This window comes from Paenibacillus sp. JT31N7, assembly GCF_059692095.1.
Window position 1 is genome coordinate 403,701 of the sequence record NZ_JCAUAT010000001.1, and the last position, 57,671, is coordinate 461,371.

Here is a 57,671-nt window from a genome sequence, read left to right on the forward strand (position 1 = left end):
TGCGGGCAACCGATACGTACAGAGCACTTCGTCTGCACCGATTATAACGGTACCGGTCAACTCCCCGCTTTGACTTGAGACATGCCGAGCCTCTTCTATATCATTTAAGATTTTGCTCGCATAGGGCAAAAACTGGTAGCCTGCGTCTGTTAACACAACTGTTTTGCCCAGACGATCCAGGAGCTTGACCCCCAATTCTTCCTCTAAAGCTTTGATTTGCATCGTTACGGTAGACGGAACATAGTTCAGTGATTCGGCAGTGCGGCTAAAACTACGGGTGGAAGCAAGCGTCCAAAATGTTTTCAGCTGGCGGATTTCCATTGATAAAGTACCTCTTCATTCAAAATAAATGAACGTTGTAATCAAAAACGTTTCATTGATTTGATAGTAATCCTATCGTAGTGTATAAATCAAGCTTCACCAGTCGAATACACAAAAATACTATACGGGGAGAATCGGATCATGAAAGATTACGAAATATATCCGCTCGGAGATGTCGAACTGCAATCGGGCCACACGCTGCCTCAAGCCTTTCTTGCCTATAAAACCTATGGAACTTTAAACGCCGCCAAAAGCAATGCGATTGTCTATCCGACCTGGTTCGCGGGCTTGCATAACGATAACGAGTGGCTGATTGGGCCGGGCAAAGCGCTCGATCCCGACAACTATTTTATTATTGTACCTAATATGTTGGGGAACGGTCTGTCATCCTCTCCAAGCAATACTCCTGCTCCTTTTGACAGAGCGAATTTCCCGCTCGTTACGATTTACGATAATGTGCGGCTGCAGCACCGGCTTGTAACTGAGAAGTTCGGCATTACGAAGCTTGCTTTAGTCGTAGGTTGGTCGCTCGGGGCGCTGCAAACTTTTCAATGGGGTACAAGCTATCCGGAGATGGCTCAGCGAATTGCGCCGTTCGGCGGAACAGCAAAGACCAGACCGCATGCTCAAATGGTTTTTGAGTCGTTGATCGCCGCATTGCAGGCCGACTCCAATTGGAAGGACGGATTTTATACCCGTCAGCCTGCGGCAGGACTTGCCGCAATGGGACGCGCTTATGCTCCTTGGGGGTTCTCTCAGGCCTATTATTTGGAACAGCTTTATCAGGCGGAGGGATACCCGACGTTGAAGTCTTATCTGGAAAACTACTGGGATAAAGTGTTCTTTTCTTTCGATGCGAACGACTTGATTGCCATGCTCCGCACAGGGATACACGGAGATATTAGCGCCACTCCTGCAGACAACGGAAATTTTGTACAGGCCTTGAACCGAATCACCGCCCGTGCCCTTGTTATGCCGGGTTCGACCGATCTATTCTTCCCTCTCCAGGACAACGCGTATGAAGTAGAGCATATGCCGAATGCCGTTTTCCGGCCTGTCGAATCTAAGTGGGGCCACTGCTTCGGAATCGGAGCCAATGAACCGGACTCGTTCGTAATCGACAACCATTTGAAACAATTTTTACAGTAAATCATGACTTTCAAAATTTCACAACGTTTTAACGGAGCTCAGTTTGACTGAGCTCTCTTGGCTATATATCCGATTAGAGAGTATAAACTCATACCGAAATAAAAGGAGAGGAAGGTAGCTTCGAGGCTAAGTCGAATTTTACTGCAAACCTTAACCGAATATAAAGCTGGCTCAAAACGATGAATCGACCGGGTATCGTTACTACTCGGCTGAACAAATTCTTGGCATGCTTAGACTGAAAGAAAGTGAGATCGAGCGGCAGCTTGATATCGAACAGTCCAAGCTTGTCCGGGTTAAAGAACCAAGGCAGCTTGCGGAGTGCGTCGGAAAAATAGCTACTCTTCAAACTCGAAAATATGATTTATCCCCCGCTCCGCGTTTTCTGCCCAGTCGCCCCCAAAATAGCAGGTCCCTCCACGTTCAGCCTTCCTAATATGCAAAATAGTTCCGTTTAACTATTTTACTATTAAATGGAAACATTTATAATTAGTTGTAAGAAAATGCTTGTCGAAATAACTTCAGCCTAAATCATACTCTTGGAAGGGATTGATACCATGATCAAAAGATTTAGTAAGAAATTTATTGTTGGGGCAGCTGTATCATCTATGATGTTGTTTGGTGCAACATCAGCTTTCGCTTCTGATGGATGGGCAGATACACGTTATGATGCATACCCGCTTAATTCAAGTAATGGCGTGACGACAACTATTAACTCAAGTGATGATGTGGATTGGTTTAAGTGGACCAGTACTAACTCAAGCGGTGGAGCTAGTGTTGTTCTCCAATCTCCACAGGGATTGAATTACAATTTATATATTCTTGGTTCGTACGACAATGGGGCTAGTTTTTTCTACATTGGTCCAGCAACCGATGGAGGGCCGGGCGGGATTGATTTCGTAACTATCGGCCACTCAAAGCCACTTACTTTATATATTCAAGTAAGTGGTAAAACCATACCCGATTATTCCACTACTGCTCCATATAACATCAAAGTCATACCAAGCTAGAATGCTAAAAAGCACCCTAATCGGTGCTTTTTTTATTTTGTCTAGAAAAGGAGGTGTAATGATGCATCTTAAGCATACCTCGGCAGAAGTCGTGACAGATTTAAGGCTTCGGTACGTCCCCCCGCCTTCACACAAGGCTGGATGGCCTTGACCTTGAAGTTTAAAAATATTGAAATATCCGTGGATAGCTAAAGCGTTTAGACAATGTGGATAGGAGTTGATAGGTAAAACGCCTACAATTTTTAAAAGCTTGCCATGGACGAGCTAGTTATATTTTAATACTCTTCTCGTTCTAATAATGTTATCTACTGTATAAATATCTAAATATTGACATTTATGAAATCTTGCTTTTACATTGAAGAAGGATGTTAATCGCCATACAAGACGGAGAGGAGCTGGTCTATGGGAATCATTCGGTTACAGCCGGTTTAAAATCTGGAATCTCTTTTTAAATTTGAGATAGGTGGTGTGTCGTAATGAACGGATTTAAAGAACGTTTCTGGAACATATTTGCCAAAAATCGTTTGTCCGCTGCCGCATTGATTTCTGTCCTGACGCTTTCCTCCTCTCCTATTCCTGCAAGTGCAGCGGTAAATGTGAACGATTCATTACTCTCAGCCGGCGATTCCACAACATTCTTGGCCAAATTCGACGGGTCCGCTTTTTATGCTGCAGGCAGCAATGTCGGCGGAAAATTGGGTTATACCGGATCTACCAGCAGTCAGACGGTTCCCGTTCAAAGCGTAGGTACCGATATTGCCATGGTTGACGCCGGATTGAACCACAGTGTGTTACTAAGAAAAGACGGCACGATATGGTCTTGGGGAAGCGCAGCTTACGGAGAGACGGGCACCGGTTTGAAGACAGGCGTCTCCAATCCTCCCGTTCAAAATGTGTTCATCAACGGTGTGAAGGAAGTAAGAGCGGGAAATCAATTTACGCTCGCGCTGAAACAGGACGGGACCGTGTGGGCATACGGCAAAAACAGCGAGGGACAACTGGGGATCGGCACGAAAGATTACTCACTCAAGCCCCTGCAAGTATTGGGAATCTCTAATATCGTCGCTATTGACGCCAGTGATGATTTCGGCGCCGCCTTGAGCAGCGACGGTTCGCTTTGGGTCTGGGGCAACGGATTTTACGGTGCCCTCGGGCAAGGCGACAAGGCGGATCAGCTCATCCCCGTTCGCTATCCGCTCGATAACGTCCAGGATTTTGCCGTCGGTTCTGACCGCATCTATGTTCTGGCGGACGGTTTCCTGTACGGCTCCGGTTCAAATTCTTCGGGCAAACTGGGCGACGGCACCACCACTACCCGGCTCTCGCCGACATTTATCAACATCTCTGACGTCGCGGATATCGATGCCGGCGACACGCAGACGCTCGTGCTCAAAACCGACGGCACCGTCTGGGCGTGGGGAATAAACACGAACGGCGAAGTTGGCGACGGTACGAAGCAGAACGCCAAGGTACCCGTTCAAGTGATCGATACTTCGGCACTGCCTCTGACTGATGTGATCGCCATTGACTCCGGGGGAACTCATTCGCACGCCCTTAAAGCAGACGGCACGCTGTGGTCCTGGGGCAGCAATACTTCCGGCCAGTTGGGGATCGGAAATAAAGAATCGGAACGTTTCGCCTCGCGCTCCAAGTTTCCGAATCCGTTCCGGTAAGCCGGAACTTGTAACGAAGCAGCTGTGAATCTATTGATATACGGAGGTAACCGGCATGAATAAAAAAACAATTTTAGGCGCATCTCTGGCGCTGTTGATTGCGCTGGGGGTTTTTCCTGCGGCACCGGGCGTTCAGGCGAAAGAGAAGACCGCAGCCAGCCTAAATGAGCTGCGCAGCCAGGCAGTCAATCCGGGTCATAAGGCTAACATTCTCCTCTACGACGAACATGGAAAAATTGAACGCGAGTTCCATTCTGACGGTCTGGAAGTGACTTATACGTACGAGAAAAACGGTAACATGCAGGAGTCGGCCGATAACAAGGGCGGGAAACAAAAATATGTGGATAAGGGAAACTTCGTCGAAGTGATCGATTACCAGAATGGAATCGAAAAGTCGCGACGGAATCTCTCCGAAAAAAACAAAAAAGCAAAAATTCGTCCCCAGAACGAGCAGTTGCTTGAAGAGAAGAGCAAAATCGACAATTGGAAGAAAAACGAGTCATTTGGATTCACAGATCAGAGCCTTACTAAGTACGAAGATTATAAGGTCAACAACATTCTCTTGAACGACTTGGTCCCGAAATCCTGTCCGTGCAAAAGCGGCAGCGATCCGTTCATTAACTTTGAATCCTTAAAGCAGACCGAAATTCAATCCTTTTTTGTGGAGAAAAATTCGATTCTTAAAGATGCGGTTCAAATTTGGAGGAAAAACGCAGACGGAAACGTGATCGAAATCGACAAAACGGTGCTCCCATCCGAGGCGATTTATAATGCGGCAGTAAAATCAAGAATGAATCCCAAAGTAGTCATCGCCTCCTTGCAAAAAGAATCGTCCCTGATCTCTGCACAGCCGGATAGTGTCAGCAACTCCAGTCGCAGATTTTACTATGCTCTCGGATACGGGGCCACGGATGGCGGAGATCTTTTGGGAACAAGCGGCTTTGATGTGCAGATCGAAAAGGGGACGCAATTATTTAAAGATTTGTGGTTCGAGGCTCCGACTACGACTTACCCGGTCATTGTCAAAGAAATTAATTATAATAAGGCTGTCACTTCCAATGGAGTTATCTATAAAAATTATATTTGGGTCAAAAACTATGGAACGTGGGCGATGTTCAAATATACGCCGCATGCCATCGATTCAAAGCTGCTTCCGACCGTCGGCGGCGGGAACTACTTATTTTATCAGGTGTTTAAAGGCTATTGGGGGACGGACTGGAATTAGTATATGCATTCCGGAGCCGTCCTCCGCTGCCTAGCGGAATACGACGATCTTAACCAAAGTGAGGCCTCTAAGAGAGATCGCTTGAGACTGTCGACAATGTGTCGGCAGTTTTCTTGTTCTATACCTTTATCGTTGTAGCAGAGAGATCATTTACGATTACGCCCACATGATCTATTTTATGGATCTTCAAATCGCATACCTCCTATGTTCCTGTTTTTTGCAAACCAAAGTTGGGTTCGTTCATTTATAACTTTTCAAAGTCAGTTTTCAGTTATTGAACTCGTTAAAATATTTCTTCATATTAGCAGCTGCTTGCTCACCAAACATCATTTTTAAATTACCGTCCGACCACTCCGCAGATTTGGAGGAGTATGCATACATGTTCTGTTCATATTTAGAAATCGCGTCATCGATCTCATTATGGCTAACGATAGCAAGCGCAAGTTCCATCGCATCGAGCATCGCCAAATTCACGCCTTCGCCGGCAAAAGGAGACATTAAATGTGCCGCGTCACCGATTAACGTAACCCCCGATTTACGTTTCCACTGAAAACCGATAGGCAGCATGTAGATCCGTCTTGCCAGAATCGTATCATCCGAGCAGCGGATATAGTTCAACAGTGTCGTATCCCAACCTTGGAAATTCTCTATAAGTCGACGTTTCGCTTCCTCCGGCTGATCAAATGGAATTCCGCAGGTTTCAGACCAATCTCGCTCAACCTTAAAAGTAACATAAACTTTGATACGCCCGTCTCCATTCAGCTGGGCAAGAATACCTTTGTTTTCGCCGAGGGCAAATACTTTACCGCGCGCATTAAAAGTAGCTAAATCAGGATGATCTGCCGCTTGCACGTTAAGTTCCACCATTGTAATCCCCGTGTAATCGGCAGCGGCATCAGTTAGGAGTGGACGAATGCGGGAGAATGCACCATCGGCACCGACAACCAAGTCGACTGTTTCCGTATTTCCGTTTTCGAAATAAAGGTCATGTTTACCGTCTGCCAAAGGCACGGCTTGAAGCAGTTTATGACCATACCGGATGGTGCCCGGTTCCAATGCAGTTACCAACAGATCACACAACACACCTCGGTCGATTTCCGGACGGTCGCCATCATGGTCTTCATCCGCAACTTCATCCATATAAATGTTTCCTTGATGATCGAATAGGCGAAAATCTTCCCCCTCATACCTGGCGATTGCTTGAAATTTTTCGAACAGTCCTGCTTCCTTCAACGCCAATTGACCCGAATCTTCATGAATATCGAGCGATCCGCCGCGTTCTCGGTTCAGTTCGGATTCTCCTCGTTCATAAATAACGGATGATATTCCGTGTTTTTGAAGAAGGAGAGCTAAAGTCAAACCTCCCGGGCCTCCGCCGATAATGGCGATCCGGCGATTTTTCCAGGGGGTCTTCGTTTCTGTAAAAGCAGCATTCAATATAATCAGCTCCTATGCATTTTGTTACCGTTTGTTGTCGGTGAACTAATCATACGATCTAAATATGAACTGAATTTAAACCAACAATTTGTGTCGTATGCTCAAGAGATGGATCGGCTCTGCCCCTTTTCAGCCACACCTGTCAGAAAAAAACCGCGTCCTTTCCAACATGGAAAGAACGCGGCATCGCCGTACTATATCTCTATACCTAATAGCTTACAACTGTTCACCGCCTGAAGCTCGTACTTAGTTTAATGACCCGAGATTCCATCGTATGATGCCGCCAATCTCGCCTGCGGGGTTCACGAATCCGATATCGATCTTGGCGGAACGCCGTAACTAATCCTCTGCATAAATCAGATGTTTTAACCCATACTAAAACAGCCTGTTTTACTTCAAACGTACAGAAGAGCAGATGAATGTGAAAAAACAAATGGTTGGTGGCAGTAGTGTTAACCTTTGCGCTCGTTTTTAGCATGACGCCGGCAGTAGGTTTCGTGCAAGCAAAGGCGGAAGAGAAGAATGATTCGGCTTGCCTAAGTCCCAAAATGGTGCAGTTAAAAATGGATATGCAGAAAGTTTGGATCGACCATACGATATGGACAAGAAGCTATATTGTCAGCGCCCTATCTAATTGCGGCAACCGATAAAAACGAGATCCATATGATTCATTTAGCCGATATCCTGACAGAGGGCATTGTCAAACAGTTTCCTGGAAAGTTTTAAGCCAGCACGATAGACCTTAATGAAATTAGGCTCCTTCACGCAGAGAGCGCTGCTGATCCCCCAGGGTTTAACTGGATGGTCTGCTGGCGCTCTTTCCTAGATAAATGAGTTCATTCAGTGTGTTCTTCCTCTGGTAAAAAGCCAGCCGCCTGCCACAAAAACCAAACAAAGTATAAGGTTAAATCCGATGCCCGCAAGCAGCGAGCCGTTGAATAACAAGGCTTTAAAAAATGAGACGACATGAACGCGCAGCGAAGGAATCGCCGTTCCGATCGGGATCGCCGCAATGAGCAGGGCCCACAGCAGCCACCCGACAGGGTGGTGGTAACCGGAGATCAGCATGCTGAGCAGCGCCATCGCCATCCAATAAAAAGCGGTTTGGTAAAGGAAAGAACCCGCCAAGCCAAAGTCATTCCAATGAAAAGCCGTAATAAGATTAACAGAGTTGGTGTAAGTGCGGCTCAGATTCATTTCAAGCACAAACCATAAAGAATTGATGAAAGCGATGGCTGCCGCGTAGACGGCAAAGACGAAAAGAAGTCCCTTAAAATATCGCTCTCTGCTTGCGCCTAAATGTACGATGCGTTTGTAATAAATGAGCGGCAGCACGATAGCGATAAGGGGCAAAATGAGAATCAGTATGTTTCCGCCCGAAAGTCCCCTGCTCTGACTGCTGTCTATAAAGAGACCGACAATGAATTCCGCCAATTTTCCAAGCAGGAGAAGAAGAATGACGCCCCAGATGTAAACCCTCATTTGTAAATAGGTTGCCTTTAAATGAATGGCCAATGCCCCCAATTCAATGACCTCCTCTGATTAAATACGAGAAAAACGTTTGAAGCGTCAGATTTTCAATCGAAATATTCAGCTCACGCGCCAGCTGCCTGTCCCCGTCATTCAACTTTTCGTAAATAGCCGCCAGTGTGCCATGGCCATATGTCTCCTTATGTAATACTCGTTTTCCGGCTGTAAAGGAAGCCACGGCTTCCGAATTGCCCCGGATCAGATGAGCTGCCATGCGTATCCGGTCCATTTCATCATGAAGCAGGATGGAGCCGGCTTCAATAACATAAACTCTTTCGGCTATTGGGGCGATTTCGTCAATTAAATGGGTAGAAAGTAAGATGGTGCGGGGGTGATTGGCGCAATCCTCCAAAAGCGCTTTGTAAAACTTTTCCCGCATTAAAACATCGAGTCCAAGCACCGGCTCGTCGAATAACGTCAGCGGCGCCCGGCTGGCCAGACCGATGATGTTGCCTACGAGCGATTCCGTGCCTCGTGAAAGCTGTCTGATTTTTTTGTCCGGATCGAGCCGAAACGTTTTAAGCAGTTCATGAGCAAAGGTCCAGTCCCAATTCGGATGAAAAGTAGCGGCGAATTTCAAAACTTCGATAATCCGCCCTCCTCCGAAGTGTTTGTTATTCTCGCGCACGAAACAGAAATCCTTCGGAAGTTCTCCCTTCCCAAGCTTCTTCCCTCTTACCTCGATTGAACCGCAGTCCGGGGAAATGCCGCCGGCGATCGTGTTAAGCAGCGTCGTTTTGCCGGCGCCGTTTTGCCCGAGCAAACCGTAAATGACGTTTTCCTCCAACTGCAAATCCAGATTCGACAGTGCGTAAGTTCGACCGTATTTTTTGGTTAAATTGCCGCAGGTCAATGCTATGCTCACGATTCGCTATTCCTCTCTCAACTGTTTGATCATGTTCATAATGTCCTCTGTTGTCAGCCCGAGTTTGTCGGCTTCATTCAGCAGATTGGATAACAGTTCCTTATAGAAGCGGTCTCTTCGTTTAATCTGAATCTTCTGCTTCGCATCAGCCGCGACATACATGCCAAGCCCTCTTTTTTTGTACAGAATACCTTCATTTACGAGCAGGCCGATTCCCTTCACTACGGTTGCCGGATTAATCTGAAACAGCTGGGAAAACTGGGCCACGGAAAGAATTTGCTCATCCACGCGGAAAGTGCCGTTCAGAATATCGTCCTCGATAATGTCGGCTACCTGTTGAAAAATCGGCTGCTTTTCGTCGAAAGTTACATTCATTCCCTCACCATTCAGCATATTAGTATGTTACCTGTCTAGCACACTATAATTTATGGGCTAATAATTGTCAATAAAGCGACGTTTGATCGAGAAAATAGAACGAATTGAATGTTACTCCGGTCAACAGCATCTGTGTTGAAATGTAACCGGACTGTCCAATCTTCAGTGATTGACAATTTTTCACACACGTATTATAGTATGCTACATTAGCAACATACCAACATACAAACTAAAACAACTTAGCGCAAAAAATCTTTCGAAGTTTGAGTCTCACTAAATCCTGTACGAGGAGATGTCATACGTGAAAAAGTTAATCGAATTCAAGAACGTATCGAAAGAATACAAAATAGGTGAAATGCAGATCAAAGCGCTTGATGGCGTTGACTTTTCCATAACGGAAGGGGAATTCGTCGTTATTTTGGGTGCAAGCGGTGCCGGTAAAAGCACGATTTTGAACATACTTGGCGGTATGGATACGGCAACATCAGGTCAAGTGTTTGCTGGTGATCAGGAAATTACCAGCCTGGGCGAAAAAAAGTTAACCCAATATCGCGGAGAGAAAGTGGGTTTTGTGTTCCAATTTTATAACTTAATTCCGAATTTAAACGCTCTGGAGAATGTGGAGTTCGCTACGGAAGTATGCAAAAACTATCTGGATGCGAAAGATATTTTATATAAAGTCGGTCTCCGGGACCGGATCAGAAATTTCCCGTCCCAGCTCTCCGGAGGAGAACAGCAAAGAGTTGCCATAGCCAGAGCTGTTGCCAAAAACCCTTTACTTCTACTCTGTGATGAACCAACCGGAGCTTTGGATTATGGTACAGGCAAGTCCGTCTTGAAGCTTCTTCAAGATTTGAACAAGGAAACGAAAAAGTGCGTCGTTCTGGTCACCCACAATTCCGCTATCGCTCCGATGGCTGACAAAATTATTAAGGTTAAAAGCGGAGTGATTGAAAGCGTTGCGATTAATAAAGAAAAACAAAATGTTGAAGGGATCGAGTGGTGATGAAATTATTTTTTAAATTAGTAAGGGATTTCAGACAGTCTTTAGGACAATTTATAGCGCTGGTTTTGGTTGTGGCCGTGGGGGCTTTTTTCTACGGGGGGCTGGTCACATATAGCGATAGTCTACATGCTTATACGAAAGGTTATTTTAAGGACCATAATTTAAGCGACTTATATGTGTATTACAATCAAATATCCAAAGAAGAAGTGGCTGGTTTAACCAAAATTGAAGGTATCCGTCAAATAGAAGGACGCTATACGTTGAATGCCAAGCAGGTCTTTGATAAGGACAAAGCTTCGTTAACGATTCATTCGATTCCCGTGAACAATGAAATCAATACGCTTACGATGCTTGAAGGCAGGGTCCCATCAAAAAAGGGAGAGATCGTATTAGATTCCCATTATGCAAAAGAACATCAGGTTCATGCCGGTGATACCATTCGTATACATACGGATGGAAGAGATTTTACGTTCACCGTTAGCGGCTTGTGTGAGAATGTGGAATATGCCAAGAAGAACCTAACCCAAGACCACAAAGCTTACGGGATTGCATATATGGCCGAAGAGACAATACCTGAAATCCTGGATGGCGGCTTTACCTATAATGAAATCATGATTGATGCCGAAGAGGGTTACGACATGGACAAATTAGGCAAATCCATTGAAGCGCAGTCCCAGCCACTTGCCTATTTAAACCAAGTCAGTAAAGAGCGGACTTTCAACTATTCTCAAATCACTCAAACCATTTATAATAACACCATGATGAGCAAGGTTGTACCTTCGGTTCTCTTTTTGATTGAGGCGATTATCGTATTTCTGATTATGTCGAGAATGATAGATTCTCAAAGAAATCAAGTGGGTATAATGAAGGCTTTGGGCGTAAAAAACAGAAGCATCATGCTTCATTACATGGGATACCCTATGCTGGTAAGCATCATAGGCTCCATCCTGGGTTGCGCCATTGCCGCTGCTGTTTTTATTCCCTTAGTAAGAGCGTCAAGCGCCAGAGCCTACTCGCTGCCTGACATTACCTTCTCGCTTTCCTTATTGACCCTTATTCCTCCTATCATTTTATCCAGTGTTTTTGGAAGTTTATCCTGTTATTTAAGCGGAAGAGCCGTATTAAAGGAACGTGCGGCTCAGGCCATGCGCCCTAAACCCCCCAAGAAGATGAAAACGCTGATCATCGAAAGAATTCCGGGGATCTGGAGTCGTACTCCCTACAGCTACAAACTCATTTCCCGAAACATATTTTTAAATAAACAAAAAGCTTTGGCAAGCTCCGTTGGCGTTGTTGTAAGCACGGTTTTATTAATCACTGCTTTTGGCACTCAGACCGCCTTGCAAAAAGTAGCTGGCCAAACGGAAGATGTGCATACCTATGATTTAAGAGTGGATTATTCGGCGGGAACAACTCCTGATCCGGCAGCCCTGCCCCCTGCTATTAAAAACAGTTACGGATTAGCCACCTTTCCCGTTGAATTCATCAAAAATGATGAGTATGAAAATGCCACTCTAGTTGTTACGAGGAAAGATAATAGTCTCCTTCATTTCTTTGACGATAATGACAATAGGATTTCATTAGAAGATAACGGTGTATTGGTACCCAAATCCTACGCCGACAAATATCGCATTGCAGAAGGGGATAAGATCACCTTAAAGTTCGCAGCCCCTGAGCTTAAAAATAAATCTGTCGATATGAAGGTATTGCAAATATCTACCCAGTACTCGAATCCATCCTTTTATATTACACCGGCTTATCTAAAGAGCTTTGACATGGATTACAACCCGGCCTCGCTTTTAATTGAAGCCGCCGGCTCTACAGATCTTGCAAGCGTCCGTCACTTCTTTGAACAAGATCAACATGTAGATTCCATTACAGATAAGAGTGATCTGAAGAAATCCGCTCAATATATTTTGAAACAAAACAGCTTTGTATTCATCCTGTTTATCATTTGTGCGATCCTGCTTTCTTTTGGCGCCATCTATACGATAACTTCCATAAACATTTACGAAAGAAACCGCGAGCTTGCAACCCTTAAGGTATTAGGCTACCAAAAAAATAAAATAAATCGGCTCATCTTTTTTGAAAACATCATACTCACCACCTTTGCTATTCTTGTTGCGTTACCGATCAGCGGCTATGTGTATTCGCTTGTTGTAAAGGCACTATCGAGTACCCACCAGCAAATCCCGGATCAATTAAATCTGTTCGTCATTTCGGCAGCTGTTGCCGCCGCATTCTTGCTTACCATTCTCTCAAATGTGCTGCTTCGGCGGAAAGTGTCCCAAATTAACATGATTGAATCCTTGAAAAGCATAGAATAGATAGGGCCGACGAAGTCCCGATAGCGGCTTGACATCATCAGCAAACAGCAGCCTTGACCATTAACTGGCCAAGGCTGTTTGCATACAAGTGAATCGGACCCTACTCTCGGTAAAACAAAAAAAGCCGCAACCATGCGACTTCTTTGCGTGATATTGTTTTAGCCGGTTGAAGGGTTAATCGCTTACTCTATAGAGCAAGCAGCGCTTTCTACCGTGCCAACATGTTTTTCATAATGGTCTTGACCCCCAACTCGATTCCGAGCGGTCCGCCTGCTGCGATCGAGCTGTCTAACGCATACATCCGCCCATTCTTGATTGCGTTCAACGATTTCCATGCGGAGTTGCTTTCCAAATCTTTCAGATAGCCTTGCAATTTTTTCGAAGACCCGCCAATATCCGCAACGAACATATAATCGGGGTTCATTGCCGCCAGCCCTTCCAGGGAAATCTGTTCCCCCTTGGTCGACATATTGACATATTGGCTTGGCGGCTGTAAAGCAAGACCACTTTCCTTGTTGAAAACAAATTGTGTCGTAAAGCCCCAAAATAGCTTGTCTCCCAGCATAATGACGCCAAACGTCTTGTCACTGAATGTCTTCAACTGCTCTTTTGAATCCGTGATCAATGATTCAATCCGTGTAATTTCTGTCTCTGCCTTTTGCTCTTTGCCGAAAATTTTTCCATATTCCCGCAGGGCTCCCTGCCAGTTGTTCTCATTGCTATCCACTGTAATGACCGGGGCGATTTTCTCCAGTTGGTCTCCATAGCTGCCGTACCGTGCCGAAACCATTATAATCAAGTCGGGTCCGACTTCCAGCAACTTTTCTAGATTGGGGTTTGTCATAGAACCGATATCCGTTATTTGGCTCGATTTGTAGGGGGCCAATGACTCCCATTCGTCCAAAATATTCAAATCTGTCGCTGCTGCAGGAGCTTCATCCAGCAAAAACATATGCTCGAAGTTACGGAAGAACACGAGCGCTACTTTCTCCGGTTTTTTTTCAAGCACGATCTCACGACCAAGCGCATCTACATACGTTCTCGGCCATTGGCCTGCTTCTTTCTTGGCTTCTTCAGCTTTTTCAGGTGCTCCTGCCCCTGCTTGTTTATTGCTAGGCTCCGGCGTTCCAGCGCATCCCGCTAAAATACCTGCCAAAAGTGCAAACGATACGAATAATCTTATGACTGTTTTCATTCTGACTCCTCCTATGTAACGTAAGTTTCGCTTGACTAATCAAACTATGGTCAGTGTAGCAAAACGCATTTTAGATAGGAATGGGGCCATCCTGAAATCCATATGGATTATTCCTGAACCTCCCGCGAAATTCGGCCGGAGAAACACCTACCTGCTTTTTAAAAATACGGCTGAAGTACAACGCGTCTTCATAGCCCAAACTTTTCGCAATCTCGCCAATCGGTGCGTCATTCGCAAGCAAGCTTTCCTTTGCCCGATTCAGGCGATAGGCCATCAAATACTTGCCTGGTCCCATTCCCGTGTGCTTTTTGAAGACATAGAACAAACGGTTTTCATTGATGTCATTTTGTTCAGCCAAAGCACGTACGCTAAGTCCATCCATATAGTGCTCATGTATGTACTTCGATACTTGCTCAAATAGCGCTTGTTCTCCGTCATTGCTTTGATTGCGGGCACAAACAAACAGTTCTTCCAGGACGCAGCGGAAGAGCGTCTCTGTCTGAAAGGTCGAGATTCCGCCCGGTTCTCTCGAGGAACGCCACAATAGCTCCAACAACTCCAAGAGGCGGGGGCTTTGCCCGGTGTTCAGCTGAAAATGCATGTTGGACAAGCAAAAACCGGACGGCTCCGGTGCGCAGATCCGATATAAAACAAGCACATATTCCCATTTCGTATCGCCGAGAACACTTCGATTCAATGGCATTTGTGCGCCGCCGTGAACCACGTTACCCGGAGTCAGCGTATACACGTTGCCACTGAAATCAAAATCGGCCTTGCCTCTCAACGGGAAAATAAATCCCGGATAAGGCTCGGTATAATCATCACAGCTCATCCCCGGCTCCCGCACATAACGGCAGACTTGCTCTACCCGAAACGAGGTACGCGCAAAATGCTCTGCAAACTTGTTAATGTCCATATTCCCTTTCCTCCTGCAATCAAGGCCATGACTACATGTGACTGCACGCTCCACTGCCGCGACCGGAAATCACATGTACACATCGGGGGCGAGTATATTTTACCCCTTGTATTGAGATTGATAATCATTCTTATTATAATAGCACTTTCCATGCACGGAAGTGAAGCTATGCCCCAAAGATTGTGTAACGGACATTTAAAAAGATGACCCTGATTAATTCAGAGCCACCTCTTATTATCTATAGACTCTTTCTTATTTTGTACAAAAAGAGTTTCCATTTTGTCTTAACCGTTTTTGTAATCCATAATGCGGTAATACATCGTTTTATCCTTCAGTTTAAGGAAATGGGAACTTGCCGGATAAAGATTAGCTTCAATAATTCCGATACGTCCTTTCCGGTTTATTCCGACGTCCAGTCCATATATACGGTGTCCCGGAAAAAATGCGCTTAATCTCTTCGCGGAACGGATGGAAACACGATCAATACGGGACTCTAACGCACTGGCGGACAGGTGACGAACGGAAGATCGTCTAATGCCGGATTTAAAACGGTGCAATATCCCCTTACTCCGTGTATGGTTGGAAACGATATAACCTTTACCCGCAACTTTGATAACCTTTCCTGTGACTACCCATTCAGATGAGTACATTCTCCGTTGAATGATAACTCTCATATCAAAAGGGCGTTTATTGATGGTAGGACGGGTAATTCTGCGTTGAACCATATAACTGGCGTACCCGATTTTTCTTCTAATGTAACGATACGTATTGGTTCGACCCCGAATTATAATTTTTCTATTCTCGTAATGTACGGCGTACTTATGATTTCCTTTCCATGAGACTTGAATGACCCCCCGTCCACGGCTCCCCCACACCGGCTTCACGATAACATACCTGTACTTGGAGAGAAGTTTCGAAAAATTATACCGGTTCAGGAGCCTCGTTTTGAGTACGTAACGCTTTAGAGATGCATGCCTTCTCAATATCAAATATTTGTACCATTTATTTCTTGTAGTCGATCCCATAGGACTCCACCTTTCTCATCCGCATTTTAGGCTACTGAGATAGCGTTCAAGCAATTCCAAAAATAACTCGATTTCCTTATACGTTATATCCCCTATATTGGCAATCCGGAACGTATTTAGTTTCTCAAGTTTGCCGGGATAAATCATAATGCCTTTGCTGTAAAAATAATCATGCATCGATTGAAAGTCATAACCGCCGCATTGAGGTTCGAGTATAGAAGTAAGGAGTTTGGAATGATGCTCTTCGGGGACGATATAGGTTAAACCCAATCGGGCTAACCCGTTAATTAAGGTTTTCCAGGATGTCGCGTACCTTTCGTACCTTTTATCCACTCCCTCCCGCTTTAATTCCTCAATCGCTTGTTTAAGCGCATATAAGGTTTGAACCGGAGGAGTAAACCGCATCTGGCCATGTTCCTTAAAATAGTTGTATTGATCATACAAATTCAAATAATAGCTCCTCGGTTTCCGGCCTTTCAAATTTTCCAATTTATTTTTTTCGGCTATCACGAACGAAACCCCGGCCATTCCCTGTAAGTTTTTGTTGGAGCTTGCCGCCAGGTAGGAAATGTTCATTTCCTTCAATTGAATGGGAATGGCCGCAAATGAGCTCATGGCATCTACAATCATGTCGATTTGATACCTTTTGCATAATTCTCCGATTTCCTTTAACTTGTTAAGCAGACCCGTTGTCGTCTCATGGTGTACGACGGCCAGATGGGAGACGGTGCGTTTGGTGGATTGGATGTGCCTTTCTAAATCAGCCAAATCAATCGCATCATCGGGAGGACTTTTGAATTCAAAATAATTCACTCCATAAACCTCCGCTATCTCGCACATCCGTTTTCCATAGGCTCCATTGCTAACGATGACCACCTCATCGTGATTCGGGACCGAACTGATGATGGATTCTACCGCTGCAGTACCCGATCCGCCAAACAATACGGTCGCATAATGATCCGGGTCTGCAACCAGCCGGGTAAGTTCTGTAGAAATAGAGTCCATAATTTGCCCAAACTCGGCTTCGCGAGGACAAATATCCGGAACCACCTGTGACCGTTTCACACTTTCTGTAGTCGTTGCCGGTCCGGGGGTAAGCAAGATGTTTTTCTTGACGGAGGAACTCATGTGCCGCCCACTTCCTTGTCTTTCAAAGGGTCGTTATGAATAAAACGCTGCAGACGTTCTTTTACTTCGTGAGGCTTCATATGGGGGCGGGCAAGCTGATCTTTGGAATTTTTGGATATTTTCAGGAGCACGAACGCAAGTCCTCTATTCACTTTCCATTCTTGTAAAAAAGCTTGCAGTTCCTCGAGACTGTGAACATGAATCGACTTCATATACCCGCAGGAAGCGGCAATATCTATAAAATTAATACCATGGGATACCGTACTTTGCCCGCCTGTTGATTCATGGGCGTTATTATCGAGCAGAATATGAACCATGTTGGCCGGATGATAATACCCGTTGGTTGCCAGGCTCCCCATCCGCATCAGAAGAGAACCGTCTCCGTCAATGACGACGATATCTTTGCTTGGTTGGCTCAGAGCCAACCCGAGTCCAAGAGAACTGATGCATCCCATAGAACCTACCATGTACAAGTTGTTAGCTGCATCTTCGATTTCATACAGTTCGCGTCCGGTTTTACCCGTTGTCGCGAGCTGTACGGTATTGCCGTCTTTCACGGAGTTAATCGCAGATAAGGCCTCATACCGCGTAGGCAGTTGATGGTCCGCATGAGCATGCTGTCGGATCTGATTAAAATGAATGGAGGTTTGCTGTTTTCGCAAGGGCACTTTGTCGAAAGTGTCTTTCTTAACGACAAAAAAGAACGGGCGATTTAGGGCAATTTGCTCATCAGCCTGAATCAGCTGATTTTTTGCTTCCTCTAAATCTTTGGAGAGATACTGCCATTCCACATCCATCAAATCCAGCATTTGCGTTGTAATCTGGCCCATTAGTTCATGCTGAGGCTCATCCGGTATGCCCGGCTCTCCGCGCAGGCTGACAAATCCAAGCAGCGGAATACGAAAAGGGTAGTTCAGGGAGGTCAATGGTGAAACAGCGTTGGTTAGTCCTGAATTTTGCATAAGGACTACTGACTTCTTCCCTCCTATATAAGCTCCCGATGCAATAGCGACCGCATCTCCTTCATTAGCCGCAGCAACATAATCGCATTCGTTTATGGCATAATTGATCAAGTTTTTTAAAAAGGAACAGGGAACGCCGCTGAAAAAGGTATATCCTAATTTTTTCAACTCTTCTCCTAACAATTTTGTGTCCATTAGGAACGCTCACCCGAATCCGGTTCTGACGACGGGAGGTACTGCTGTTCCGCAGCTTCCAGCTCTTCGACCCCTTGAAGTCTGAATACTTCTTCCAGGGTTGCGACGTCTTTTTCGACATGAACGAGGCTTTCATCTCGATAAATTCGCTGGGATAAGTGTTTCATAGCTTGAATGGATGCTCTCAAATTATGGTTTGCCCAGATCACAAGGCTAATCCCCATCTCCTGAAACCTCACGGTTGGAGTCGTATAGTATTTGGTAGGTACGATCACTACCGGCAATCTTCCGGCCCATTCCTTCATGAACGCTTCAATCTCTGCGACATCCGATCTTTTGCTGTGGATAAATACGGCATCGGCTCCTGCCTTCCGGTACGCCTCCGCCCGCTGCAGCGCCACTTTAAGCCCTTTCCCCGTAATAAATGCCTCTACTCTGGCTACCACCGTAAAATCCTCGTCCGTTTGCGTGTCTTTCATCGCTTTAATTTTTCCGGAAAACTCTTCGATATCAGCCAAAGATTGATCTTGGCCGTTAATAAAAGAATTCGTTTTGGGGAACTGCTTATCTTCAATGCATACTCCCGCAATATGGCGCTGCTCCAGTTTTTTCACTAGCCGTCTTGCATTATTAAAGTTGCCGTACCCCGTATCTCCGTCCAGCAAAATCGGGATGGAGGTAGCATCACTCATGAATTCCAAAACATCCAAAACTTGCGTCCAGGAGGCCTCATTGTTGTCCCTTACTCCCATCGCTGCAGAGATGGATAACCCGCTGGCCCAGATTCCTTTAAACCCCGCCTCCTCCACTATTTTGGCCGACAGACCATTATGGGCTTCCATAATAAACTCCGGTTTTTGTGAATGGATCAAGTCTCTAAGCTGCTTTGTTTTTTTCATTGAAATGCTCTCCTTCTCCCCTAGAGTAACGTGCATGGAACCTACTTTCGAATAAGACGCTTGTTTCTTCTGATGGTGTTGATCATAGTAGGATCGGAAAGTTGAGTAAATAACCTATGTCCGGGGTGTGAATTGGCCTCAATAATCCAAATACGACCTTTTTTGTCTATGGCAATGTCAACCCCCAATTCGCGAACCGGATGCCGTTTATTAATCGTTTTGGCGATGATGAGGGATAGTTTGGAAATTCTGCGAAGATAGGCATTCGTTTTGGTGCGGTTGTGCTTAAAAAGACTGAAAAGTGCCCGGCGCAAAGATACGGCATGCCCTCCTTTAAGATAATTGGTCACATACTTACGAGGTGCCGCGACACGAGCGACCACGCCGGAAACAACCCATTTCCCCCTCGGCTTCTGTAAGTAAATCCGGATGTCAAAAATCGACCCGTGGTACTTAGCTAAGCGAAGTCCTTTCTGTACCAGATACTGATGTCCGGGTTTCCGGTATGACTTAATGGCTCTAAAGAGACGACTAGATCGAACAACCTTTCGTCTTGAAGCACTACGAACTTCGTATCGTTTTTTCAATCTCTTGACCCGGATAATCCCGCTGCCGCCACTCCCGTGATTAGGTTTTATGAAGACCGATGAATAGGTTTTCAGCATTCGCTTGGTCCTCGATTTCGTAAACCAGCGGGTTTTAGGTAAATGCGGACGCAAAACGGGATATTTCAGCATGACTTTGTACTTTTTCATTTTTCCAACGGGCACCGGCCATCCCTCTCGTCTTTTTTTTTTGTAAAGCATGCTGTAAGCATATGCATCCGGATTTCCGCCTGCGTGGACCCCTGTCTTGGTTAGAAATCAAGTTTCATTTCACAAAATGGCATATCCTTGCTGGTATAAATACGAAAAATCCAAGGAAATAGCCTTTCGGACTGGCTCAGTGTTCGGGATACAGAAAATAGACGGTCTCCAATCATAAAAGATCCGCTGCCGGGAGAGGTGGCAGCGGATCTTTTGTTTCCAGCAAGACACCGGAAACGCAGCCTTTGCCAGTTTGATTCCGGCATCAGCAGACTTGTGATGTTCAAGGAGCCTTTCACGAATTCCAATGCGACCGCTTTACCGATTTCTTCCGCGCCGCCCGTAACGGCTACCACCTTGCTCCTATGTTCACCTCCGTGTAAGAACCGATGTTATTTCTTCTTATGACATACAATTTGCCAAGATCCCAGTCAAAAGTACATTCCTCTAAAAGATAGCACACATAATATACAACATTTGTCAGGGGAGGTGTTTTGGATTGGGTTCCCAATATAGATGCAAAAAACAGAACGTTACCTACCGATCAAAAAGAAAACGGACACATAGTCAAGTGAAAAGCAAAAAAAGCGGAAATCCATTCGCTGCATCCGAGCGTAAATGTGGGTGTTTTAAAAGGAATCGGCCAAAGCGGCATCAAACGAAAAAAATAAGTGCATGCCTTCGAAAGAGAAAAAAATGCAAAAAGCCGATTGTGATTAGTAGGAAAAAAAATTGCGTAGGATTGCCTCCAAGAATTGTGGTTGCCGTAAATCAAGTCCAAAGTCCTTCGGGTCCGCAAGGAGTACAAGGCCCGCCAGGAGCAGGCGGCCCCCCCGGTCCGCAAGGCGTGCAGGGACTACCGGGAGCGGACGGCCCGCCGGGTCCGCAAGGCGTTCCGGGACCACCCGGAGCGGACGGCCTGCCGGGCATGCAAGGAGTACAAGGCCCGCCGGGAGCAAGCGGCCCTCAGGGCCTGCAAGGCGTGCCGGGACCACCCGGAGCGGAAGGCCCGCCGGGCATGCAAGGAGTACAAGGCCCGCCGGGAACAAGCGGCCTACCGGGCCCGCAAGGTGTGCCGGGACCACCCGGAGCGGACGGTCCTCCGGGACCTCAAGGTCCCCCGGGAGAAGTTTTTGTCCCTCATGTTTCAATCGTTCCGGTCGTTCAAAGGTATTTTTATTTTACGCCTTCGGATATTCAAACTCCCGTCGTTATTCCAGCGAATCAATTTACAAACGATCAAGGACAGGTAGTTGCCGAATTCCTCCATCCAGGTCCCAATAGCTACAGCAATCTTTTTATCAACGGGCTCCTGCAGGAAGGAAGCATTTATAGCGTAACTGCAGCAGCATTGAGCATTAATCCCGGAGGGGATACCCTTATTAAGGATACCCCTATTATCCTCGAAATCGTTCAAATTTTTGCCCAGGTCACCTCATAAAATGATATAAATCTACCAAGCAATCAGCCCTATCAAATTTTTAAATAGAGCATTTAATAATCCTATAGGAAGGAGGTGGAAAAATGCCTATTATAAAACCATTCGTAGCCGGAAGAAGATTTACATCCACCACAGGGGGCGGAACAGGTACAGGTGCAACCTTTGCTATTGCGGCTACTACTTTCACCAATGACGCCGGTACAGCCGCTACTGCGTTTCCCGCTTCATTCGCTTATTACAATCTATATATCAATGCAGTGCTTCAAACCGCAGATACTTCCACGGTCACAACAACTGCAATCACGATTCCGGGAGGCGACGCGCTTGATCCGGCAACTCCCCTTATTGTTGAATTTGTTATAACTTAAAAGAAGAATCATGCTTCGGATAGCCCACAGGATGCTGTGGGTTATTCTAGTATTTTGTAAAGACTTTATATCCATCGGTACCCGTAAACTCGATATCTAACCATCTTTTAGATGGCGGCACCCCACCACCATCAAGTTAAAAGCCTATTTCTAAAGAGAAAAGCGCGTATCCTTTTCTTACCAATTAGAAAGGATGACGCGCTTTTTTATGAATGACCGACGGGAACCGAAATCGTAAAGGGTGACACCGCCGGCCGCTTCATTCTGGTCACCCGAGAAGGGATTGTCGTCTTGCTCTTACTTGATATGGGACGGGCTTGTTTTGCGTATGTGAAAAAGAATGTCAAACTGCTCTTGCAGGGACGTGTCAAAGTATACCGGCGCATTCGGGATGAGTTGTGCCCCAAGGCTCAGCAAGGGTCGTTTTTCTCTAACCCATTGTTCTGCCTGTCCCTTAAGATCGCGAGTATCCAATAAAAACATCTCATACGAGACTTTTCCAAGCGTATAGTTAGAACTGTTTGTATCCTGCGGAATCGTATCCTTCGAAAGGTTATCTTTGCTGGGAGCACTGGACTGACTGTATAAGGTAAATTGGCCCTCCGCGGTGGTGCTGCCAACGACGACATATTGATCAGCTAAACGTTCTTTCAAAAACTTTCCGGCTGCATCTGGATATAAACTCTTATCGATAATACCTTTGGCTACGTGGATATTGTGTCCCCAGACCATCGTTTTACCCCCTAAAGCCTCCTGAGCCCACATTACATGATCGGCCAGATATTGCTCGTGCAGCTTCAATAGGCTTGGATAATCACTAGGAATCATCATGGATGTAAAGTTCTGTATCGCTTTCGCAGTTCCTTTCACCCAGTCAAGCTCATTTGAATCTTCCCCTTTATTCGCCTGTTTAGTCTCGTTTTCGAGCAATTGGACTACTTTCTCCGCATTAACCTTGAACCTTTCTTTCACTTCAGGAGTCAGCTGCATATATTCCTGCAAGTTTCCGGTCACAGCCGGCAACTCTTTATAGTTCTTTTCTACTTCTGCTAGTACATCTGGATGATGCTGTTTAACATAGTCTATCACTTTATTATAGACGCTTTGATCCAGTGCCTTTAAATCAATTCCGATAAATTGGATTTTCTTCTTGTTTGAAGGATCGGCATTATACTCTTTCATCCAATCTACCATGGCTATAATTTCATCGGTTGGATATAGCAGCTGCAATATTTCTCTGGGATTTCCTTGTCCCGTTCGGATGTATTCGTTCAGCTTCAAACCGTTTCCCCAATCCTCTTCTATTGCGAAATTCGTAAAGCCCAGCTCCGTGACCAAATACTTCACAAGGCGAAACTTCATCGTAAAAATCTCGGAGCTTCCGTGAGTATTTTCCCCCAATCCCACATAGCGGGCATCCCCGATCATGGTCCTAAACGGCTTCAGATCATCCGTTGGTTGTGCCGGGTCAATCGTCTTCAAAGGCTTCGCCTGTGATTCAATGGATTGGATGATATCGTTCTGGACCGGCCCAGCTGAAGGGGCCGTTTCTGCCGGTTGAGTCCCTCCTTCCTTTGTGCATCCTCCAACTAGTATAGCGGCACTAATCATCGCTACCATATCGCCCATTTGCGGCTTGCCACAGGCAGTGTCTGGCCTGCGGTTATCGTCCATTCCGCATGGAATGCCGTCATTCAAGGACCCTTCGCGCGTGCGACTACCGGAAATCATTCTGAAATTTGGATCGGAGAATCCGGTCTGATTACGGGTCTCGTTATCATGATTACTGCAATCATTGTGTCCCGAACAACGAGATACATAAAGAATTGAGTTTGGAAAGCTTACAGATTATTGACTAACCTAAGAATAACAGCCTTCGTCCGGCTGAGTACCGAACGAAGGCTGTTTTCGTATGTTTCCCTAATCCCTAAGATGCTCGATTTCAATATACCCTTCTGTTCCATGCACGCGAATTCGTTGTCCGTCTTTTATCAGTTTGGTGGCATTCTCCACTCCGACAACTGCCGGTAAGCCATATTCACGTGCGATAACGGCTCCATGGGTCATCAGTCCACCGACTTCGGTGACTAGGCCTTTTATGGATACAAACAATGGAGTCCAGCTGGGGTCGGTAAAGGCGGTGACTAGTATATCGCCATCTTCCAGATCAGCATCTTCCATGTTTAAGATGACACGTGCGCGTCCCTCTACAACGCCCGAAGAGACAGCGAGGCCTACAATGGCTTCGGCGGGGATATTTTCCCGTTTGTACTGACCCGAAATTATTTCGCCATCAGACGTGATAACACGTGGCGGAGTTAGTTTTTCATATAATCTGTACTCGTCTTTTCGTTTGCTGATGATCTGATAATCCAGTTTATTCGTGCGTACGACTTCGTGAAGTTCTTCAAAAGTGAGAGAGTATACATCTTCTTTTTCATGAATAACGCCCGCTTGTACGAGTCGTTCGGCTTCTTTTAGCAGAGCCTGCTTATAAACGAAGTAGCGACTAATCATGCCGTATTTGGGATATTCCCGATAACCGATGAAATTCCGGATTAGGCTGATCATTCGTTTGGTTTCTTTGGCCTTTTGTTCACCATCCGGTAATGGCTTCAATCGATCTAATAACTCTTGTTCTTTTTTCAATGCTTCCTGTCGCCCTTGTTCAAATTTCCGATTGCTGGCATTAGGCTCAAAGTTTTTGATATTACCAAGAATCATGGGGATAAGTGTAGTTGGTTTTTCACTCCAACGAGTTCGAGTTATATCGATTTCTCCGGCACATCGCATTCCGTATTTATGGAGATAAGAATAGATAGCGTTTTGAGCTTCCTGTCCCCCATCCAACTTAACCAACTCATCCAAAAAGTTATCATCTTTTACATGCTGCAAATAATCGATGACTTCTGGATAAGGACGAATCACATCCGCGACATCCATTAGCGCCAGACCCATTTCCGAAGTAATATTATTGGGTACAGATTGAGAAAGCGTGTCTGCTGCGTTTTTTTCACCCAGCCACTCTTTTATGTTTTCATTGATCCAGGATGAGGCATTCATAGCAGCCATAAACACACGCGAACTTTGCGGGTCAAATAAGATCTTCTTTAATTCCTGGATATCTTCCAGAATAAAATCAAATAAATCCGATCCGGATTTCGTTCGGATGTTTTGTTTTAACTCTATTATCGATGTTTGACTACGCTTGATCAAATCAGTAACGATCGTCGGATCGTTTTCGATTTGTGCCGGCATCTCTGTATGACTTCTTTCGGGACTCGGTGTTTTGTTATCATCTGGTAACCATTTTATAAAACCTTCTCGCTCTACTATGGTCATGAGTGCGTCTTTTAAAAGCGGATCGTGTTCTCCCATGGTCTTTAATAACATTTCTCTGCGTACAGGTGAAGCCAGTAAATCTGTGCAATCAACAAATAACCTTCCACCAGCTTTACGCATGGGTGCAGAAGTCGTCAACAGAAAAAAAGACAATCCCAGTGGTTTTATGGGATCCGTCATCATTTGTTGATGACCAACAGAGATATAGACGTGATTTTCTTGATCGTTCGCTTCAGGAATGGGATATAAAGTGGTGATTGGACGGCTCTGGACAATGTAAAAGGTATCGTCGGCCAAACACCATTCGATATCTTGCGGCTGGCCAAAATAAGCTTCGATCTGTCTTCCTATGCGTGCCAGTTGTAAAATTTGTTGTTCGGTAAGTGTTTGAGTCTTTTGCTGATCGGGATCGATCTGCCGTGTCTCGGTTCCGCCTTCTTTTCGTCCATAGATAGCCATTTTTTTGGCTGCTATCCTTATATCGACGATTTCATCTTCCTGTACTTTATAACAATCGGCAGATACCAAGCCAGAGACCAGTGCTTCTCCAAGTCCAAAACCGGCATCGATCGATAGCAGCTTTCGGTTGGAGGTAATCGGATCAGCGGTGAATAAAATCCCCGAAGCCTGCGGGAAAACCATCCTTTGGACGATAACGGATAAATAAATTTGGCTGTGGTCGAACCTATTTTGCATACGGTAGATTACCGCGCGATCCGTAAATAGGGAAGCCCAGCATTTGCTGATATGCCGCAAGATGGCATCGACGCCGATGATATTTAAATAGGTGTCTTGTTGACCGGCAAAAGAGGCATGTGGCAAATCTTCGGCAGTCGCACTAGAACGCACGGCATAAGCATGTTCCTCGCCAAACCGGGAGAGATAGTGAGTAACTGCTTTCACAACATCGGAAGGAATTTCTGCTTCCATAATGATTTGTCGGATCTTCCTGCTGATTTCACCAATTTGATCTCGATCTTCTACTTTTAGCAAGGTTAGCCGATTGAGCAAAGCATGATACGTTTCGTTTTGTTCGATGGCTTTTCCATAGCCCACTGTTGTAACACAAAATCCTTCCGGTACTTGGATTCCTTCCATTTTTGATAATTTCCCTAAATTCAACCCTTTTCCGCCAACGAGCATAAGCTGCGTTTCTTCCATTTCCTGAAAACCGAGAACCAAAGAACTCATTCGATATCTCCCCTAACCATTGAATTGAGAAAAACATTTGACAAGAGTTCACTGGCACGGTATAATTAAAGTATAGGATGAAACATTCATGCCCATATGACGTTTTACAGTCGTGATTTGATTATATCATCCTGTCTGTTTATATGCAATATCCAAAAACCCGGACAAAACTATCCAGGTTCTTTTTTGATTTCCCGCTATTATTAACCACATTAAAAACCATGTGAGTGTCGGCTTTGTGATCTTCCATGGTATCCTCTGCTTGATCGATCACAGTTGCTCTGCTATACATGCCGGTAGGTGCGTATGCATTCGTCTTCTATTCGGTCAGCACTATCCAATCGCCTCTATTGGTATGTTAACAGAAGCCATCGCATTTTTCTTTTGCTCATCATTTACATGCGTATAGAGCGCGGTGGTTTCAATGGATGCATGCCCCATAAGCTCCTTCACGATTCGAATATCATGCTCTTTTTTTAGCATCATGGTTGCAAAAGAGTGCCGCAGCTTATGGCAGGATAAATTCATGTCCGTTACCTTTGGATTTTTTTCCTTAAAAGCTGAAAAAGTTTGGTTAGCGATCTTCTGGATCTGCCTGATCGAGAGTCGTCTTCCCTTTTGCGATACAAAGAAGGCGTCTTCTTTTTTGCCATAAGGAGTAAGCCGCTCCTCCAAGACTTTACTTAAATAGTCCTTAAGCATATCGGGAAGAGGGATTTCATTCCACTTCCTCCCCTTACCGAACACTTCGATCGTTCCTCTTGCCTTTTTGAAGTTCAAGAGGTTCAGTCGGTGCACTTCACCCACTCGCAATCCGCAATAACCCATTAACAGGAATATGGCGATATTCCGATTCCGATATCTTCCCTTGATATACTCCAGGCTTTGTACCAGTTCATCTTCTTCGAGATATACGGGTTTCTTATTTTTCTCGGTCTTGGATTTTTTCACTTCCAATGCCGGATTCTTCGTTGCCAACTCAAAGTCGATCAAAGCGCTGTAAAAGGATCTTATGGCTGAAAGTGACCGATTTCTTGTAGACTCACCGGCCGTTTGTTGCTTGGAAACAAGAAAGTTGATAACGCCTATCTTTCCGGCTTCTTCAATTGGACTTCCTTCTAAGGATTGAAGAAAGCTCAGTACTTCCCTCCTATACTCTTTTTGCGTTGCTTCGGTATATCCGGAATGTTTCATCCATAATGAAAATGCACGGATCTGCTCCGCATATCTCTCTTTGATTTCATCACTATACATCAAGGTGCGTTCCCCCTCCATCAACAAGTGCTCACCGGTACATCTGGGTTATTTCTAAATGTTAGACCGATAATAGAACCCCTAGTCTTGGTCGCAAATAAAAATAAAAATCGATTTAAAAGGAAAGTGCGCCAAATATGTATTTGGCGCACTTATTATAACACATTTTTTCCTTAGTTGGGTCAACGCAAATACTAAAAAGGCGTTTCAACAAAGTCTCTTGTTCATCGGGCAACGGGAGTAGCATGGTAGCGTCAGCCTTTCACGTAAAGGCAGGCTTTTTTATCTTGATAAAATCTTAAAAGAGATTCTTTTATCACGAATTTTTAGTCTTGAGCATTTCGAATCCCAGGGACTGAAAACGCTTTTCCTAATTCCAATCTTCGGCGTTGTGTTCGGGGGTTCCCTGTTTCATCGGGTTCATCCGTTACCCGTTTTTATCATGAAAATTAATTATTAAAACGGGGCGCACGCCGTCACGGACTAGACTGACATTTCTCATAGCTGCGAGTACTGCAACTTGGACTGACAAAAAATACATGTGAAGGCTTGCTTCCTTATGTTCGCAGCCACCAGGAACAGCCAACTTCTTCGCCGTTTCTCATGATATAATTAGTTGACTTTAAGGAAAGATGCTTGCTGATGGACAAAAACTATACGCCAAAAGTCGACCGGGATCGGATTTTCAAGGATGGATGGAACATGCCGGCATTTACGATGGTACGATAAGTGATAACTGTATCTGGTCTACTCCTGGACCAGGCGGTTATTCACAATTTCAAACTATTCAAGCTTGGGGAAAAGAATTTAATGAAGTATATGCAATGAATGTGTGGGAAACTACTTCTGCGCAAGCTAAAGCAGCCTACAACAAATCATTTGATCTCTCTGTTGGGGATCCATATAGTTGGGATGCCGTTAAGTCCAGTAATCATGAATGGTATTGCAGTAAGATTCCTTACAGAGGCTACTTGGATACAACTACTATTAACTTAGATGGGAATGCTTGGAATTGCTTTGTTTGCATGGCCGATCAAACCGATGCCTGGGTATTTCCTGCAGACATTTACGTTTCAAAGCACACCAAAGAAAGAGTTAAATTCACCTCGTCTTAATTAAATTTGCTTAATAATATGTAGTATGTTCATTCACATCCAAATCATATTTGTTTTCATTAACTCAACATTCCACCTACGATAGTGTAATAGATCCACTTAAAAGTAGGGGGACTTGCTCCCCCTCCCCTATTTATTATTAAGGAGCGTTGTTATGGACATAAAAAAAATAACTGCTATCACAGCAGGTGTAATGCTGCTACCATCATTACTTGTTGGTTGCAATGAATCTACCCCTGAAAATAAAAGAAACGATAAAGCAATATACGATATATATGTGGATTTAGCAGGTGACGTGCTATATCTGCAGGTAGATAATATAGATACCGCCACCTTTCAGTATAGTTTAATAAATCACTATGCATTAAAGAAGGAAAAAAAAACAATCTCAGATTTGTCGTATACCTCTGATGGAGAAGTGTATGCATCCGTAAACTCACTTACAAATCCTAATAATTCAAATAAATTAATTGTATTTGATAAAGGAATTAGAAAAAATGAGATTCCACTAAAGAATAGTAAACAATCTACTCGTGTTATAAGTGATCAGATAAAAGGGAAATCTTATGTGGTAGCGGCACCTACAAATCAAAAAATTGCTGAGAATGGTAACCCAATCGCAATTACTAATGATACAAATAATAGTGAAATAGAAGCTTCACTTTTTGTTAAGGGAATTGTCACCAGCTATGAACTTAGTAAAGAATATTTGTATCTTAATGTTACAGAAGCAAAAAAGGCTCTCTTTAACGATGTACCCGATAATTACATTTTAGCTGTTAATAGAGATGATAATAGTCAAAAGATATTAACAGAACGAGGATTACCTTTTATGGGTAATGACATAAAAGTTGCTCAGAATATGAACATGTATATCACAAGCAATGTAAGCAACAGCTCAATCGATCATAAGATCGGAATTATAGATCAAAGTGGTCAATTTCTACAGGAAATTAAGTTAGATAAATGGTTAGACAAAATTGTTATTGATCAAAACGGGATAGCCTATTTAAATAATAGAGACAAGGACACATTTTATGACTTAAAGGGTGAAACCGTAACGCTTTTTGATACAAATAGTAATAAAATTGTTGGTGAAATCGATGGATTTAAGGGACCATCTGACTTGAAATTAATAGATCAGTATTTGTTTGTAGCTAATATTGAAAATGGAACGATTTCTGTTTATGATACAAAAATTAAAAAGATTTTAGGTGAAATAAAAACAGGTGAGAATTCACATCCATATAGCTTCCTTATAGTGAAAAACGGCATAGTGAATAATCCTAAACGTTAGTCTAACCGTTCTTACAAAGATAAATATTTCACAACTATATACTGCAAATGTTTGAATCATGTTGGTATAAAAAACTCATTAGTGTATTTTATTGTTCCCTCTAACATTTTACGTCACTCCGTTAATCTGTGTGTCATGAACTCTCCTACGACTCTCCCTCAGTCGATTCATTTGATGTATCTTGCGTGAATAATTGACACTTTCATTCTATTTTCCGACATAAAACGGTGAACACGTGACATACTAAGCAGGAACAACAAGTTTAGGGGGATAGTATGCTTGCTAATTCATAAAATCGAAACCTTTCCGCTCTTTTATCGTCTTCCCGCGGCATATGGAGATGCCAACGGCATTAAAACCTACAGAACCAATTATTTGTTCCGGATTACTACGGATACCGGCGTCGAAGGCTGGGGGGAGTGTGTGGATTGGCTGCCAACCTTGCATAAAGGTTTTCAGGAGCGAATCATTCCTTATTTGATAGGTAAACCGATCGTTGACAGAAGCAAATTGGTTCTGACTTTAAAAAAGTGGCATTCGCGCATAGCCACGGCTGTTAGTATGGCATTAACAGAAATTTTAGCCAAATCGAGCGGGTTGTCCGTATGTGACCTATGGGGCGGAAAATATCGGGATAAAATACCCGTCTATGCCTCGTTTCAGTCCTATTCAGTAGAACCGGATTGGCACAAAGATTCACTTGAAGCGATTAATGGAGCGGTTACCGAAGGATTTAATAGGATCAAGATAAAAATAGGCGGTAAATCAATCGCTGAGGATCAGCGCCATGTTCTGTCGGTACAACATTTGTTGCAAGGAAAGATTAGTTTGGCTCTGGACGCCAATCAAAGTTATGATGTGACGGCAGCTCTACAGTGGAAGACTATGCTTGAGAAATGGTCCAATCTCCTATGGATGGAAGAACCGCTCCAAATTAAATACATAGCTGAATATACCGCATTAAGAAACCGGTTCCTTGTTCCCTTGGCCGGAGGCGAGAACATCAAAATGGCATCGGATTTTATTCCCCTGCTTTCCCAGCATGCTCTGGATTATATCACTCCCGATCCCTTGCATCTTACCGGGATAGACGAGTACAGGGAAACGTTAAGCCTCGCCAGAAAATTCGGCATTCGTGCAACGCCTCATGCTTTTGATGGTGCATTAACACGCTTATATGCTTTATTCGCTCAAGCCTGCTTGGAACCATGGAGCAAAATGGAAACGGAAATGATCGAACCTGTGGAATGGGATGTGATGCACAACCCGTTTAACCATTTGATTTCGGTTCAACCTTCAAATGGTGAGATAGCCATTCCATCCGGCATCGGAATCGGGATTGAAATCGACTTGGACATGCTTGCATTTTATCAATGGGACGGAAGCAGTTACGAATAGTTTCCTGCAAGGTGACGGAATGTAGTGATCGTTTCATCAAATCGGCTGCGTCACCCGCATAAACCTTCCCATCCGCTCCAGCACCTTCTCCAAATCGAAGAGCGAGGCTGCATAGGAGCAGCGAATAAAGCCCTCTCCGCCGGATCCGAATACATGTCCCGGCACGACCGCCACCTTCGCTTCCTCCAGCAGCCGAAGAGCGAACTGCTGAGATGACATGCCAGTACAAGCAATGGAAGGAAAGGCATAGAAAGCCCCCTCAGGCTCGTGACAGGTCAGCCCGATTGCATTCAAGCCTGCTACAAACAGCTTGCGGCGTTCATTGTAGCTCGCCATCATCTCATCCTTGGCAGCCAAGCCATGGCGCAAGGATTCGATCGCGGCGATCTGTGCAAGGGTAGGGGCGCACATGGCCGTGTACTGGTGGATTTTCAGCATGCCGGCTATCAACTCGCGCGGGCCGCAAGCATAGCCTACCCGCCAGCCTGTCATCGCGAACGCTTTGGAAAAGCCGCTGATGACAATCGTACGCTCCTTCATGCCCGGAAAGGAGGCGATACTGACATGTTTTCTTCCATAGGTCAGCTCGGCATAAACTTCATCCGAAATGACAACCAAATTATGTTTGATAATGAGCTCTACAATCGGCAGCCAATCCTGCTCCGTCATAATTGTTCCCGTCGGATTACATGGATAATTGATCATCAAAGCCTTCGAATGAGGTGTAATCGCCGCTTGAAGTGCTTGGGGAGTCAGCTTGAACTGCTCCTCTACCGTAGTCGCCACCTCCACGATTTTACCGCCATGCAGATGGGTAATCGGTTCATAGGCAACATAGCTTGGCGCGGGAATAAGCACCTCATCGCCCGGATTAATCACGGCTCGCAGAGCCAGGTCGACGGCTTCACTGCTCCCCACTGTCACGATGATTTCCTGCCCGGGATCGTAGGAAAGCGCGAAGCTGTCGGCAAGATAAGCCGAAAGCTCCTCCCGCAGCTCCATCGAGCCGGCATTTGAGGTATATTTCGTCTGCCCTTCACGCAATGCTTGAATGCAGGCTTCACGTACCTTTTCCGGCGTAACGAAATCCGGCTCTCCGACTCCAAGGGAGATTGTATCTCCGCCTGCTGCATTCAGATCAAAAAAAGCACGAATACCAGAAGGCCGAATATCCCGTACACGCGAGGATAAAAACCGCCCTGTACCCTCTTCGCTAAACATCTTGCACCATCCCCCATTCCTGTTTCCGCTCAAGGAGCGAGCTGGCAATAATACGGTCCAACAGCTGTGTATACGTCATCCCTGCTTCTGCTGCGCTCTTCGGAAGCAGGCTGTTCCCGGTCATTCCGGGTAAGGTGTTCACTTCCAGCACGTAAGGTACATCCTGACACAAAATCATATCGACCCTTGCATAGACCTTGCACTGCAGCAGCCGGTAGCTGGCAAGCGCCGCTTCACGCACACGCTGCCGGGTAGCGGGAGGTAGCTGGATCACCTTTTCCTCAGCGCCGCCGGTCTCATATTTCGCTTTGTAGTCGAACCATTCCGAATGCGCGGAGCGAATACCGATAATCGGTAATACCTCGCCGTCCACAATCGAGCAGGTAAGCTCCGTTCCTTTAATATAGGGCTCAATCAAGATCGCCTGATCGAAACTGCAAGCTTTCTGAACAGCCGGGAGCAATTCCTTCTCATTATGCACCAGTTGGATACCGATGCTGGATCCCCCCGTATTCGGCTTCACAATAATCGGGTAACCCAGCTGCTTCACCGCCTGCGGTTCATAATCGTCCATCCCCTGCCAGCAAAGGCCTTCAGGCGTATGCAAGCCTACAGTCTTCAGCAGTCTCTTGGATAGCTGCTTATTCATGCATAGGCTGCTTGCCAGGACACCGCTTCCTGTATATGGAATGCCCATTGTCTCCAGCGCTCCCTGCACCGTGCCGTCCTCGCCATACTGGCCATGAAGCGCCAATAGCGCGAGATCGATGCCGGTCTGCTGAGCCTGTGCGATTAAATCCGCTCGCCGATCGATCACAATGGGAACCGCCTCATAGCGGCTGCGATCCAAATGCTGGATCATCTCTTGACCTGTCTGCAGAGAAACCTCACGCTCAGAGGAAATACCACCCATAATAACGCCGATCTTCATCATGACACCTCATTCTCTTAAAAATCATTAGGCCTGAAGAAAGCTGCGCGCCACCTGGCCGATTATCCGTATACCCCGCTCGATATTTTCATCCGTTACTCGTGAAAAACCAAGCCGCATTGTATTCGTCCCTTCGCCTTCTTGAATAAAAAACTTGTCTCCCGGCGTAAAAATAACACCCTGTTCTGTGCAAGCTTCTAGCAGTTGGCGAGTATTTACGCTTGACGGGAAGGTAAGAAACAAATGCAAGCCCCCGTCGCCGGACAGTTGCGCCTCAGGGAGATGTGCTTCACAGCATGCCTTCGTCAGCTCATATTTGCGCTTATATTCCATACGTGCTTTTTTTATATATTTGTCGAAATTTCCGTTGAGCAAGTATTGATATAAAATCGATTGATCGATTGTTGATGTATGAATGGTGCGTGCACGCTTAATGCTTTCCAGGTTGTTGATCAGCGCCCGGTCTCCAAGCACCCAACCCACTCGCAAGCCAGGGAACAGCACCTTGGAGAGGCTGCCGATATAGATGACTCCGTTCCCTTGCCCTGCTGTCGCTATCAACGGGGCAACATGCGCTCCCGAGTAGCGCAGCTCCTCATTGAATCCATCCTCGATCACCGGAATCTGATAGCGGGCCATTAATTTGATAACGGCGCTGCGCTTCGCCGGCGACATGACGATGCCTGTAGGGTTGTGATAGGAAGGAGTCAAATAGGCCAGATCGAAGCTGTTTGTCTGTTTCTGCAATACCTTCTCAAGCTGTTTCACATCAATACCGTCACGCTCCATCGGAATGCCGGTAATTTCAAACCCTTGCAGTTTCAAATTTTTGATCGCTGTATGATGGGTCGGATTTTCACAAATTGCCGCTCCGCGGCGCGCCGAAGGGCGCAGTGCCGACAGCACAATGTCAAAGCCTTCTGTAAACCCGCTTGTAATCAGCATATCCTTGCCGCTTATATCGATGCCCTTATTCTCCATATAACGGATCAGGTAATCGATCAGCGGTTTATAGCCCTTGGCATAGCCGTAGTTGAGCAGCACCTGCCCTTCGATTGCCATTCGATCCATAAAGGCTCGCCTTACATCCCCCAGATCAAACAGCTGCTCATCCGGAGCGATGCTTGTGAAAGAGATGACTCCTTTTTGGGCGCGAATGCCCTGCTTCATCCTATCCAGCTCCACAGCCGATACCGCATACTCGTTCATTCTTGCCTTCCAGTCGATCTGCCAGGCGGCAGAGCCGTCAGCTCCTCCGTTTTCTGTAGTCAAATGGCCCACCGTAGCGGCCACATAGCTGCCTTTGCCGGGAATCGCATACCTAAATCCGTCATCCTCCAGGCCTTCATAGGCTGCAATGACGGTATTGCGGCTTACCTTTAGCAGCCCGCTCATTTCTCGTGTGGAGGGCAGCTTCTGATCCGCTTGAAGCGCCCCTTTTATAATTAACCGTTTGATGTATTCTTTCACTTGTAGCGCGACCGGACGGTCACCGACGAGCTTGAAATCCTGGAACATCGTTCATCGCCCCCATCTATAATGATGGCATAGGAGACGTGAGAAAAAAAGAACCACCGCAATGGATTTTTAATCCTTCGGTGGTTCCTCCGCATTTTATTCCCTATACGTCCTCATATCCATACTTGTACCGGTCTAAAACCCGATCATTCTATCGTTTGCAAAAGCAACTAGGATTATGATAACGTATCAGTCAATGGAGTGTTAATTAATATTCAGAATTAAGGTTTTGGAACAGTCCATAATCCCGGAGAAACACTAGAGGTGAATGAATGCTCAAAGTAAACCGAGATGACGAACGTCCCATCTGGCAGCAGCTTCTAGACCAAGCGATTCATAATATCACAACCGGAAAATGGCCGCCGGGCGAATTGCTGCTCCCATCCCGCGAACTCGCTCCATTGATTGGCGTTTCCCGCTCAACCATACAGATTGTTTACGAGGAGCTGTTCAGCCGCGGGTACACCGTCACATCTCGTCGCGGCGGAACAAGAGTCAGCAAATGGACATATGCGGCTCGTCCTTCAGAGGTTGCAGCGACACAAGGACCCGTCCCCCCCGAATTGCCTTTATTAAACTCTGCAATCGGGCATTTGCACAGCTGGTTCGGAGACAAAGCAAATCGAAAAGTAGAGATCGATTTCAGTCCCCATGAGCCTTATTTAGACGAACATTTTCAAAAGAATTGGAGGCAATCATTTTTACATGCCTCCACTGAAACTGACCTGGACAGTTGGGCTTACGGCGACTCTTATGGATTCCTGCCGCTGCGAGAACAGATTCAACGTTATTTGTCGCTTGAACGAGGCGTTCATGTGAACATCGATCAAATCATATTAACCTCGGGCGCGCAGCATAGCATCGATTTGATCGCACAAGCCCTTTTGCATGAAGGTGAAACGGTTTCGGTTGAAGATCCCGGCTTCCCTGCTGCCTGGATGGCGATGAAGTATCGGCGTATGCAAGTCGTCCCCGTTCCGGTCGACGAATACGGGCTGTGCGTTAACCGCATTCACCCTCAATCCAAACTTGTCTTTGTTACGCCATCGCATCAGTGTGCGGTTGGAGTTATTATGTCGGAGCCTCGCAGGCAACAATTGTTACACATGGCTGCCGGGCAGCGGTTTTGGATTGTCGAGGATGATTACGACAGCGAATTTCGATATCGCGGCGACCCGCTTCCAACCTTATACAGTCAGCGACCTCAGAACACGTTGTATATGATGAGTTTTTCCAAAATGGTTGCTCCCGGTATTCGGATATCGGCAATCATTGGTCCCAAAGAGGCCATTCGTCAGCTTGCCCGAGTCCATGAATTAACCTATCGTCATCTTCCGATTATGGAGCAATTAACGCTTGCTCATTTTATCGAACATGGTCATTTCATGCGTCATATGAGACGAGTTCGAAATGTATATCGGCGCAGACACGAAGCCATGACGAAGGCCATCATCACGACAGGTCTGAGTGAACACTTCACACTAAGCGGCGTAGAAACGGGGCTGCATATGCTTCTTGAGGCTAATCGATCCTTTGACGAAGAAGCCGTGACCAACCTGGCACTTCAAAAAGGAATCCGTGTTTATCCGCTTAGCGCGTATTGTTTGGAGAGCGATCGTAAAGGATGGGTACTGGGTTTTGCTAAAGTAGATGAAGCAGCCATTGAAGAAGGCATTTATCGGCTAGCGGAGATGCTAGTATAAGACAAGCATCCGCGCCCCTAATCGTCCCGGTGCGCGTTTACGTTCCAGTAATAGCCATCCGGCAAGTAATGTATAAATAAAACCAGCTTATACGGTTTTTCCAGGTTTGAACATTTTTTCTTCTTCTATTGCATTTTCTTTCGCGGTGATATGATGGGGATCAATTCTGTACACCTGAACGGGACCGCCAAATACCGCCGACCGGTATTTATCTACGTGCTGCCGAGATAACGGCCGATTATAATAACCAGGCACATACTTATCCATCATTTCTTGCAGCATGAGTGTAGCTTCCTCCAGATCGACGATAGGCTGTGCCTTGCCAAAAATCATCACACTCATATACGACGTGTCCGTCTTGGCAGGCACCGGATCAGTAATCGTTCCATATTCTTCACACACCGTAAAACAGACTTCCGGATTAGCACTCATAACCTGATTTCTTCTCCCGCCGGTGGCTCCATGGAAATAAAGCTTCCCATTTGTCCAAACGAAATTGAGCGGAACTACATACGGCAGATGACCATCGACCATACCAAGTTGTCCAATTCGAGCTTGCTGCAGAAATGTATCCATCTTACTCTTGTCCAACACTTCTCTGATCTTGTAACGTACTCCATCCATTGTTATCACTCCTAGTGTATTGAAGGATTATTAGGCAAGTTTATCAGCCTTTGGAATGAAACTAAATGTCCATATAGATAGAATTAGAGCAATCCATAACTCACGCATTGCTCTCCTGACATGAGATAAAGTAAGCGTCAAATAACCCCCACCTATAATGAGGCGAGGGCTGTTTGACGCTTACTTTCATGCAGTACGAGGCTCATTTGACCTACTTTCACTTTGGTTAAATGAGAGTGGGAATCACTTGTTATTTCTTCGATGAGGGTTCATTTTTGTGTTCAATAACTTGTAATACTTTTGGTTCGATAGCTTTTAACAGTTGTTCATAAGAATGATTGCTTTTAGGAACATCGCCACTATTTTCACCTTGAATTTGTCCATCCACCTGTGTTTTTGCGATGACATCAATCACTTGTTGTTTAGAGATATGTTTAGATGCTGCAACTTCCACGACAGATTTACCTTTTGCCAGTTCTTGTTTTAATTCTGTCGGGCTAATTTTTAGTAAAGTAAACAGTTTGGCATCGTTTAAAAAGGCGTCGGCAAAATAATCAGGCTTGCCATCTCTAGAGAAATACCCTTCTATTTGAATGGTTGAAGATGTAGGCTCGCCTCCGATCAGAGAAATATTGATTGCATTGCCCTGAACAAATACCTGGTAGAACGGTGTTTTCGATCCCTTTTTGGTGTAATTCAGCATAACCGTTTTTTGATCCGGGTTCTCCATTTGCTCCATAGCAAACTCGTACTCTGCGATGCTGCCATATAGTTTATCGATTAGGACATCTGTCTTCGACTTGATTTCCTGATCGGTTAAAGCAGTGAGCGGCTTCTCCTTAGGCTCCCAATTCTCTTGAATCACGTGTTCAATCGCACCCGTGGTACCGTTTGAATGAAGGGTAATCTTTTTGCCGGTCCCCCCTTTTTCCTGCAGGATGATGCTTGTTTGGACACCTTGAACGCTGCTTGCATCGATAATCTCAAATGATTTTGTTTCGGGAAATGCGCGATACAGCTTCTCAAGTGCTGCTTTGCCAACCTCGTCCGTCTTGACTTGTTCAACAGTCATTGGTGTTCTGGTAAGCATTTCAATCAGAGTAGGGGCCGCATATGCTGCGGTTGGAATCAAAATCACAGCAGCAACTATTCCACCGATTAATCGTTTTTTCATGGTTATTTCGCTCCTTTTTCGTTGCAAATAATGAGAATAGGATTGTTCGATTCGTTTGGAAACGGCCGGAGGACACTCCATAGTTTCCGCTTCTTTTTGCAGATGTTCACGGATTTTGCGTTCAATAGTCATTGATCTTTTCCATCCTTTCCGGGGGGAGATTCCATATGTTTTTTCGAAGCGCCTGGAGACCGGCATGATATCTGGACTTGACTGTACCCAGCGGAATATCGAGCAATGTAGCGATTTCCTCCAGCGTATAGTCGTGAAAAAAGCGGAGGACAATCACCGTTCGCTGTTTGTCGGTCAGCTTTTGGATGGCCTGCGATATCATTTGGTTCGTCCCATCCATCAACACAGCAGGTTGATCCCAATGAGATTCCTCCCGAGAGAAGGCACGGATGCGTTCAAAAATTCGGAATCTCCGCCAGCTCTTGACCCGAAATCTCTGCACTTGTCGGATGACCAAGCCGTGCAGCCAGAAGTGGAAAGGTCGGTTCGTATCATAGTTGGCAAGTGAGGTCCACATTTGCATATAGATCTCATTCATGACATCTTCCCGGTCTTGCCGATGATCCACCAGAAAGGAGACGGTCCGGTAAACGTCCTGATAGGTGGCATCATACATCGTATGAAACGCCTGTTGATCACCGTCTTTCATTTTTGTGAGTAATTGGTACATATATTCACTTTGCATTCAGAAGGCCCTCCTGAGTAAGCGGCTTACACTCTATATTGTCTCTCTATCGAAAAAAGGTTCGGTTCTTCATTTCTTTTTTTGCAAACGGCTGAGTGTCGGCGGCCATCAGATCAGGAAGACAACCAGGAGTGCGGCGCGTTGAATGATTTCATTTTAAGTTGAGATGGAATGAAAGCAGACCGCTATACGGCAATCATGGCGTCCACTACGAGAATAAAACAAAAGCCGGATTCCTTAAAGTAGGAAAATCCGGCTTTTTTAACTATTGAACAGTCCTTAGCGTTTATTTTCATAAAATGTTGGCGGGGCCCCTTCTCTGAACCGCTTGCTTCGTTGCCGCGCATTGAAAAGGCTGCCGGTTCTGCTAGCTAGCCCTTAAGCCTTAACCGAATGTACTTATAAAGCGAATTGATGCATTACATCCCTTACATCAAATATTTTCCCGTTATCGACTGCTCCGCATGGATGATCTGCGGAGGTGTGCCCTCGAACACCACCTGGCCGCCCTTGCTGCCCCCGTCCGGTCCCATGTCGATGATCCAATCCGCTTGGCTGATTACATCGAGGTTGTGCTCGATGACGATCACCGTATTGCCGGCATCCACGAGACGGTTCATAATCTCCAGAAGGTGACCGATATCTGACATATGCAGGCCGGTCGTCGGCTCGTCCATCACGTAGATGCTGCCCTTCTTATGCAGCTCGCTTGCCAGCTTGATGCGCTGGCACTCCCCGCCCGAGAGCGTGCTGAGCGGCTGGCCGAGTGTAATATAGTTAAGCCCCACATCACTCATCGCTTGGAGTTTGCGCACAACCTCTTTTAGCTGGAAAAAATCCAATGCCTGCTCCACCGTCATCTCCAGCACTTCCGCAATGGACTTTCCGTTCAGCTTGTACGAGAGCACCTCTTCCTTGAACCGTCTGCCTCCGCATACTTCGCATGGCAGCTTCACGCTGTCGAGGAATGCAAGGTCTGTGTACACAACACCCAGCCCTTGGCAGTTCTCGCAAGCCCCCTTGGAGTTGAAGCTGAACAAGCCTTGATTGACTTTGTTCGCGGAAGCAAACGCCTTGCGCACATCGTCCATAATGCCCGTGTAGGTTGCGGGATTCGAGCGTGTTGATATTCCTACCGCCGATTGGTCGATGACGATCGCATCGGGATGCTGGCTGAGGAACACTTCGTTAATCAGCGTACTCTTGCCCGAGCCGGCGACACCGGTAACTAATGTGAGGACTCCGGTTGGAATATCTACACTCACGTTATGCAGGTTGTGAAGGGAGGCCTCCTTGATAGACAGCTTGCCGGATGGCTGCCTGCAATCGTTCTTCAGCCGGAGCGGACGCTTCATATGGGTACCTGTCAATGTATCTGCCTCCAGCAGGCCTTGGTAGCTTCCTTCATATACGATGGTACCGCCGCGGCTGCCGGCATGAGGCCCGACGTCGACGATATGATCCGCCACCTTGATTACATCGGGATCATGCTCGACAACGATCACGGTATTGCCTTTGTCCCGAAGCTTCTGTAGCAATTCATTCAACCGGTGTACATCACGGGGGTGCAGGCCGATGCTTGGCTCATCAAAGATGTACGTGACATCCACCAGACTGCCGCTCAGGTGCTTCACCATCTTGACCCGCTGCGACTCGCCGCCGGACAATGTATCCGTTTCGCGGTCCAGCGTCAAATAGTCAAGTCCGATATCCGCCAGATGCTGCAGCCGCTCTGTCAGCGACTTAACGATCGGCGCGGCGACAGAATCGTCAATCTCCCGAATGACGCGAATGAGCCGGCCGACCTCCATGGAAGACATCTCTGCAATATTGAGTCCATTGACTTTGCAGCCGAGCGCAGCCTGATTGAGTCTCGCGCCGTGGCAGCTGGAGCAGGGACCCTCGGAGATGTACGGTGCAACAGCTTTTTGTGTACGCTCGGACTTCGTCTTCACATCCTGCTTGATGTATTTGTTGGTGAACTTCTCAATGACGCCTTCCACGGTAATATTCGTTGCCTTCCCGGCGAAATCCATCTTCACTTTCCTTGCCCTGCCGTACAGAAGCTGCTCCAGGTCCTCTTCCGAATATTCACTTAGCTTCTTATCGGGATCGAAGGGTCCCGACTGCACGATCATGTTCCAATCCCATCCGTTCACCGAATAGTCCGGCAGCATAATTGCCCCTTCATTCAGCGACTTTGACATGTCCAGCGCTTTGCTCATGTCAATGCCTAATTTGCGACCGATCCCGTTACATTCGGGACACATGCCTTGCGGATCGTTAAAAGAGAACATGTGCGCTTGCCCAACATAGGGCTGACCCGCTCGCGAGAAAAGAAGACGGAGAATGGGTGAAATATCGGTAATCGTGCCCATCGTGGAATGGGAACCGCCGCCCAGGCGCTTCTGATCGACGATAACAGCCATGCTCAGGTTTTCGATCGCGTCCGCATCCGGCTGGGGATAGCGAGGCAGGAAAGTACGCACGAACATGCTGAAGTTCTCATTCAGCAAGCGTGTGGATTCCGCGGCAATCGTGTCGAAGACGATCGATGACTTGCCGGATCCGGATACCCCGGTGAATATCGTGATCTTCCGCTTGGGAATGCGCAAGGATACGTTCTTTAGGTTGTTCTCCCTCGCAGCCGAGATGACGATATATTCCTGATTAGATTCGCTCATAACTAACATCCTTCCGACAGTTAATTTCCACTTCTGTACACATTGTACCATCCGCCGTCCATAGAAAGCTCCAACCAGGGAGGTGATGCAATAGCTCTTCTCGGTTATTCAATTCGTATAAGTAAATGACAATTGATGTTTACAGATAGCTATCCCTCACACTCTTGACGGGTACTGAACTCCGGACTTTGTAAAGTACCCTTTTCGCGTTATTCACTTCCTCGCATAAGTATGGGGCTTAGCAAATGAGTTGATACCATACTAGCTTTATCCATACGTACCTAGTGTAAACCTATCACGAAACGACAAGAACTTGGCAGATTGTCCGGAAAAGACATTAAACCGGCTACAAACGATATGCAGCCGGTTTATGTTGATTCGGGTCAAGCATGTTCAACTATTGTACGCTTTATTGGACCGTTATGGGCAAATCCCCATTCAACAATGCGGTCCGTAATTCTATCGTATAAATCATCTTCAAGATACGGCACACGATAATTAAGCAAAGTATCTATATCTTTTCGTATTTCATTTAAAACAGTATAGTTACATCATGTCGGCAACCTCGTCTTCAAAAAGTTACTTAAGCCAACGTTTCATGTTAGCGTAGTACTCATTGTTTTCGTCTCGACAGCAATGAAACACTAATCTTCCGGCATTTTCCAACCCTTTTCCTCATCCCAAATGGCATCCGTATCATCTAGATGCACATGCCAATCCCCATTCGAAATACTTCTTCTAATATCCGTCAAACAGGTCAACCAATAAATCAGCGCATGCAATGTATCTTCAAAATCATCTGAAAAGGGCAGCTTTGTTGAACCTGCAAAGATCACTGTTGGTTCATCCTGATCATAGTCATAAACACAAAATGTTTCTCCAATATCCTTCATTTCAAAACCCGCATTGTATTTATCCATGATGGCCGTTATCTCTTGCTCCTCACTGTTGGTAAGGTTATGGTTTCTCGTACAAGTATAATAAACAGAAATTCCCATGCTACATTTCTCCTTTTTTCTCCGTCTATCAGAACCAATGTTACCGTATACAATTAATCGACGATGTTCACTTTTTTTGATCCCGTACAATTATACTTAAAGATTGTGAAACTTTCTTATATTTACAAAAAAGAGGCACTCTATCTACATGATGAAATGCCTCTTCAACTTCTTTTTCCAGCGGTAAGCGCAGTTACTTCCCTGTTTTGAATGACTTACAGAACCTTGTCTTCCTATAGTTTTAACAATTATCAATCAAGAACTTACGTTCCCATTATTGTACCATATTAATCCATTGTAAGTAAATATTCATTGCATTAAACTGCCCGTTACTTCAACGAACAGCAGTTTCAAGTCGCCGTCGCGGCACCTAACCCTGACATGATTCTTTAACTATCGTACTCCGTTAGCTTAATCTACGAGCTTTCCAGTAACTTTGCAACTCGCAAATTCTTTAATGGCGGCGGGTCTCCTCTTCCTGAAGACTGTCTAATTACATGCCAAAGGAGCACCGCTTGGCGCCCCTTTCAATAAACTATCGTCCCCGTTAGTTGAGCGCTTCCACTTTAATTCGGCAAAAGGGACAAGTTCTTGTCGTCCGACAACCGTGAACAACTGTCAGTCAAATTACTACCCCCAGTTTTGAAAGAAACCGATCCATTTCATCAAAATGTTCTCTGTCGCTTGAAGCATAAATCAAATCAAAATTATCGCCATTTTTCATCACCGTTATTACGCTGTCATCGTAATTCCCATAAAATTCGATACCAATCCAACGCCGAAAGGAAATTCCTTTGTTTTTAAAATTTTCACGAATAATACCCAAGTCGGTTTGTTTTATGGAATAGAACGATTCACAGCTGTATTCAAGAGCGAATACGGTTTGCAAATAGGCCATCGCATGAAAAAAATCGGTCAATGTTTCAAATTCCTTTTTCCATACCTCTTCATCGTAACTCATATAGACAGGGGGATTGGACTTGGATAAATCGTTCTTATGGATTCCTCAGACACAGACACGCTGATTTTCGCAATAAAAAATTAAATATTCGCTATGGTTGAAGTATTGGAATTGCTCGGGCTTGATTAAACTATCTTGCGTATGATTCAGCCGCTCGTCTTTACCGAGTTCCAAATAATAATCTATAAACACCTGGGGCAATTCACCAAAATTATTTTTAATGGTTTGTATCTCGTCAGGACTAAACCCGTTTCGTTTTGTAATATGAAACAGCTTTTTAATCATTGTAAAATCAGTCATCCGCGTCACACCTTATTCTTGTATAATTTTCCAACGGTTGACTTAGGAATATTCCAAGTCGGTCTCCTTAACCATCAAGGGGGCATGCTATACACCCATTTTACCATATCTTTACTCCGCTATCCTGCCCGTTAGTGTAGCGAAGAGCTGCCGCGTGGCAGCCCTTTAGGCATTGAACTATCGTTACCCGTAAGTCGGATATTTTAATAACAATAACAATATAATAAAATACAATATTAAATTATTGTAAAACGATAAATCATATGCTAAAATCATGTTGTCTTAAATAAGTGAGGTGTTTTAAATGAATGTTAAACGAGGTTCAACCAATTTCTTGAAGGTAATTATTTTTCTGGCTGGAATTGCAGTGCTTGCTTTGTGTATCTATTGGTTGCCTGAAGTAACGAGGAGAGATGCCATAGCAAATCCAGATTACCATTACCAGGTTTACCCCTTTTTAGTATGCGCGTATGGAATCTGTATTACGTTTTCTGTTGCCTTGTATCATGCATTTAAGCTATTAACTTATATCGAAAGGAACCATGCTTTCTCCGAGTTATCCCTTAAATCTTTGAAGGTTATAAAGAGATGTGCCTTTACAGTCATTTTCTTCATTTTGTTAGTGATAGTAAACTTAATGGTGCTTGCTAAAACCACAGGAGATGACGCAGCGGGTCCGATATCGCTAAGTCTAATGGGTATTTTTGCAACAAGTATTGTTGCAGTCATTTTAGAAGTTCTTCAAAAACCAATAAAAAATCTCCTGGATAAAAAAGAGGTGTTATAAATGAAAAAAGCATCCACATTGTTTTTAAAATTAGCGGTTATTCTTGTGGGGATTCCAGTTCTTGCTCTGTGTATATTTTTAGTGCCTAATGTAGCGAATTTTGCATCCGAATTATACCCAAATATCGCTTCAATGAAATATCTCGTTTTCATCCTTATGTATGGAGCGGCTATCCCTTTCTATTTTGCTCTCTATCAAGCTTTCAATCTTTTGCGTTATATGGATACAAGCAAATCATTTTCGCAATTATCAGTAAATGCATTAAAGAATATAAAACAATGTGCGATCACCATCAGCAGTTTATATGTATTAGGCATGCCACTCATTCATTTTATAGCGAAGAAAGTTGACCCTCCTATTGGATTATTGGGACTCATCATCATTTTTTCTTCGTTGGTTATCGCCTTTTTTGCTGCTGTCCTACAACGGCTTTTGCAAGAAGCGATTAACATAAAATCAGAAAATGATTTGACGGTCTGAGGTGGAGGATATGGCAATTATTATTAATATCGATGTGATGTTAGCAAAACGAAAAATGAGCGTAACGGAGCTTTCGGAGAGGGTTGGAATTACTATGGCAATTTAACTAACGGGTACGATAGCTTAATAAACCGCCCTTTACGGGGCGGTTATATTTTTGGTTGAAAATCAACATTGAGAATTAACATAGCCATTTTCATAGTAGTTTTAGCTTTTAGGAAAGAGATCGCTAGCACCGAATGTGGTTATTGTTCCAACACTTTTTCAAGCCCGCCGCACCATTTAGTCCAGCCATACTTGGCTCCATTAAGCGCTTGATCGTTTGAGATGCCGGTTTGTTCGAGATGAAGGTTAACCTTCCCGCCCCCTAAATCTTCCAATGTCCAGGTGACCGTGTGTTTCTCTCCGCTGGCCCAAGTATACGCCAAGCGGTTGGGTTCATCCACGACAAGCACTTCACCTTCAATAATTCCGTTCCACCATTCGGTCGGCTGCGCACGGAACTGAAAACGGTGTCCTACGACGGGCTTAAAATCATTCTCCATCGCCTGACCGGTATGGATGTCGGCCACCCACTTGGCAAGCTTGCTGGAGTCGGTTAAAGCAGACCAAAGCTTTTCAATCGATGTCTTGTACTGAAAATCAAGAGATAATGTTAAACTCATTCTTCTTCCTCCTCTAATAGTTGGTTCAAGCGCAATAAATTCGTACTCCAGAACTTGCTGTAAAAAGATACCCAATCTTGAATTTCTCTGAGTGGAGAGGCGTTTAGCCTAAATCGTGTTTCACGGCCGACTTTTCGGTCGATTACCAGACCGGCCTCTTTCAGGATTGTCAAATGCTTGGATACCGCTGTACGTCCCATTTGAAACTGTGCCGTTAATTCATGAAGAGGTATCTCTTCTGCCTGAGCTAACAGATGAATTAGCCGGCGCCTTGTTGGATCTGCAATCGCGTCAAACACATCCCGCAACTGATGGTCCTCGCTCACAACACCCTCTCCTAAGTAAAACATTGATTCCTTAATTGGACACCGTTTGGTGACACATTAATTATATGACACCTTTTGGTGTCGTGTCAATAAATTTTAAAAACCCTGCCTAAAAACTGTCAGTCAGCTATGCTAGCGATAGAAATCCCCCTGAATGAAGGGAAATCCCGCTAGCTTCGATTGAGGACTGTGGCCATAATGGATGCGCAATACTATCGGTTTGGCGGCTGGAAAAAGGCTAAGTTCTAACGGGCATGCGCCAAGCTTACTCATACAGACAAACGTCTGCCAAAGCCGTCTTTATTCGGCTTTTGGCAGACGTTTGTTTTCCTTCATTAATTCGATTTCGGTTGACTTGCCGGCTAAACATTATAATTTACAACATAACTTTGCATTCCCGTATTATAGTAGCCTTCGCTGTATTCGATCACATCGCCCGTTTCATTATAGGAATATCGCAATCTTTTCAATAAAGGCGTTTTCTCCCGCACGCGTAATTTCTCCTCTACAAGAGAAGGGGCAAACGCTACCGCAAAATGATCCCGATATTTCGCTAACGTGATCTCCTGCTCCTCAAGCCACTCGTACAGAGACTGAGCATTCAGGTCCGATTGTTCGATGTCTCCGATTCGCATGGTCAAATAATGCATGTAATGGATATAGGGTACGTCATTAAGGCAATACAGACGTTCTATGCGGACGCACTGTGCTCCAAATAGTTGATGCGGTTCCGTGCCTTCTTCCGTCCGGATCACTTCGACTTGCAACAATTGCTTCTGGACCTGATTGCCTTCTTCGACCAATAGCTCTGTGAACCGTTTCCACGTAGACAGCTTGGAAGTGGCCGTATTGCGGATTACCTTCGTCCTTTTGCCGCTGCCCTTTTCCAGATAACCCTCTTGGCACAGTTCTTTGATAGCGTTGCGAATCGTAATCTTGCTGACGTCGAACTCCTGCTCCAATTGGGGCTCAGAAGGGATATTCGTTTCAATAGGATACACGCCGTGCAATATTCTATCCTTCAAAATATTTTTGATTTGCAAATACAAGGGCCTTTGGTTCCGGGATAAGTTCACTACTGCGTCCACTACCTTTCTAAGTTCCCTACTGAGCCGGACGTGGCCCGGAGTAGTTCATACACCGATGACTTCAGAGTATTTCCCGCGGCCGTGTACGCGAACATGGCTGCCGCTGCGGCAAACTCAACTGTTCGGGCAGCCGGAAGAATCATTCCAACTCGCCATGCACGATCTCGCTCAATAGGCATCTCCAGTCTAAATTCTATCATAAATGGAGAACGCGAGCGTTCCGGAAACATTAATTACTCATTCGTCCGCTTAGATTAATGACGCGTTTTAAACCTCGTATTTAACATTCTATGTAAACACCATTCACAACGACTCCTTTGGCTTCTATGCTCCTATCTGCTGTACGCTTGTCCCCTTCCGAATCCACGAGTGTAATCGGATCATCCCGAAGGGCGAACAAAGTTAAATTGGCAATGTCCCCGACTTGTATCCGGCCAAGCTCCGGTTTTCCGAGCCAATTGGCCGCGTGTTCCGTAACGGCAGCTATCACTTCCTCAAGCGAGTATCCCAAGTAAAGAAATTTCGAGAGAACATGGGCCATATTGTACACCGGACCATTTAATCGGTTTCTACGGTATATGTCCGTACTGATTGTGTTAAAACCGATGCCATGCTGCTTGGCTGCCTCGGCAACTCTAAACGAAAAGCTTGCTGAACCATGACCGACATCCAAATTCACGCCGCGTTCAATGGCATCAACTAACACTTGAAGAGGATTGCCCTGATCATCGAAGAGATTATTCGGTTTCCCGTTCAGGTAGTGCGTGATAATATCTCTCTTCTCTAATAGGGGGACGATCTCCTCAATGCTTGGCGGCGCGGACCCGATGTGCACCATTAACGGCAGTAATGTTTGATCGGAAAGAGTCCGCGCAAGGCGCAGAGGTTCGATGCCGCTTTCACCCACTACGCTTTTGCTGATTCGCGCTTTTAATCCCACTATGAAATCTTTGTGCTCGTTTACCGCCTGTACGACTTTTGTCGTATCTATCCATTCCAAATTAGATAATTCATCGATTCTTTGCAATCCTACTCGCGAAATGTTCAGAAAGGCGAACAAGTTGGTTTGGGCATGTTGTTTGCTTGCGGCTAACTCGGCAATCCGGTCCGCCCCGCAGCTTCCCGCATCCACGAGGGTCGTTACGCCCAGCTTAATTCCGATTTCATCGATTTCATCGCCATAGGGTTCAAAATCGGGAAACGCATGGACGTGCATATCAATCCAACCGCTCGATATGTAAATGCCGGAGCAGTCTTTCACTTGCTTTCCTTGTCCACTCCCGGCTGTTGTTACTTCGGTAATTTTACCGTCCTCGATTACGATATCGATAGCTTCTCCATTCACGCGCTTTAGATTACGTAACACAAATGGCTCTTGCATCGGCTCATACATGAACTTCACCCTTTTCCTTGGCTTTAGTTAAGAACGCTTGCAAATAGATTATTCTCTTACGGGTTTTCTAGATAGGTGTACAATCGTATTGGGCGAGCAAATTAATTATAACGTTATAATGTTAATGTAGCATGCCTAAAGATTAAAGTAAATATAACGTTATAACGAGTTGACTAAATATCCGAAAAAGACGCTTGAAAAACAAAGACGTTACATGATAGCTGCTTCTAACGAAACTAATAAAATTTCATCAAATAATATAACTTCCCTGACGTTAACTGTCAGGGAAGTTATATTACGATAGCTATATCAATAGTGATTGGAGTGGTATCGGATGCAACCGAATAAAGTTTATCTTTATGTATTTAATACAATGTCTGACTGGGAATATGGATATTTAATGGCTGAACTAAACTCGGGAAGATATTTCAAAAAAGATTTGGCACCATTAAAAGTAGTTACCGTAGGAGCTAATAAAGAAATTATTGCTACGATGGGAGGACTCAGCATACAACCAGATATTTCCCTAGAGGAGTGTACGCTTGAGAATAAAGATCTTTTAGTTTTACCTGGAGGGAATACTTGGGGAGAAGATATTCATCAACCTATCTTGAAAAAAATCGGCGAAGCTTTAAAGCTTGGCACTATTGTTGCAGCGATTTGTGGCGCGACTGAAGGACTAGCGAATGCTGGTTACCTAGATTCCAGAAAACATACAAGCAATGACTTAGAGTACCTTAAAATGGTCTGTCCTAATTATAAAGGAGAAGAATTTCATGAGATGGGACCTGTAGTATCCGGTGAGAATTTGGTTACTGCATCGGGAGTAGCTCCTCTGGAATTCGCGATGGAAGTACTGAAAAAATTAGATGTATTTGCACCCGATACATTGCATTCATGGTACAACCTAAATAAAACTTATCAACCCGAATACTTCTTCCAGTTAATGAATTCAATAAACAAATGAGCTAAAAAAACAACTTAGCGGTTTTATGCCTTGATGTGAAACATGCACCTGCTAACTATTTTATAAATAATCTCCAAATAGCTCCGTTATGATCTCTTCATTTAGCTTTAAAGATCCTCGCCAGCCTGCCCAAGGCATTTCCATATCCGAGCGTCCTTTCGTGTTATTCAGCCGATCTTCACAGGAAGCAATATCTCCAAAATCGGTCCACGAATAAGGGTTCAACGTTAAAAACGGATTCGGTATTACACCCACAATCGCCAAGGAATCCAATATACCTCGCTTGGTATATTTGTCGCCGCTTAAAATCTTGGCGGATGTTAAACGCTTTTCGAATTGGACCGGTGTTTCGTCCTCGGAGGCGCTCCGGAGCAAATCCAGTAGTTTAGAAAACGTTTGAATATCTTGCTCTGTCGGTTGCACAACAGGGGCGTTTAAAAGATGTTTCAGGTTAAGGTATGCGTAGTAGGGCTCAGATGTATAGGCATGTCCAATATTGAGACAGTATTGAAAGTAAGCGTCATTTTCAAACCGTGGCTCGTCTTTTCCCTGACAAACCCAGCAGCAGGCTAAGCGTCCTTGCTGATCGTAATTATGCATAGTCAGCGTATTCAATTTGTGCCATGCCGATAAAATAGAACGCCCTCGGGGATAACTTCCGCCAACTCCGGCAATGAAATTTTCTATACACCTTTGTTTGCTGAGAGTTGGGTTTTCTTTCAACGAAAGCAGCTTTTGCAAAATGTCATCATGATTAGCAAAATATACGATAGCATTGGCACTCCACCCATATTGCTCCAGCAGTTCACGCTCTTTTTCAGAGAGTGTATGTTCAGTATAGATGGAAACCGAACGTTCGCGGTCATAGTCGTAATTGTCGGACCGATATAGTTTTTTGAGTATGCGCATGATTTGCGGTGTCATAAAATCCATCCTTTCGCAGCAGCAAACCGGAGGTCTTATCCTCCTGTTTGTCTGTTTTAGAGAGCATACAATTTTCCTCTCCAATTGCTCTGTTCAGATTACAATAGCACGAGCCGGTATTTTTTCCAATATAAGAACCCGCAATCTGAATGTCGGCGATTCCAAAGGTAGATAGGAGTGGGGTTCAACTGCCTGGCCATGTTCTGCTCGCAAATGAAATCTTTGAATTCATTCCGCCCTACGGATGCCCGTACTTTATCCCGCCCCCCTTCCTTATTACCTACAGGTATAGTGAAAAAAATGTTATTTTCAAGCAAATATGATATTTTTTAAATATATAATTCGGCTCCCTTAATCTTGCAAGAGTCAATAAATTTGGTGAAAAATAAAAATCATGCTTTAAGATACTGTCGAAAATGCTCCGGTAAAAACGAAATAATTACCGATTCTTATATCTTATACAGGAAGTTATCCACGTGGACGACCTTCTTATTATTCCTATTATTGCTAGCTTCCTACTAATAAATTGAAAAATTACCCATTTTATATATAATCAAGAGTAAGAAACAGAGATAAAGGAGGCAATATGACAAATTACTCGGACAACGAACAGGAGAAGCTCCTTATATCCGATCTTCTGCTGAAAACGGACGGGACAACAACCCGCACGATCGAGATTATCGTTCGTAATGAAGTGAATATTCATGTTTATGAACATGAACGGGCAGCTCGGGAATCCGTTCCGGAAGACGTCCGGCAAGCTTTTCCGGCCAACGGGCAGTTCATCAGACGCCTGTCGAGCCTGACATTGCCCGGCTGTGTGTTATCCTACAATATTGTGTATGCAAACCTGCTGACACTCCCTGCAGATTTGGCCCGGCAGCTTGATAACCGGCAGTTTCCGCTTGGTAAACTTCTGGCTGAATATCCGAGCCGAAGGGAAATAACGGAGACAGGAATCGAACACAGAAGCAGCATGGAAGCATTCGCACCGCATTCCCTGACCGCTCCCGCTTACCTTATGAAAAAATATAAGATTATGGGGGGAGATTCGTGCTGGTTCTACCTGATCGAATATTTTGATCTGGACGCCATTGTCCGTTCCGCTTCCCGCATTACCTCCGCCAGCGGACAATAACTCTAAACTCGAATGGCTTCGAGGATTTGGCCTTTTTCTTTACTAACGATTTTGTACCATGTCATGAATGGACGAGCCTATTAATCTGGTTGGCCAAAAGTTGCCGTTCCTTCAGCTATCACCTGCACTTTGGACACGGACCCAACTCGCGCCGGCACGCCGGTGCGAATTGGTAGTTCCACCAATCCGATCGTACTGCCTCCACGATGTTACGTTAAATGGCGAATTTGGCCGATTGTAACACGCCCTTGTCATCGGCAATGAGTACAAGTTCTTGTCCTACAACAACAGCTTATTTTCCTGATTCTTTTTTTTCTCGAAAAAAATAGAGTTTAATACACTCTTGAAAAAAAGAATGTATTAAACTCTTTGTTTATTTAACGCAAGAGTATAATTTTAATAGAGTACGTACTTTACATAATTTGTGTCGTAGGAGTACAATGCCCCCGTACCAAGCAATTTTACCGCAGTAATATCGAAGATGGACTCAATTTGATATTGGCATTTTATCGATAAATACTGTATTTCTTTCCCTCTATGCAATCTGCGAAATAACAAGGTGGGCGGAAACTGGCCTTGTTCCTCCAGCTAATGGAGTGATTGTGAGTGCCGCGGCATTGCCAGCAGGATTTCGAACTGTGAGTACTGAATTAATAACCGTTGTTTGCACAAGAGCTAATCCTACTATTTGAGAAGTACCTGTTGCTCGCCCGACCACCGTATAAGCCAGGTCAGCGCCATTGAGTGTTAAAATGAGTTGACCCGGTTCGTTTACACCTACCTGAAACAAAACCTGGTAAGTGCCAATATTAGCCAAGTTAAATGAGCTCGCATTTACACGGGTAATTTCAGTCCCACTGATTGGACCATCTTGCGGAAAACTTACGTCCGTGTCGGGAGCAACAGTTGCGGCATTATCAGGAGGCATCAAGGCAAAAAAATCTGCAAAGCCCAATACTCCACTTGCCGGCCCTGCGGGTCCCGCCGGACCCGTTGCCCCTGTTGGTCCTGCCAGACCAGCTGCGCCAATTGCTCCTGCAAGTCCTGCAATTCCCTGGGGTCCAAGTGCGCCTACAAGTCCTTGGGGTCCAATTGCGCCAATTGCTCCTGCAAGTCCTGCAAGTCCTTGGGGTCCAAGTGCGCCAGCAAGTCCTTGGGGTCCAAGTGAGCCAATCGCTCCTACAAGTCCTGCAAGTCCCTGGGGTCCAAGTGCTCCTGCAAGTCCTTGAGGTCCAAGTGCGCCAATCGCTCCTACAAGTCCTGCAAGTCCCTGGGGTCCAAGTGCTCCTGCAACTCCTTGGGGTCCGGCTTGTGCAATTGCTCCCGCAAGTCCTTGAAGTAATTGCGGTCCTGTAAGTCTCTGAGTTCTAACAATCACTTTAGGCCGAGGACACTTTACACGCACAATTTTTTTAATAATTCGATCATGACATTTCTTTCTTTTTCTTTTCGGAGGGCAAACAATTACGGTTTTCTTCTTGCATCTTTTTTTTCTGTCCAGACAACTCAACAACGACACCTCCCTATAAAGATGGTACAGTGTACGTGAGTTGTTGATTTTAGGCATGGACTAATAGCCGGCTACTAGCTAGACTAAAAACTAATTTTAAAATATTGGGTTTATGGTAGGGTAGTGTTATACCACAAATCCCTACACTCTTTCAGTTATGATTACATAATTTAAAATCAAGACAACTCATCCTTCTCTGCGTCAACCCAAATCACATTTGGGTCTTTTTTTTGTACTTCTGTTCCCAACATCCGGGAAGTGATGAAGACAAGCAAAGCAGAGCTTCTTCAAACGATTAAGGATCTTCCCCCCCTTCATTGGCTCTCTTATCCTTCTGTTGATTGATATGATATATAATCGCGTTATATAAAAATTCGGCTAAGTCTTCATGACTAAATTGATTGATATAATTTTTGAACCGATCATCAAATTTATACGTATTTGCAACACATATTAACATCTCAGAGTCACAAACCATGGTTTGTTCGAGATAACTTTTCCATTCTTCGATTAATTGCTGCACTTCACCGGAAGAAGGAGATTGATTAATACAGGATGCAAGTCTTCTGAATACGCTCTCCATGTTTTGTTCAAATTCAGAAAACAGGTCCGCTTTTTCGGCAGGAGAGAGCTTGTTCAGTTTTTCTTCAAACTCTTTGTAAGGTTCTGTTTCTCCATAAATGAATTTCGCTTCGTGAGCATATTGTTCTTGTAAGGGCAAAACCGATGAATGATTAAAAATACTTAAGTTGTAGAGATCCTTTCCTGTTACGTACTCATCCAGTGCAGTAATGATGGTTCCCAATCGCTGTTTTTTTGCCCATAAAGTTTGGGTATGCTTTCTTAATACTTGTCGCTGTTCTTCTTTCGTATGCTTTAAAATATCCGCGATTTCTTTTAGGGAAAAGTCCATTTCTTTTAAAAATAAAATCATCTGAAGCTTTGCTAAACTGTCTCTATCATAGAGTCGATATCCGCTATCCGTCAGGTGACTGGGCTTTAATAAATTTATTTTATCGTAATATTGTAAGGTCCTTTTTGTTATGCCTGTAATTTGAACCATATCTTTAACCGCTAACAATGGTTTCTTCATCCCAAAATCCTTTTACTTCGTCTAGTATTAGTTGGGCAGGAGTAAGTGTGGCTTCAAAGATCGTTTTGCCGGATTTTTCTAAATAGTATTGAATCAAATAATAGCCACAGGCATAACCGGCGCAGTATGGCATATTGACGGGTACAGAGTTTTGAAGTTCTGCTAATTCGTCCCCGTAAAGATACGGTGCGATGTTCTCAAAGCCTGCCAGTTGTAATTTTTCTTTGAGCACAGGTTTTATACGCTTATTAAGGGTTTCCATCGTTGTTTTCGATACCCAAGGACCGAGCAGCTCCTCCCCGAATATAGAAGTAGCAAAGTTTTCCGCTAACCCTTCACTAACAATTAATTCACCTAAGGTAACGGCGTAATGGTCCCATTGAATAAATTGATAGCGGACATTATGATTGCATTCATGAGCCAAAGCAGCCTTCATACGAGGCATTGTGTATCCATTGGGCACAAGTGTACAAAAAATATAACCGGGAATCCCCCCATCCCCCATATATCCTTCGTTTAACCTTAATGAAGGGCTATTGGGATTACCTAACAGAATAGTGAACAAATAATCGGATACTCGAAGGTTCACACCGTGCTCTGTAAATAAGTACAGGCTTTTCTTAACGGCTTCTTCACACTCCTGCCAAAAGGAATCGGACGAAATTAATGCTAATTCCGTTGATATCTCAGTGGTGATCTGTGCAGGTGAGACGCCCATCAAGTTATTCAATGTAATCACATCAAAACCATCGGGCTCCTCCGCTTTGAAAGGAATTTGTTGGATTTCCCATTTTTTCATAAAGGGAGCCAGCATTTCTTGTCTGAATAACTCAACTTTCTCCTCTGGCCGGGCTTGTAAAATTTTTCGATATACTTTATCGGAGCGCAATGACTTTATATTCATTTTCTCACCTCTTATCTAATTTAGTTAAAAGTATGCACTATGACGTTACGTTACAGTCAAGAATGTAAAGGGCAATACATATATCTCTTTTTATCCTCAGTAAAGATAAGAACGTATTCCCGAATGAAAAAGCCCGCGGATTACGCGGACTTCTAACATTTTATGTTGTTCCACGCTGCTGCTCTCCGGTTGTTTCCAGCTTCGATCGCAATGCCCTCCCGATTATCCAAACAAAATGCCAATCCTCCAGCCCCTTTTATTGGACATGACCACCCTGCGTTGGCAAGGGGGTGCCTAAGTGAACCACATTCAAGCGAGGGTACCAAATCAAAGTTGCAGTACGGTGATTGGCTCGTTATCACAGATTTCACCGTTGTCACGGAAGCCAAAGCTTTCATAAAGCTTTTGGGCAGCGAGGTTATCAGTTCCATATGGAATCCAGCAGTAACGTGCCGGCCCGGCCGGAAAGGTGCGGATAAATTCCAAAATTTTGTTCATGGCTTCCCGGCCGTAGCCCAGGTTCTGGTATTGCTTGTCAATCATTAGTCGTAAGATACAATAGCTATCGTCTGCGATTGATGGGAGCTCGTACCCGGTGATTCCATAAGTCAGCATAACAAAACCGACAGGTTGCTCATCTGCATAAATGGCAAATGGAAATGGATGTCCCCCATTGGTTGCAAGGACATAACAAGAGGCCATGCTTGACAGATTGGAAGCTACGAAGCGGCGTTGTTCTTCTGAAACTTCTAAGTTAAATATGGCACGTCGGTTTTCCAGCGTAATTTTTCTGAGTGTAATCATAAAAAGCTTCCCCCTTCCTTACTCCTTGGTTTGTTCATCTAAATAGTTCATCCGTTTGGATGACATTAAAGTCGTTTAATCATATGAATATCGCAGGGCTCTTTCTCAAATAGCTCCTCGTCGACTTCCGGCGTCATGGTTGAACCGCAGCTCCTGTAAAAGTTTACGGCGGATTCTGTTTCTGTAGAGGAGATGTATAAGTACTTCGCGCCTTTTTCAATTGCCGCTTTACTTAACTCATCCATTATCCGGCTGCCTATTCCTTGTCGACGGTAATCCCGGCTAACATACATGAGGTCTACCTGAAGCCGGTCCCTCTCTTTGCCTCTAAACGTATTAGACAGGACGCCAAACCCGACTAATGTATCTCCGTCGTAGGCTCCAAAAGCTGTCCCGCCGTTTTCGAGCTCATTCTCATACCGTGTAATGACAGCATGATAATCCTCTTCTTTCCAGTTAGAGCATTCATGAGCTGTTTTTATTTCCTTCAAAACTTCATCCTTACATGTATAGATCAGATTTATGATCTCGGAACGGTCTATGTCGCGTATTTTAAACGAATCTTCGAGCTTCATCTGTATGATTGAAATCATACTCTTCCCCCCTATTCCAGAACTGCATTATATTTCATAGTAGTCAATACTAGGTCTTTAAGCAACAAAAGAGCGGCTGTTTCACTGAAGTATTTTCCTCTTGAACCGTTGTTCGAGCGGCTGGCAGAATATGTTTGGATTGTTTTATATATGCCTCTTAATATTTGCGCCAAAATAAAAAGCATTTCTCATGGCAAAGATTACTGTCTGGTTCCGTAGCTGCTATTTTCTACAGGTTCCATACTTAAATGACTAGGGAGATTGTGCAGCCCCCATTTACACATAGCCTCCAGAATCGGCATCAAGGTTCTCCCCCTTGGAGTTAAAGAATATTCCACCTTAGGAGGTGTTTGTCGGTATTCTTTCCGATAGACAATATTGCTTTCTTCTAGCTCCTTCAACTGGGAGCTCAGGACCTTGTGAGTAATGTCTGGAATGCGCCGCTTGAGTTCACCGTAGCGTATAACCTCTTGGCGGGTTAATTGATACATGATTTTCATTTTCCATTTGCCGCCAATCATGGTTAAAGTATAGTCAAACGGAGTCAGGCTATTCTGTTTTTTCGTAGATTCGGTCTGTTCCATCATCAAGTTCCCTTCCCTTAAAGTAAGTACACACTTTAAAGTGCATACTATTTTTTTTGAGGATATGTGTTAGTATGAGTTCCAAGTTCAAGCAGTTAACTTCTCTCTGGTTAACAGTTTAAACCGAAACTGCCGTCGGAGAAAGTAAGGAAAGGAT

General features: G+C 44.8%; 53 protein-coding genes and 3 pseudogenes (1 of these 56 only partly in view). 19 read left to right on the top strand and 37 right to left on the bottom strand.

Annotation, left to right across the window (positions count from 1 at the left end):
- On the bottom strand, positions 1-321 hold the beginning of the coding sequence (locus tag AC58P5_RS01780; RefSeq protein ID WP_497384205.1) for a LysR family transcriptional regulator. Its footprint begins 573 nt before the window's first position; 321 of the gene's 894 nt are visible here — the first part of the coding sequence; it begins with the start codon at positions 319-321; the stop codon falls past the left edge of the window.
- Positions 322-462: 141 nt separating this feature from the next.
- Between AC58P5_RS01780 and AC58P5_RS01785 the strand changes: the two genes are divergently transcribed.
- From AC58P5_RS01785 to AC58P5_RS01800, 4 genes are all read left to right on the top strand, one after another.
- Positions 463-1,470 carry an alpha/beta fold hydrolase gene (locus AC58P5_RS01785; protein WP_497384206.1) on the top strand — a complete coding sequence of 336 codons (1,008 nt, stop codon included), beginning with the start codon at positions 463-465 and terminating at the stop codon, positions 1,468-1,470.
- Between the two features lie 554 nt (positions 1,471-2,024).
- Positions 2,025-2,477, top strand: a complete 453-nt coding sequence (locus AC58P5_RS01790; protein ID WP_497384207.1) for a hypothetical protein — start codon at positions 2,025-2,027, stop codon at positions 2,475-2,477.
- A gap of 476 nt (positions 2,478-2,953) precedes the next feature.
- A complete protein-coding gene (locus AC58P5_RS01795) occupies positions 2,954-4,150 on the top strand; it encodes an RCC1 domain-containing protein (RefSeq protein WP_497384208.1) in 1,197 nt (398 codons plus the stop codon).
- Positions 4,151-4,205: 55 nt separating this feature from the next.
- Entirely contained in the window at positions 4,206-5,375 is a 1,170-nt protein-coding gene (locus tag AC58P5_RS01800; RefSeq protein WP_497384209.1) for a hypothetical protein, read from the top strand.
- Between the two features lie 267 nt (positions 5,376-5,642).
- Here AC58P5_RS01800 and AC58P5_RS01805 read toward each other — a convergent pair whose 3' ends face one another.
- Positions 5,643-6,812: an FAD-dependent oxidoreductase gene (locus AC58P5_RS01805; RefSeq protein ID WP_497384210.1), complete on the bottom strand. Its 1,170-nt coding sequence runs from the start codon at positions 6,810-6,812 to the stop codon at positions 5,643-5,645.
- Between the two features lie 476 nt (positions 6,813-7,288).
- Here AC58P5_RS01805 and AC58P5_RS01810 point away from each other — a divergent pair.
- Positions 7,289-7,447, top strand: a pseudogene (locus tag AC58P5_RS01810) (glycosyltransferase); the annotation flags it as partial.
- Between the two features lie 205 nt (positions 7,448-7,652).
- Here the strand turns inward: AC58P5_RS01810 and AC58P5_RS01815 are convergent.
- The 3 genes from AC58P5_RS01815 to AC58P5_RS01825 are packed head-to-tail and all read right to left on the bottom strand — an operon-like array spanning position 7,653 to position 9,600.
- Positions 7,653-8,336, bottom strand: a complete 684-nt coding sequence (locus AC58P5_RS01815) for a hypothetical protein (protein ID WP_497384212.1) — start codon at positions 8,334-8,336, stop codon at positions 7,653-7,655.
- Between the two features lies 1 nt (position 8,337).
- On the bottom strand, positions 8,338-9,207 hold the full coding sequence (locus tag AC58P5_RS01820) for an ATP-binding cassette domain-containing protein (protein ID WP_497384214.1): 870 nt from the start codon (positions 9,205-9,207) through the stop codon (positions 8,338-8,340).
- A 6-nt stretch (positions 9,208-9,213) separates the two neighbouring features.
- Complete coding sequence (locus tag AC58P5_RS01825) at positions 9,214-9,600, bottom strand: GntR family transcriptional regulator (RefSeq protein ID WP_497384215.1); 387 nt, start codon at positions 9,598-9,600, stop codon at positions 9,214-9,216.
- A gap of 283 nt (positions 9,601-9,883) precedes the next feature.
- On the opposite strand from AC58P5_RS01825, the gene AC58P5_RS01830 reads away from it, so the two are divergent.
- Both AC58P5_RS01830 and AC58P5_RS01835 read left to right on the top strand, forming a co-directional pair.
- Positions 9,884-10,588 carry an ABC transporter ATP-binding protein gene (locus tag AC58P5_RS01830; protein WP_497384216.1) on the top strand — a complete coding sequence of 235 codons (705 nt, stop codon included), beginning with the start codon at positions 9,884-9,886 and terminating at the stop codon, positions 10,586-10,588.
- Positions 10,588-12,915 (top strand): ABC transporter permease, encoded by a 2,328-nt coding sequence (locus tag AC58P5_RS01835; protein WP_497386007.1) that lies wholly within the window; start codon positions 10,588-10,590, stop codon positions 12,913-12,915. Before AC58P5_RS01830 ends, AC58P5_RS01835 begins: the two co-directional genes overlap by 1 nt.
- A 208-nt stretch (positions 12,916-13,123) precedes the next feature.
- On the opposite strand, the gene AC58P5_RS01840 is transcribed toward AC58P5_RS01835, so the two are convergent.
- The 8 genes from AC58P5_RS01840 to AC58P5_RS01875 all read right to left on the bottom strand — a co-directional run bounded on the left by AC58P5_RS01840 (position 13,124) and on the right by AC58P5_RS01875 (position 20,397).
- Entirely contained in the window at positions 13,124-14,110 is a 987-nt protein-coding gene (locus AC58P5_RS01840; RefSeq protein WP_497384217.1) for an ABC transporter substrate-binding protein, read from the bottom strand.
- 70 nt (positions 14,111-14,180) lie between these two features.
- Positions 14,181-15,026: a helix-turn-helix domain-containing protein gene (locus AC58P5_RS01845; protein WP_497384218.1), complete on the bottom strand. Its 846-nt coding sequence runs from the start codon at positions 15,024-15,026 to the stop codon at positions 14,181-14,183.
- Positions 15,027-15,310: 284 nt separating this feature from the next.
- Positions 15,311-16,051 (bottom strand): YheC/YheD family protein, encoded by a 741-nt coding sequence (locus tag AC58P5_RS01850; protein ID WP_497384219.1) that lies wholly within the window; start codon positions 16,049-16,051, stop codon positions 15,311-15,313.
- 15 nt (positions 16,052-16,066) lie between these two features.
- Positions 16,067-17,179 (bottom strand): 2-aminoethylphosphonate aminotransferase, encoded by a 1,113-nt coding sequence (locus AC58P5_RS01855; protein WP_497384221.1) that lies wholly within the window; start codon positions 17,177-17,179, stop codon positions 16,067-16,069.
- Positions 17,176-18,336 carry a phosphonopyruvate decarboxylase gene (aepY, locus tag AC58P5_RS01860; protein ID WP_497384222.1) on the bottom strand — a complete coding sequence of 387 codons (1,161 nt, stop codon included), beginning with the start codon at positions 18,334-18,336 and terminating at the stop codon, positions 17,176-17,178. Before aepY ends, AC58P5_RS01855 begins: the two co-directional genes overlap by 4 nt.
- On the bottom strand, positions 18,336-19,235 hold the full coding sequence (gene aepX / locus AC58P5_RS01865) for a phosphoenolpyruvate mutase (protein WP_497384224.1): 900 nt from the start codon (positions 19,233-19,235) through the stop codon (positions 18,336-18,338). Before aepX ends, aepY begins: the two co-directional genes overlap by 1 nt.
- Positions 19,236-19,276: 41 nt before the next feature.
- Positions 19,277-20,005 carry a YheC/YheD family protein gene (locus AC58P5_RS01870; RefSeq protein WP_497384225.1) on the bottom strand — a complete coding sequence of 243 codons (729 nt, stop codon included), beginning with the start codon at positions 20,003-20,005 and terminating at the stop codon, positions 19,277-19,279.
- Between the two features lie 86 nt (positions 20,006-20,091).
- Positions 20,092-20,397, bottom strand: coding sequence for a hypothetical protein (locus AC58P5_RS01875; protein WP_497384226.1), 306 nt, complete (start codon positions 20,395-20,397; stop codon positions 20,092-20,094).
- A 662-nt stretch (positions 20,398-21,059) separates the two neighbouring features.
- Here AC58P5_RS01875 and AC58P5_RS01880 point away from each other — a divergent pair.
- Together AC58P5_RS01880 and AC58P5_RS01885 are read left to right on the top strand one after the other, a co-directional pair.
- Positions 21,060-21,482 carry a DUF4183 domain-containing protein gene (locus tag AC58P5_RS01880; RefSeq protein ID WP_497384227.1) on the top strand — a complete coding sequence of 141 codons (423 nt, stop codon included), beginning with the start codon at positions 21,060-21,062 and terminating at the stop codon, positions 21,480-21,482.
- 83 nt (positions 21,483-21,565) lie between these two features.
- Positions 21,566-21,850 (top strand): DUF4183 domain-containing protein, encoded by a 285-nt coding sequence (locus tag AC58P5_RS01885; protein WP_497384229.1) that lies wholly within the window; start codon positions 21,566-21,568, stop codon positions 21,848-21,850.
- A gap of 297 nt (positions 21,851-22,147) precedes the next feature.
- Here the strand turns inward: AC58P5_RS01885 and AC58P5_RS01890 are convergent, their stop codons facing one another.
- Entirely contained in the window at positions 22,148-23,479 is a 1,332-nt protein-coding gene (locus tag AC58P5_RS01890) for an erythromycin esterase family protein (protein ID WP_497386008.1), read from the bottom strand.
- On the opposite strand from AC58P5_RS01890, the pseudogene AC58P5_RS01895 reads away from it, so the two are divergent.
- A pseudogene (locus AC58P5_RS01895) lies at positions 23,465-23,680 on the top strand (CPBP family intramembrane glutamic endopeptidase); the annotation flags it as partial. The gene AC58P5_RS01890 and the pseudogene AC58P5_RS01895 overlap by 15 nt on opposite strands.
- Positions 23,681-23,770: 90 nt before the next feature.
- On the opposite strand, the gene ppsA reads toward AC58P5_RS01895, so the two are convergent.
- A complete protein-coding gene (ppsA, locus tag AC58P5_RS01900; protein WP_497384230.1) occupies positions 23,771-26,383 on the bottom strand; it encodes a phosphoenolpyruvate synthase in 2,613 nt (870 codons plus the stop codon).
- Positions 26,384-26,716: 333 nt separating this feature from the next.
- The gene (locus AC58P5_RS01905; RefSeq protein ID WP_497384231.1) at positions 26,717-27,637 is read right to left on the bottom strand and encodes a tyrosine-type recombinase/integrase; all 921 of its coding nucleotides are present in this window, start codon (positions 27,635-27,637) and stop codon (positions 26,717-26,719) included.
- 632 nt (positions 27,638-28,269) lie between these two features.
- On the opposite strand from AC58P5_RS01905, the gene AC58P5_RS01910 reads away from it, so the two are divergent.
- The 3 genes from AC58P5_RS01910 to AC58P5_RS01920 all read left to right on the top strand — a co-directional run bounded on the left by AC58P5_RS01910 (position 28,270) and on the right by AC58P5_RS01920 (position 31,447).
- Positions 28,270-28,752 (top strand): hypothetical protein, encoded by a 483-nt coding sequence (locus AC58P5_RS01910; RefSeq protein WP_497384232.1) that lies wholly within the window; start codon positions 28,270-28,272, stop codon positions 28,750-28,752.
- A gap of 154 nt (positions 28,753-28,906) precedes the next feature.
- A complete protein-coding gene (locus AC58P5_RS01915; protein ID WP_497384233.1) occupies positions 28,907-30,049 on the top strand; it encodes a YncE family protein in 1,143 nt (380 codons plus the stop codon).
- Between the two features lie 279 nt (positions 30,050-30,328).
- The gene (locus tag AC58P5_RS01920; RefSeq protein ID WP_497384235.1) at positions 30,329-31,447 is read left to right on the top strand and encodes a mandelate racemase/muconate lactonizing enzyme family protein; all 1,119 of its coding nucleotides are present in this window, start codon (positions 30,329-30,331) and stop codon (positions 31,445-31,447) included.
- A 36-nt stretch (positions 31,448-31,483) separates the two neighbouring features.
- Here AC58P5_RS01920 and AC58P5_RS01925 read toward each other — a convergent pair whose 3' ends face one another.
- From AC58P5_RS01925 to AC58P5_RS01935, 3 genes are read right to left on the bottom strand one after another with little or no spacing between them, the layout of a single operon-like run.
- Positions 31,484-32,668: an aminotransferase class I/II-fold pyridoxal phosphate-dependent enzyme gene (locus AC58P5_RS01925; RefSeq protein WP_497384236.1), complete on the bottom strand. Its 1,185-nt coding sequence runs from the start codon at positions 32,666-32,668 to the stop codon at positions 31,484-31,486.
- On the bottom strand, positions 32,661-33,599 hold the full coding sequence (locus AC58P5_RS01930; RefSeq protein ID WP_497386009.1) for a D-alanine--D-alanine ligase: 939 nt from the start codon (positions 33,597-33,599) through the stop codon (positions 32,661-32,663). Before AC58P5_RS01930 ends, AC58P5_RS01925 begins: the two co-directional genes overlap by 8 nt.
- A 27-nt stretch (positions 33,600-33,626) precedes the next feature.
- A complete protein-coding gene (locus AC58P5_RS01935) occupies positions 33,627-35,117 on the bottom strand; it encodes an aminotransferase-like domain-containing protein (protein ID WP_497384238.1) in 1,491 nt (496 codons plus the stop codon).
- A 272-nt stretch (positions 35,118-35,389) separates the two neighbouring features.
- Here AC58P5_RS01935 and pdxR point away from each other — a divergent pair, with 272 nt between their 5' ends.
- Positions 35,390-36,820 (top strand): MocR-like pyridoxine biosynthesis transcription factor PdxR, encoded by a 1,431-nt coding sequence (pdxR, locus tag AC58P5_RS01940; RefSeq protein WP_497384240.1) that lies wholly within the window; start codon positions 35,390-35,392, stop codon positions 36,818-36,820.
- A gap of 87 nt (positions 36,821-36,907) precedes the next feature.
- On the opposite strand, the gene AC58P5_RS01945 is transcribed toward pdxR, so the two are convergent.
- The 7 genes from AC58P5_RS01945 to AC58P5_RS01975 all read right to left on the bottom strand — a co-directional run bounded on the left by AC58P5_RS01945 (position 36,908) and on the right by AC58P5_RS01975 (position 44,258).
- Positions 36,908-37,444 (bottom strand): pyridoxamine 5'-phosphate oxidase family protein, encoded by a 537-nt coding sequence (locus AC58P5_RS01945; protein WP_497384241.1) that lies wholly within the window; start codon positions 37,442-37,444, stop codon positions 36,908-36,910.
- A gap of 250 nt (positions 37,445-37,694) precedes the next feature.
- A complete protein-coding gene (locus AC58P5_RS01950) occupies positions 37,695-38,750 on the bottom strand; it encodes a hypothetical protein (protein ID WP_497384242.1) in 1,056 nt (351 codons plus the stop codon).
- Positions 38,740-39,315 carry a sigma-70 family RNA polymerase sigma factor gene (locus tag AC58P5_RS01955; protein WP_497384243.1) on the bottom strand — a complete coding sequence of 192 codons (576 nt, stop codon included), beginning with the start codon at positions 39,313-39,315 and terminating at the stop codon, positions 38,740-38,742. The genes AC58P5_RS01950 and AC58P5_RS01955 overlap by 11 nt, the downstream gene beginning before the upstream one ends.
- Positions 39,316-39,743: 428 nt before the next feature.
- Positions 39,744-41,999, bottom strand: coding sequence for an ATP-binding cassette domain-containing protein (locus tag AC58P5_RS01960; RefSeq protein WP_497384244.1), 2,256 nt, complete (start codon positions 41,997-41,999; stop codon positions 39,744-39,746).
- A 644-nt stretch (positions 42,000-42,643) separates the two neighbouring features.
- On the bottom strand, positions 42,644-42,997 hold the full coding sequence (locus AC58P5_RS01965) for a hypothetical protein (RefSeq protein ID WP_497384245.1): 354 nt from the start codon (positions 42,995-42,997) through the stop codon (positions 42,644-42,646).
- Between the two features lie 622 nt (positions 42,998-43,619).
- Positions 43,620-43,916, bottom strand: a complete 297-nt coding sequence (locus AC58P5_RS01970) for a hypothetical protein (RefSeq protein WP_497384246.1) — start codon at positions 43,914-43,916, stop codon at positions 43,620-43,622.
- An 87-nt stretch (positions 43,917-44,003) separates the two neighbouring features.
- Entirely contained in the window at positions 44,004-44,258 is a 255-nt protein-coding gene (locus AC58P5_RS01975) for a hypothetical protein (protein WP_497384247.1), read from the bottom strand.
- A gap of 304 nt (positions 44,259-44,562) precedes the next feature.
- Between AC58P5_RS01975 and AC58P5_RS01980 the strand changes: the two genes are divergently transcribed.
- From AC58P5_RS01980 to AC58P5_RS01990, 3 genes and pseudogenes are all read left to right on the top strand, one after another.
- Positions 44,563-45,045 carry a DUF2975 domain-containing protein gene (locus AC58P5_RS01980; RefSeq protein ID WP_497384248.1) on the top strand — a complete coding sequence of 161 codons (483 nt, stop codon included), beginning with the start codon at positions 44,563-44,565 and terminating at the stop codon, positions 45,043-45,045.
- Positions 45,046-45,525, top strand: a complete 480-nt coding sequence (locus tag AC58P5_RS01985; RefSeq protein WP_497384249.1) for a DUF2975 domain-containing protein — start codon at positions 45,046-45,048, stop codon at positions 45,523-45,525.
- A 1-nt stretch (position 45,526) separates the two neighbouring features.
- Positions 45,527-45,625, top strand: a pseudogene (locus tag AC58P5_RS01990) (helix-turn-helix domain-containing protein); the annotation flags it as partial.
- A 145-nt stretch (positions 45,626-45,770) separates the two neighbouring features.
- Here the strand turns inward: AC58P5_RS01990 and AC58P5_RS01995 are convergent.
- From AC58P5_RS01995 to AC58P5_RS02010, 4 genes are all read right to left on the bottom strand, one after another.
- Complete coding sequence (locus AC58P5_RS01995; RefSeq protein ID WP_497384250.1) at positions 45,771-46,190, bottom strand: SRPBCC family protein; 420 nt, start codon at positions 46,188-46,190, stop codon at positions 45,771-45,773.
- Positions 46,187-46,540 carry an ArsR/SmtB family transcription factor gene (locus AC58P5_RS02000; protein ID WP_497384251.1) on the bottom strand — a complete coding sequence of 118 codons (354 nt, stop codon included), beginning with the start codon at positions 46,538-46,540 and terminating at the stop codon, positions 46,187-46,189. Before AC58P5_RS02000 ends, AC58P5_RS01995 begins: the two co-directional genes overlap by 4 nt.
- Positions 46,541-46,878: 338 nt before the next feature.
- Entirely contained in the window at positions 46,879-47,604 is a 726-nt protein-coding gene (locus tag AC58P5_RS02005; protein WP_497384252.1) for a GntR family transcriptional regulator, read from the bottom strand.
- A gap of 280 nt (positions 47,605-47,884) precedes the next feature.
- Entirely contained in the window at positions 47,885-48,985 is a 1,101-nt protein-coding gene (locus tag AC58P5_RS02010; protein ID WP_497386010.1) for an amidohydrolase/deacetylase family metallohydrolase, read from the bottom strand.
- Positions 48,986-49,331: 346 nt separating this feature from the next.
- On the opposite strand from AC58P5_RS02010, the gene AC58P5_RS02015 reads away from it, so the two are divergent.
- Positions 49,332-49,964 carry a type 1 glutamine amidotransferase family protein gene (locus tag AC58P5_RS02015; RefSeq protein ID WP_497384253.1) on the top strand — a complete coding sequence of 211 codons (633 nt, stop codon included), beginning with the start codon at positions 49,332-49,334 and terminating at the stop codon, positions 49,962-49,964.
- Between the two features lie 60 nt (positions 49,965-50,024).
- On the opposite strand, the gene AC58P5_RS02020 is transcribed toward AC58P5_RS02015, so the two are convergent.
- The gene (locus tag AC58P5_RS02020) at positions 50,025-50,888 is read right to left on the bottom strand and encodes a hypothetical protein (RefSeq protein WP_497384254.1); all 864 of its coding nucleotides are present in this window, start codon (positions 50,886-50,888) and stop codon (positions 50,025-50,027) included.
- Positions 50,889-51,474: 586 nt separating this feature from the next.
- Here AC58P5_RS02020 and AC58P5_RS02025 point away from each other — a divergent pair.
- Positions 51,475-52,026 (top strand): chorismate pyruvate-lyase family protein, encoded by a 552-nt coding sequence (locus AC58P5_RS02025; protein ID WP_497384255.1) that lies wholly within the window; start codon positions 51,475-51,477, stop codon positions 52,024-52,026.
- Between the two features lie 535 nt (positions 52,027-52,561).
- Here the strand turns inward: AC58P5_RS02025 and AC58P5_RS02030 are convergent.
- From AC58P5_RS02030 to AC58P5_RS02055, 6 genes are all read right to left on the bottom strand, one after another.
- Positions 52,562-53,545 carry a collagen-like protein gene (locus AC58P5_RS02030; protein ID WP_497386011.1) on the bottom strand — a complete coding sequence of 328 codons (984 nt, stop codon included), beginning with the start codon at positions 53,543-53,545 and terminating at the stop codon, positions 52,562-52,564.
- A gap of 286 nt (positions 53,546-53,831) precedes the next feature.
- Entirely contained in the window at positions 53,832-54,629 is a 798-nt protein-coding gene (locus tag AC58P5_RS02035) for a MerR family transcriptional regulator (protein ID WP_497384256.1), read from the bottom strand.
- Entirely contained in the window at positions 54,604-55,533 is a 930-nt protein-coding gene (locus tag AC58P5_RS02040; protein ID WP_497384258.1) for a DUF2268 domain-containing putative Zn-dependent protease, read from the bottom strand. The genes AC58P5_RS02035 and AC58P5_RS02040 overlap by 26 nt, the downstream gene beginning before the upstream one ends.
- A gap of 327 nt (positions 55,534-55,860) precedes the next feature.
- Positions 55,861-56,337: a GNAT family N-acetyltransferase gene (locus tag AC58P5_RS02045; RefSeq protein WP_497384259.1), complete on the bottom strand. Its 477-nt coding sequence runs from the start codon at positions 56,335-56,337 to the stop codon at positions 55,861-55,863.
- Between the two features lie 65 nt (positions 56,338-56,402).
- Positions 56,403-56,930 carry a GNAT family N-acetyltransferase gene (locus AC58P5_RS02050; RefSeq protein ID WP_497384260.1) on the bottom strand — a complete coding sequence of 176 codons (528 nt, stop codon included), beginning with the start codon at positions 56,928-56,930 and terminating at the stop codon, positions 56,403-56,405.
- Between the two features lie 200 nt (positions 56,931-57,130).
- Positions 57,131-57,517, bottom strand: a complete 387-nt coding sequence (locus AC58P5_RS02055) for a winged helix-turn-helix transcriptional regulator (protein ID WP_497384262.1) — start codon at positions 57,515-57,517, stop codon at positions 57,131-57,133.
- Positions 57,518-57,671 lie beyond the last annotated feature (154 nt).

Coding starts and splice junctions, on each gene's coding strand:
- AC58P5_RS01785 (WP_497384206.1), top strand. CDS start 463: ATGAAAGATTACGAAATATATCCGCTCGGAGATGTCGAACTGCAATCG.
- AC58P5_RS01790 (WP_497384207.1), top strand. CDS start 2,025: ATGATCAAAAGATTTAGTAAGAAATTTATTGTTGGGGCAGCTGTATCA.
- AC58P5_RS01795 (WP_497384208.1), top strand. CDS start 2,954: ATGAACGGATTTAAAGAACGTTTCTGGAACATATTTGCCAAAAATCGT.
- AC58P5_RS01800 (WP_497384209.1), top strand. CDS start 4,206: ATGAATAAAAAAACAATTTTAGGCGCATCTCTGGCGCTGTTGATTGCG.
- AC58P5_RS01825 (WP_497384215.1), bottom strand. CDS start 9,600: ATGCTGAATGGTGAGGGAATGAATGTAACTTTCGACGAAAAGCAGCCG.
- AC58P5_RS01835 (WP_497386007.1), top strand. CDS start 10,588: ATGAAATTATTTTTTAAATTAGTAAGGGATTTCAGACAGTCTTTAGGA.
- AC58P5_RS01840 (WP_497384217.1), bottom strand. CDS start 14,110: ATGAAAACAGTCATAAGATTATTCGTATCGTTTGCACTTTTGGCAGGT.
- AC58P5_RS01845 (WP_497384218.1), bottom strand. CDS start 15,026: ATGGACATTAACAAGTTTGCAGAGCATTTTGCGCGTACCTCGTTTCGG.
- AC58P5_RS01850 (WP_497384219.1), bottom strand. CDS start 16,051: ATGGGATCGACTACAAGAAATAAATGGTACAAATATTTGATATTGAGA.
- AC58P5_RS01855 (WP_497384221.1), bottom strand. CDS start 17,179: ATGAGTTCCTCCGTCAAGAAAAACATCTTGCTTACCCCCGGACCGGCA.
- aepY (WP_497384222.1), bottom strand. CDS start 18,336: ATGGACACAAAATTGTTAGGAGAAGAGTTGAAAAAATTAGGATATACC.
- aepX (WP_497384224.1), bottom strand. CDS start 19,235: ATGAAAAAAACAAAGCAGCTTAGAGACTTGATCCATTCACAAAAACCG.
- AC58P5_RS01880 (WP_497384227.1), top strand. CDS start 21,060: ATGCAAGGAGTACAAGGCCCGCCGGGAACAAGCGGCCTACCGGGCCCG.
- AC58P5_RS01885 (WP_497384229.1), top strand. CDS start 21,566: ATGCCTATTATAAAACCATTCGTAGCCGGAAGAAGATTTACATCCACC.
- AC58P5_RS01890 (WP_497386008.1), bottom strand. CDS start 23,479: ATGGGCGATATGGTAGCGATGATTAGTGCCGCTATACTAGTTGGAGGA.
- ppsA (WP_497384230.1), bottom strand. CDS start 26,383: ATGAGTTCTTTGGTTCTCGGTTTTCAGGAAATGGAAGAAACGCAGCTT.
- AC58P5_RS01905 (WP_497384231.1), bottom strand. CDS start 27,637: ATGTATAGTGATGAAATCAAAGAGAGATATGCGGAGCAGATCCGTGCA.
- AC58P5_RS01910 (WP_497384232.1), top strand. CDS start 28,270: ATGCTTGCTGATGGACAAAAACTATACGCCAAAAGTCGACCGGGATCG.
- AC58P5_RS01915 (WP_497384233.1), top strand. CDS start 28,907: ATGGACATAAAAAAAATAACTGCTATCACAGCAGGTGTAATGCTGCTA.
- AC58P5_RS01925 (WP_497384236.1), bottom strand. CDS start 32,668: ATGTTTAGCGAAGAGGGTACAGGGCGGTTTTTATCCTCGCGTGTACGG.
- AC58P5_RS01930 (WP_497386009.1), bottom strand. CDS start 33,599: ATGAAGATCGGCGTTATTATGGGTGGTATTTCCTCTGAGCGTGAGGTT.
- AC58P5_RS01935 (WP_497384238.1), bottom strand. CDS start 35,117: ATGTTCCAGGATTTCAAGCTCGTCGGTGACCGTCCGGTCGCGCTACAA.
- pdxR (WP_497384240.1), top strand. CDS start 35,390: ATGCTCAAAGTAAACCGAGATGACGAACGTCCCATCTGGCAGCAGCTT.
- AC58P5_RS01945 (WP_497384241.1), bottom strand. CDS start 37,444: ATGGATGGAGTACGTTACAAGATCAGAGAAGTGTTGGACAAGAGTAAG.
- AC58P5_RS01950 (WP_497384242.1), bottom strand. CDS start 38,750: ATGACTATTGAACGCAAAATCCGTGAACATCTGCAAAAAGAAGCGGAA.
- AC58P5_RS01955 (WP_497384243.1), bottom strand. CDS start 39,315: ATGCAAAGTGAATATATGTACCAATTACTCACAAAAATGAAAGACGGT.
- AC58P5_RS01960 (WP_497384244.1), bottom strand. CDS start 41,999: ATGAGCGAATCTAATCAGGAATATATCGTCATCTCGGCTGCGAGGGAG.
- AC58P5_RS01965 (WP_497384245.1), bottom strand. CDS start 42,997: ATGGGAATTTCTGTTTATTATACTTGTACGAGAAACCATAACCTTACC.
- AC58P5_RS01975 (WP_497384247.1), bottom strand. CDS start 44,258: ATGACTGATTTTACAATGATTAAAAAGCTGTTTCATATTACAAAACGA.
- AC58P5_RS01980 (WP_497384248.1), top strand. CDS start 44,563: ATGAATGTTAAACGAGGTTCAACCAATTTCTTGAAGGTAATTATTTTT.
- AC58P5_RS01985 (WP_497384249.1), top strand. CDS start 45,046: ATGAAAAAAGCATCCACATTGTTTTTAAAATTAGCGGTTATTCTTGTG.
- AC58P5_RS01995 (WP_497384250.1), bottom strand. CDS start 46,190: ATGAGTTTAACATTATCTCTTGATTTTCAGTACAAGACATCGATTGAA.
- AC58P5_RS02000 (WP_497384251.1), bottom strand. CDS start 46,540: ATGTTTTACTTAGGAGAGGGTGTTGTGAGCGAGGACCATCAGTTGCGG.
- AC58P5_RS02010 (WP_497386010.1), bottom strand. CDS start 48,985: ATGCAAGAGCCATTTGTGTTACGTAATCTAAAGCGCGTGAATGGAGAA.
- AC58P5_RS02015 (WP_497384253.1), top strand. CDS start 49,332: ATGCAACCGAATAAAGTTTATCTTTATGTATTTAATACAATGTCTGAC.
- AC58P5_RS02020 (WP_497384254.1), bottom strand. CDS start 50,888: ATGACACCGCAAATCATGCGCATACTCAAAAAACTATATCGGTCCGAC.
- AC58P5_RS02025 (WP_497384255.1), top strand. CDS start 51,475: ATGACAAATTACTCGGACAACGAACAGGAGAAGCTCCTTATATCCGAT.
- AC58P5_RS02035 (WP_497384256.1), bottom strand. CDS start 54,629: ATGAAGAAACCATTGTTAGCGGTTAAAGATATGGTTCAAATTACAGGC.
- AC58P5_RS02040 (WP_497384258.1), bottom strand. CDS start 55,533: ATGAATATAAAGTCATTGCGCTCCGATAAAGTATATCGAAAAATTTTA.
- AC58P5_RS02045 (WP_497384259.1), bottom strand. CDS start 56,337: ATGATTACACTCAGAAAAATTACGCTGGAAAACCGACGTGCCATATTT.
- AC58P5_RS02050 (WP_497384260.1), bottom strand. CDS start 56,930: ATGATTTCAATCATACAGATGAAGCTCGAAGATTCGTTTAAAATACGC.
- AC58P5_RS02055 (WP_497384262.1), bottom strand. CDS start 57,517: ATGATGGAACAGACCGAATCTACGAAAAAACAGAATAGCCTGACTCCG.